The sequence below is a fragment of the Acerihabitans sp. genome (genome assembly GCF_036398755.1).
Classification (GTDB): domain Bacteria; phylum Pseudomonadota; class Gammaproteobacteria; order Enterobacterales; family Enterobacteriaceae; genus Acerihabitans.
Genome location: NZ_DASWOM010000077.1, coordinates 1 through 40,536, shown reverse-complemented (window position 1 = coordinate 40,536; position 40,536 = coordinate 1). Strand labels below are relative to the sequence as shown.

The 40,536-nt window shown below is 55.6% G+C and carries 38 protein-coding genes; 25 read left to right on the top strand and 13 right to left on the bottom strand.

Annotated elements, in window-relative coordinates; translation table 11 throughout:
• Window positions 1-567: 567 nt before the first annotated feature.
• On the top strand, window positions 568-1,479 hold the full coding sequence (gene rdgC / locus VGC33_RS12850; protein ID WP_331121157.1) for a recombination-associated protein RdgC: 912 nt from the start codon (window positions 568-570) through the stop codon (window positions 1,477-1,479).
• 111 nt (window positions 1,480-1,590) lie between these two features.
• Here the strand turns inward: rdgC and ppnP are convergent, their stop codons facing one another.
• The 7 genes from ppnP to VGC33_RS12815 all read right to left on the bottom strand — a co-directional run bounded on the left by ppnP (window position 1,591) and on the right by VGC33_RS12815 (window position 7,421).
• Complete coding sequence (gene ppnP, locus VGC33_RS12845; protein ID WP_331121156.1) at window positions 1,591-1,881, bottom strand: pyrimidine/purine nucleoside phosphorylase; 291 nt, start codon at window positions 1,879-1,881, stop codon at window positions 1,591-1,593.
• A gap of 227 nt (window positions 1,882-2,108) precedes the next feature.
• On the bottom strand, window positions 2,109-2,300 hold the full coding sequence (locus VGC33_RS12840; protein WP_331121155.1) for a hypothetical protein: 192 nt from the start codon (window positions 2,298-2,300) through the stop codon (window positions 2,109-2,111).
• A gap of 71 nt (window positions 2,301-2,371) precedes the next feature.
• Window positions 2,372-2,896, bottom strand: coding sequence for a shikimate kinase AroL (gene aroL / locus VGC33_RS12835; protein WP_331121154.1), 525 nt, complete (start codon window positions 2,894-2,896; stop codon window positions 2,372-2,374).
• Between the two features lie 267 nt (window positions 2,897-3,163).
• The gene (locus VGC33_RS12830; RefSeq protein ID WP_331121153.1) at window positions 3,164-4,705 is read right to left on the bottom strand and encodes an FAD-dependent oxidoreductase; all 1,542 of its coding nucleotides are present in this window, start codon (window positions 4,703-4,705) and stop codon (window positions 3,164-3,166) included.
• A gap of 130 nt (window positions 4,706-4,835) precedes the next feature.
• Complete coding sequence (locus tag VGC33_RS12825; RefSeq protein WP_331121152.1) at window positions 4,836-5,054, bottom strand: hypothetical protein; 219 nt, start codon at window positions 5,052-5,054, stop codon at window positions 4,836-4,838.
• A gap of 139 nt (window positions 5,055-5,193) precedes the next feature.
• Complete coding sequence (locus VGC33_RS12820) at window positions 5,194-6,402, bottom strand: L-lactate MFS transporter (protein WP_331121151.1); 1,209 nt, start codon at window positions 6,400-6,402, stop codon at window positions 5,194-5,196.
• A gap of 341 nt (window positions 6,403-6,743) precedes the next feature.
• On the bottom strand, window positions 6,744-7,421 hold the full coding sequence (locus tag VGC33_RS12815) for an epoxyqueuosine reductase QueH (protein WP_331121150.1): 678 nt from the start codon (window positions 7,419-7,421) through the stop codon (window positions 6,744-6,746).
• Between the two features lie 288 nt (window positions 7,422-7,709).
• Between VGC33_RS12815 and VGC33_RS12810 the strand changes: the two genes are divergently transcribed.
• Together VGC33_RS12810 and VGC33_RS12805 are read left to right on the top strand one after the other, a co-directional pair.
• On the top strand, window positions 7,710-8,525 hold the full coding sequence (locus VGC33_RS12810) for a DUF2076 domain-containing protein (RefSeq protein ID WP_331121149.1): 816 nt from the start codon (window positions 7,710-7,712) through the stop codon (window positions 8,523-8,525).
• A 656-nt stretch (window positions 8,526-9,181) separates the two neighbouring features.
• Complete coding sequence (locus VGC33_RS12805) at window positions 9,182-11,602, top strand: autotransporter outer membrane beta-barrel domain-containing protein (RefSeq protein WP_331121148.1); 2,421 nt, start codon at window positions 9,182-9,184, stop codon at window positions 11,600-11,602.
• A gap of 191 nt (window positions 11,603-11,793) precedes the next feature.
• Here VGC33_RS12805 and fusA read toward each other — a convergent pair whose 3' ends face one another.
• The 3 genes from fusA to VGC33_RS12790 form a co-directional block, all read right to left on the bottom strand.
• The gene (gene fusA, locus VGC33_RS12800) at window positions 11,794-13,893 is read right to left on the bottom strand and encodes an elongation factor G (RefSeq protein ID WP_331121147.1); all 2,100 of its coding nucleotides are present in this window, start codon (window positions 13,891-13,893) and stop codon (window positions 11,794-11,796) included.
• A gap of 214 nt (window positions 13,894-14,107) precedes the next feature.
• Window positions 14,108-14,806, bottom strand: coding sequence for an extensin-like domain-containing protein (locus tag VGC33_RS12795; protein ID WP_414636930.1), 699 nt, complete (start codon window positions 14,804-14,806; stop codon window positions 14,108-14,110).
• Between the two features lie 597 nt (window positions 14,807-15,403).
• The gene (locus VGC33_RS12790) at window positions 15,404-16,441 is read right to left on the bottom strand and encodes a fatty acid desaturase (RefSeq protein ID WP_331121146.1); all 1,038 of its coding nucleotides are present in this window, start codon (window positions 16,439-16,441) and stop codon (window positions 15,404-15,406) included.
• Between the two features lie 265 nt (window positions 16,442-16,706).
• Here VGC33_RS12790 and VGC33_RS12785 point away from each other — a divergent pair, with 265 nt between their 5' ends.
• The 5 genes from VGC33_RS12785 (at window position 16,707) to azuC (ending at window position 20,363) form a co-directional block, all read left to right on the top strand.
• Window positions 16,707-17,546 carry a hypothetical protein gene (locus tag VGC33_RS12785; RefSeq protein WP_331121145.1) on the top strand — a complete coding sequence of 280 codons (840 nt, stop codon included), beginning with the start codon at window positions 16,707-16,709 and terminating at the stop codon, window positions 17,544-17,546.
• A 21-nt stretch (window positions 17,547-17,567) separates the two neighbouring features.
• The gene (locus VGC33_RS12780; protein ID WP_331121144.1) at window positions 17,568-18,038 is read left to right on the top strand and encodes a hypothetical protein; all 471 of its coding nucleotides are present in this window, start codon (window positions 17,568-17,570) and stop codon (window positions 18,036-18,038) included.
• 124 nt (window positions 18,039-18,162) lie between these two features.
• Complete coding sequence (locus VGC33_RS12775) at window positions 18,163-19,047, top strand: LysR family transcriptional regulator (RefSeq protein ID WP_331121143.1); 885 nt, start codon at window positions 18,163-18,165, stop codon at window positions 19,045-19,047.
• A 189-nt stretch (window positions 19,048-19,236) separates the two neighbouring features.
• Entirely contained in the window at window positions 19,237-20,031 is a 795-nt protein-coding gene (locus VGC33_RS12770) for an SDR family NAD(P)-dependent oxidoreductase (RefSeq protein WP_331121142.1), read from the top strand.
• 248 nt (window positions 20,032-20,279) lie between these two features.
• A complete protein-coding gene (gene azuC / locus VGC33_RS23245; RefSeq protein ID WP_414636929.1) occupies window positions 20,280-20,363 on the top strand; it encodes a stress response protein AzuC in 84 nt (27 codons plus the stop codon).
• Window positions 20,364-20,432: 69 nt separating this feature from the next.
• On the opposite strand, the gene VGC33_RS12765 is transcribed toward azuC, so the two are convergent.
• On the bottom strand, window positions 20,433-21,281 hold the full coding sequence (locus tag VGC33_RS12765; protein WP_331121141.1) for a hypothetical protein: 849 nt from the start codon (window positions 21,279-21,281) through the stop codon (window positions 20,433-20,435).
• A gap of 247 nt (window positions 21,282-21,528) precedes the next feature.
• On the opposite strand from VGC33_RS12765, the gene VGC33_RS12760 reads away from it, so the two are divergent.
• Window positions 21,529-21,771: a DinI-like family protein gene (locus VGC33_RS12760; RefSeq protein WP_331121140.1), complete on the top strand. Its 243-nt coding sequence runs from the start codon at window positions 21,529-21,531 to the stop codon at window positions 21,769-21,771.
• Window positions 21,772-21,864: 93 nt separating this feature from the next.
• On the opposite strand, the gene VGC33_RS12755 is transcribed toward VGC33_RS12760, so the two are convergent.
• Window positions 21,865-22,629 (bottom strand): SDR family NAD(P)-dependent oxidoreductase, encoded by a 765-nt coding sequence (locus VGC33_RS12755; RefSeq protein ID WP_331121139.1) that lies wholly within the window; start codon window positions 22,627-22,629, stop codon window positions 21,865-21,867.
• Between the two features lie 963 nt (window positions 22,630-23,592).
• Between VGC33_RS12755 and VGC33_RS12750 the strand changes: the two genes are divergently transcribed.
• The 13 genes from VGC33_RS12750 (at window position 23,593) to VGC33_RS12690 (ending at window position 35,846) form a co-directional block, all read left to right on the top strand.
• On the top strand, window positions 23,593-24,969 hold the full coding sequence (locus VGC33_RS12750; RefSeq protein WP_414636928.1) for a c-type cytochrome: 1,377 nt from the start codon (window positions 23,593-23,595) through the stop codon (window positions 24,967-24,969).
• Window positions 24,956-25,492: a sugar dehydrogenase complex small subunit gene (locus tag VGC33_RS12745; protein ID WP_331121137.1), complete on the top strand. Its 537-nt coding sequence runs from the start codon at window positions 24,956-24,958 to the stop codon at window positions 25,490-25,492. Before VGC33_RS12750 ends, VGC33_RS12745 begins: the two co-directional genes overlap by 14 nt.
• Window positions 25,489-27,129 carry a GMC family oxidoreductase gene (locus VGC33_RS12740; protein ID WP_331121136.1) on the top strand — a complete coding sequence of 547 codons (1,641 nt, stop codon included), beginning with the start codon at window positions 25,489-25,491 and terminating at the stop codon, window positions 27,127-27,129. The genes VGC33_RS12745 and VGC33_RS12740 overlap by 4 nt, the downstream gene beginning before the upstream one ends.
• 132 nt (window positions 27,130-27,261) lie before the next feature.
• A complete protein-coding gene (locus tag VGC33_RS12735) occupies window positions 27,262-27,522 on the top strand; it encodes a hypothetical protein (RefSeq protein ID WP_331121135.1) in 261 nt (86 codons plus the stop codon).
• Window positions 27,522-27,893 carry a hypothetical protein gene (locus VGC33_RS12730; RefSeq protein WP_331121134.1) on the top strand — a complete coding sequence of 124 codons (372 nt, stop codon included), beginning with the start codon at window positions 27,522-27,524 and terminating at the stop codon, window positions 27,891-27,893. Before VGC33_RS12735 ends, VGC33_RS12730 begins: the two co-directional genes overlap by 1 nt.
• Before the next feature lie 129 nt (window positions 27,894-28,022).
• The gene (locus tag VGC33_RS12725) at window positions 28,023-28,511 is read left to right on the top strand and encodes an RrF2 family transcriptional regulator (protein WP_331121133.1); all 489 of its coding nucleotides are present in this window, start codon (window positions 28,023-28,025) and stop codon (window positions 28,509-28,511) included.
• 213 nt (window positions 28,512-28,724) lie between these two features.
• Window positions 28,725-29,201 (top strand): carboxymuconolactone decarboxylase family protein, encoded by a 477-nt coding sequence (locus tag VGC33_RS12720; protein ID WP_331121132.1) that lies wholly within the window; start codon window positions 28,725-28,727, stop codon window positions 29,199-29,201.
• A 305-nt stretch (window positions 29,202-29,506) separates the two neighbouring features.
• Entirely contained in the window at window positions 29,507-30,712 is a 1,206-nt protein-coding gene (gene rikA / locus VGC33_RS12715; RefSeq protein ID WP_331121131.1) for a putative transcription factor/ribokinase fusion protein RikA, read from the top strand.
• 147 nt (window positions 30,713-30,859) lie between these two features.
• Window positions 30,860-31,822: a sugar ABC transporter substrate-binding protein gene (locus VGC33_RS12710; protein WP_331121130.1), complete on the top strand. Its 963-nt coding sequence runs from the start codon at window positions 30,860-30,862 to the stop codon at window positions 31,820-31,822.
• 108 nt (window positions 31,823-31,930) lie between these two features.
• Window positions 31,931-33,487, top strand: coding sequence for a sugar ABC transporter ATP-binding protein (locus VGC33_RS12705; RefSeq protein WP_331121129.1), 1,557 nt, complete (start codon window positions 31,931-31,933; stop codon window positions 33,485-33,487).
• 34 nt (window positions 33,488-33,521) lie between these two features.
• Window positions 33,522-34,496 carry an ABC transporter permease gene (locus tag VGC33_RS12700; protein ID WP_331121128.1) on the top strand — a complete coding sequence of 325 codons (975 nt, stop codon included), beginning with the start codon at window positions 33,522-33,524 and terminating at the stop codon, window positions 34,494-34,496.
• A gap of 70 nt (window positions 34,497-34,566) precedes the next feature.
• Complete coding sequence (rbsK, locus tag VGC33_RS12695) at window positions 34,567-35,514, top strand: ribokinase (RefSeq protein ID WP_331121127.1); 948 nt, start codon at window positions 34,567-34,569, stop codon at window positions 35,512-35,514.
• A gap of 38 nt (window positions 35,515-35,552) precedes the next feature.
• Window positions 35,553-35,846: a CsbD family protein gene (locus tag VGC33_RS12690; RefSeq protein WP_331121126.1), complete on the top strand. Its 294-nt coding sequence runs from the start codon at window positions 35,553-35,555 to the stop codon at window positions 35,844-35,846.
• A 70-nt stretch (window positions 35,847-35,916) separates the two neighbouring features.
• On the opposite strand, the gene VGC33_RS12685 is transcribed toward VGC33_RS12690, so the two are convergent.
• On the bottom strand, window positions 35,917-36,687 hold the full coding sequence (locus tag VGC33_RS12685; protein WP_331121158.1) for a DeoR/GlpR family DNA-binding transcription regulator: 771 nt from the start codon (window positions 36,685-36,687) through the stop codon (window positions 35,917-35,919).
• 100 nt (window positions 36,688-36,787) lie between these two features.
• Here VGC33_RS12685 and hisN point away from each other — a divergent pair, with 100 nt between their 5' ends.
• The 3 genes from hisN to VGC33_RS12670 form a co-directional block, all read left to right on the top strand.
• Window positions 36,788-37,582 (top strand): histidinol-phosphatase, encoded by a 795-nt coding sequence (gene hisN, locus VGC33_RS12680; RefSeq protein ID WP_331121125.1) that lies wholly within the window; start codon window positions 36,788-36,790, stop codon window positions 37,580-37,582.
• Between the two features lie 11 nt (window positions 37,583-37,593).
• Window positions 37,594-38,751 (top strand): MFS transporter, encoded by a 1,158-nt coding sequence (locus tag VGC33_RS12675; RefSeq protein ID WP_331121124.1) that lies wholly within the window; start codon window positions 37,594-37,596, stop codon window positions 38,749-38,751.
• 238 nt (window positions 38,752-38,989) lie between these two features.
• A partial coding sequence (locus tag VGC33_RS12670; RefSeq protein ID WP_331121123.1) for an FAD-NAD(P)-binding protein occupies window positions 38,990-40,536 on the top strand: 1,547 nt, incomplete at its 3' end.

Here is a 40,536-nt window from a genome sequence, read left to right as displayed (position 1 = left end):
ATTTTCCCGGTAAGTGCATACCGCTAAAAACCCAAACCATTATTTTGCCCACAGGCGATGGTGTTGACCTTGTGCCGGCATAGAGTGCGCCGGCAGCGTGCATCGCGGCTGGATGAGCCGCCGGGAGCGGCGAAAGCCCGGTTGCGCCTGGAGCGCTAACCGGGCGGTCCAAATGCCGGGATGCGGCGCGGCCGGGAACCGCGCAGCGGCGCACGATCTGCCGGGCGCCGGCAATACCTATAACCACCCAACGCCTGGCAAGCGAAACCCCACCATAGGCCATATAAGCCACAACAATATAAGCCCGCCCCCGCGCCACAAGCGAAACCCTCACCATAGGCCATATCGGCCCACCCCCACGCCGCAAGCGGCTCTCCCACCACGGCGGCGCCGAATGCCAGCCCGTTTGCCTGCTATTATTCAGCAAATAAAAAACCCTGATTTGATAGAATCAAGCCGTAAACCAGAAAATTCTTTACCGATTTTACCGCCGGGATGCGTTATCATGCGCGCTGCGTGTGATCAACCCGCGTGCTTAACGGCGTGCCGGATCAGGGATTTAACCTTATGTTTTGGTTCAAGAATATCATGATTTACCGCCTGAACCGCGATGTTACGCTGTCGGCGGAAGAGATGGAAAAACAATTGGCGGCCTCGTCGTTTACCCCCTGCGGCAGCCAGGATATGGCGAAATCGGGCTGGGTTTCCCCCCTGGGTGATAAAAGCGACGCGTTAACCCATGCCGTCAACGACCAGATAATCATTTGCGTGCGCAAAGAAGAAAAAATCCTGCCTTCCTCCGTGGTTAAGCAAGAGCTGAACGGCAAGATAGACAAGCTGGAAAGCGAGCAAAGCCGTAAACTGCGCAAAGCTGAAAAAGACGCGCTGAAGGATGAAGTCTTGGTCAGCCTGATGCCGCGCGCGTTCAGCCGTTACAGCCAAACGTTCATCTGGCTGGACACCGCTAAAGGCCTGGTGATTGTCGACGCCGCCAGCGCCAAGAAAGCCGAGGATGCCCTGGCGCTGCTGCGTAAATCCCTCGGATCGCTGCCGGTGGTGCCCCTCGCCCTGGAAAACCCCATCGAATTGACCCTGACTCAATGGGTGCGCGGCGGTGAACCGCCGGCCGGGTTTGTGGTGCAGGACGAGGCGGAACTCAAGGCGCTGCTGGAAGACGGCGGTATTATCCGCTGTAAAAAACAGGATCTGGCCAGCGACGAGATTACCGCGCATATCGAGGCCGGCAAGGTGGTGACCAAATTGGCGCTGGACTGGCGGGAACGGGTGCAATTTATCCTGGCCGATGACGCCACCATCAAGCGCCTGAAGTTTGCCGATACCCTGCGCGAACAAAATGACGATATCGATCGCGAGGATTTCGCCCAGCGTTTTGACGCGGACTTTATCCTGATGACCGGCGAACTGGCGACGTTGATAGAAGAGCTGGTGGCTGCCTTGGGCGGCGAGGCCCAGCGCTGAAAAACAGTGCTTGCGGACAGGGAGGGCATGCCCACCCTGTCCGCGGCAATTTTGCGCGCTGTTTAGTCGGCATTTAACGGCGCCTACTACGGCGCCGTCGGTCTTGGCGAATTATTTACTCATATATTTACATAAATACGCGCTGGCTTCCGCCACCTGTACAATAAACTCGCTTTGCGCTGGAACAAAAAACTTTTCGCCGGGCATAAATACCTGCCAATCGTGGGAGCCTGGTAATAACGCCCGCAACGCGCCGTTAATAACGGTCATTTCCTCGGGCTGCGCCGTGGTGAATGTATATTCGCCGGTTTCCATCACCCCCACGCTGGCGCGACCAATGCTGGAAGAATCAAAACCAATAGACTTCACTTTGCCGGCAAAATACTCATTTACATTCAGCATGGATACATTCCTTTCGATAATAATTTCAGTGCCTCATAGTAAAAGGAGGATCGTTGAATTGTCACGCCTTATTACCGCGAAATGCCGGACGACGGGCAAAAAACCGATGTAAAAACCGATGTGAAGCCGAAGACGATTCACGGGGAAGAAATGGCTATGTTACCGGGTTGGCCGGATAGCGGGTTGCCGGACCGGGGTAATGCGACCCGATCCGGCGGGGATGATAATCAGGTTTTATCTTCGCCCTGGTAACGCGCTTTCGCGTCCAGCGCCTCATGTTCGGAGTCATGCTCGCTGATAAGCGTGTCGGGCTTGGGATGATCGGCCCGCAGCTCAAAGACCGTCTTGGTCTTGCCCGGCAGCCCCTTCTCTTTCTTAACGATATGGGCTTCTCGGGGATAAGGGGGTTTACTCGCCATAATCACTTCCTTATTTTATGATTTGGTCGGGTAAGTATAGGCTAAGTCAGACAATTGCGCATGGCGGCGGATTATCCGGCGGCGCAGGGATGAAGCCGCTGCAATATCGCCGAGACTACCGCATCCGGTGATGAGGAGGCATCCAGCACATGATGGGCCGCATCCTGGTATAACGCTTCCCTGGCCAGCAGGATTTCAGCAATCTCTTCGGCAATGGGACGCCCGGTCAGGCTTGGCCGCTGATCTTCCTCGGGAAACGCCTCCAGACGCCGCGCCAGAATATCGGGCTGGGCATGCAGGTAAATAACCGTGCCGTTCGCCCGCATACAACGCCGGTTCGCCTCCGACAGCACAATACCGCCGCCCGTGGCTATCACCTTGCGCCCACCGGTAGTCGACCGCAGGATTGCACTCTCTTTTGCCCGAAACCCCCCCCAGCCCTCGCTCTCGACGATCTGCGCCACGCTGCGGCCGGTGGTGCTCAACAACAGTTGATCGGTGTCGATAAACTCATATCCCAACACCCCGGCCAGCGCCTGGCCAACCGTGGTTTTACCGCATCCCCTAGCGCCAACCAAATAAATGGGCTGTGTCATTTACTGCATATCCTTTTATCCAACGACCTTTTCAGTCCAGCTGCGCATCATATCATTGACTTCGCATGGGCACTAACCGACGAACGGCCTTTGGATAAAAAGTCGCGGGCCGTAGCATGCGCCGCTTACCGCCGCGCATGCCAGCTCATTACATACCATATTAATTGTAGGGTTGTCCCGCCTGTCCAACACATCAGGCAAAAAAAGCCATACGGCTATGCCCGCGCCGCGGGCGTCCAGAACCTGTTGACCGGGAGAGCCGCTCGATTAGCTATCCGGTTCGACCACCTCCGCCACAATACGTTTTGCCTGCCGTAGCGTCAGTTTCTCCCCCATCTTGATGAGCAGGGTACCCGTGGTGCGCATACGCCCGGTGCCGACCACCGCCACCAGTTCATCATTCAGCGCGTAAAGCGCCACGAAGTCATCCTTGTCGGGCGAGCCGGTAATGTCGATGGTGTCCCATTTTTCGGCGTGGCCCAAATATTCATAGCGCACGCCATATTGCTGGGTCCAGAAAAACGGCACGGAATCATAGATGTCATCCTGTCCCGCCATCCGGCTTGCGGCCACGCGGCCATGCTGCTGGGCCACGCGCCAATGTTCTATCCGGGTGGGTTTGCCGTTAAGCGGGAAGGTGGCGATATCGCCGATGGCGTAAACATCCTTGCCCGCCGACATGGAGGCGTCCACGCTCAGGCTGCCGTCTTTATTCAGCGGCAGACCGTGGATAAACCCGGTCGCCGGCGCCACGCCGGTGGCCAGCAGCACCAGATCGGCTTCAATGCGCGTGCCGTCCTTCAGCACCACCGCGTCCACCCGCCGTTCGCCGGTAAATTCCGCCGGCAAGCCCGCGACAAACTTCACGCCTTTATGCTCGTGGCGGCGACGGAAGAAGCTTGCCAGCTCTTGGCCGAACTGTTTCTCGAACGGCAGCGGATGTTCGGCTATCACGGTCACGTCCACGCCCTGCTTGCGAAACGCCGCGGCGACTTCCATGCCGATAAAGCTGTTGCCGACGATCACCAGGCGTTTTTCTTTTTCAACGGTGTCGACCAGCTCGGCGGCCTGCTCCCAACTCCTGAGCACCTGGATGCCGAACAGGGCTTTGCCGGGCAGGTCGGGGCGCTGCGGAATACCGCCGGTGGCCAGTAATAACTTGCCATAGGTTATGACCTGGCCGTCATCCAACCGCAGCTGATGCTTATCGGCGTTCAGTTCCTCGACGTTGCCGTTGATACGCTCGATTTTTTGCTGTTGATAAAAATCATCGTCCAGCAGCGACGGCACTTCATCCATGTCCATATCCCCCTGCGGGACAAATTTGGACAACGTGGTGCGATCGTATGGCGCCTGTTTTTCACGTTCGATAACCATCAGGCGTCCCCGGTAACCTTTTTCCCGCAGCGCCTTAACGGCTGCGCTGCCGCCGGCGCCGACGCCCAGGACCACCAGCGTCTCCTGGGTGGTGACCTTATCCAGCGGCTCCGCTCCCGGCCGCGGCTTTGGATCGACCCAGATCTTGCCCTGTTCAACTTTAACCGGGTAACGCTTTAAATCACGCAGCGCGGGCGGTTCGCACAGCGCGCCTTGCTCAAGGGTAAATACCGACTTGTGCCAGGGACAGATAATCTTGCCTTCACAAAGCGCGCCTTTTTCCAACGGCGCGCCGGAGTGGGGACAGGTGGACTCGAGGGCAAAAACCCGATCGCCTTTTTTTATCAATAGAATATCGGTATCGCCAAGGCTGATTTTTTTCGATTGCATTTCGGGCAATGCGGTTAACGACATCACTTCTTGATAGGCCACGATAGGCTCCTTCTTATTAAAGACCATATTGTTAGGAGTGCTATAGTTAAGCCTAGCAGCTAAACGCCGGCTGTGAAGTCCGGCGCAGAGCGCTGAAAAGCGGGCATGCATACCGCCTGCAGATTTCCGGCTAGTCGTTATTAAACACATCGCGCAGCCAGGCGATGAATTTTTTCAGCGCCTGGCCCAGGGCGGAGATATCATATTTATCGCTTCGCCGCGTCATGACGGCTGATTCATGCCCCGAGGCGGTGTTAAGCCTGATCGCGATGGCGCGGGCACGGTATAACTGCCGGCCCCGCTGGTTCAGCGGATCCGCGCCATCCAAAACAGCTAGGTTTTTAATCATTTTTATTCCCTTTCCCGCCAGCCGGATATAATGAGTCCATGATTAAAACGTTATTTGATTATGAATACTTTCAAAAAAAGCCGAAAGCCCGCGCAGGGCGGGCTTTCGGCTTTTTTGCAAAGGGTAATCCGCAATAACTTTATTTACCGGTGGCCTCATTCAGCAGTAAACGTATTTTTTCATCGGGCTGATGCAAGGTTAAAGAAATGACCAGTGAGATGACCAGCAGCACCAGGATCAATTGAAAGGTGACGATAAAGCCGCCGAACAACGAGGCCACGATCGATCCGATGATACTGCCGACGCCGAAGCCCAAATAAATCACGCCATAGTTTTTGGTCAGGTTATTCAGGCCGAAGAAATCACTGACCAGCGACGGGTAAACCGTAATGGTGCCGCCAAAGCTGAAAGCCACGCAGGCAATGGCCATAAAAAACAGGCTCGGGCTGAGATGGACAAACAATAACAACGCCATACCGAACAGTGAAATCACCTGGGCCAGCGAAACGACCCGGATACGCGGCATCCGGTCCGACAGCACGCCGAGCACCAGCCGTCCGCCAAGATTGGCCGCCGCGATAATCGTCACGGCGTTGGCCGCCACCGCCGGGGTTAAACGCACCAGGCTTTCGCCGATATCCTTCGCCACGCCGATGACGTACAGCCCGCTCATGCAGGCGGTTAAAAACATCAGGGCCAATAGCCAGTATTGTGGAATTCTCATGCACTGCGCCAGGGAAAAATCACGGGCGGCCCAGGTCTTGTCCACCCGTTGAGCGGGCGCATCCCACATCGCCAGGCCGCCGGCGATAACCATCGCCATGGCGATAAGCCCCCAAAGGATAAAGGTGGTTTCCAGGCTGTACTGGGCCAGAAGGCGGCTGTTGATATATTTGAATCCCAGGCTGCCCAAACCGTAGGCGCCGATGGCGCAGGCGGAAATGACCCCTTTACGTTCCGGAAACCATTTTACGCAGTTGGACAATGTCATCAGATAACCGATGCCATCGGCAAATCCCACCAGCAGTCCGGCGGAAATCCACAGCATCGTCAGGTTACCGGCATAGGCGGTCAGGCAAAACCCCACGCCAAGCAGAACGCCCGCGCCCAGGGTGACATTACGCACGCCAAAACGGTCCTGGAACCTGCCGGCCACCGACGACGCCAGCGCCAGCGTCAGGCTGAGCAATCCAAACGCAAACGCCACCCGGCTGACCGGTTGATGCAGCTTATCGGCCAACGGATCGTTAAACAGGCTCCAGGTGTAAACCGATCCCAAGGCGAACTGGGTTACAATGGTTCCTAATAGGGTAAGCCACCGCAGGGGGGTAGCATGTTGCGTCTTCATATTTTGCCTCGCATTAACAATTCTTTTAGAATCGATGCCCATAAAGCGGGATAACTGGCAATACTATAAAGGCGAAACCAAGCAGGCGGCTTAAATGCGGCATGAGATAACGTGAACAGGGAATGAAATGCACGCCTTGGGGTATGAACGGCATAATAAGTATTAACGGCGGAGCAAAGCCGCGCGATAGGGCTATTTCCAGGTTACGCTAAGTAGGCAATTATTACAAACCATTGTCAATCATGCCCCATCGATTAACATATTTTACCTTATGGTAAATTTAGCCCGGCATGGACGGCATAAAATTTTCCGCCGGAACGCACCGGCGGTGGCGCGGAGGTTTATTCTTCCCCGGTTTCCCCCGCCGGCGATGGGTGATGATAATAATTCACGCCGATACGGATAATATCCCGGCCTTGCGATTTTCGATGTCGATTGCTGTCGCGCAGCGAATAAATGCACCCGCAATACTCTTGCTGATAAAACGCCTCGCGTTTGCTGATATCAATCATGCGCGACGAACCGCCCTGCTTGCGCCAGTTATAATCCCAGTAGGTCATGCCGGGATAATGACCGGCGGCGCGCTGTCCGCAATTGTTGATCTGCTGCATGTTCTTCCAGCGTGAGATGCCCAGGGAGCTGGAGATGACGCTAAAACCCTGTTCATGGGCATAAAGCGCGGTGCGCTCAAAACGCATATCAAAACACATGGTGCAGCGGATCCCGCGCTCCGGCTCCCGCTCCATGCCTTTGGCGCGGGTGAACCAGTTATCGGTATCATAGTCGGCATCGATAAAGGGCACCCGGTGCCGGTCGGCAAAGCGGATATTTTCCTCCTTGCGGATCAGATATTCACGCTGGGGATGGATATTGGGATTATAAAAAAAGATCGTATAGTCGATACCGGAGGCGCTCAGCGCTTCCATGACCTCCCCCGAGCAGGGCGCGCAGCACGAATGCAGCAGCAGCTTATCGGCCCCCCGCGGGAGGGTAAGTATCGGTCGGATAAATTCGGCCATGGGCGCTTTCTCGAATGTCAGATAAAGAGTCTGGCCGGCAAATATAGCATGGATACCGGCCGGGCTGGCGACGCGCGGCTTAACGCAGACTAGCCAAACAGTAATAAACCCGGGGTCAATGCACCCCCGGCCCCCGGGCGGCGCCCCTTTCCGCCCACCCTGCGTACTGGTAACACTTTTCTGAAAACCTTTACGCTGTACGCCTTTATGAATGGCGGTAATCAGACTAGATTTAAAGGAAGTAAACGCAGCCCGCTGCTAACGTAAAAAGGTTAAAAGGTCACCGCCATGCAATCAGAAGAGCAACGTATTATCGAGGGACTTTTTCAGCGCCTGAAACAAGCGGAGCAAAAAGCCGGACCTCGAGACGCCGACGCGGATCGGCAAATCCAGGAGTTCATCCGGCAGCAGCCCGCCGCCCCTTATTATATGGCGCAGTCGATTTTGATCCAGGAAGCCGCGCTTAAGCGCCTGCACCAACAGGTGCAACGGCTGGAAACAGAGCTTACCGAACTGAAAAACGCCCCGCCGCCAAGCCAGGGCGGTTTTCTCAGCAACCTGTTTGGCGGCGGGGCCAGAAATGCCCCGCCGCGGCAACCCGCGTCTTCCTGGAACAGCCAGCAGCAGCCCCCGGCGCCGGGCTATGGCGGCCAGGCCGCGCCGCCGCCCGGATATAACGGCTATGCCCAGGGGTATAACCAGCCGCAGGCTGCGCCCCGCGGCGGCGGCTTTTTAGCCGGCGCGCTGCAAACCGCCGCCGGCGTGGCCGGTGGCGTGGTGCTGGGCAATATGCTGACCGGCATGTTCCATAACAGCCAGCCGCAGGAAATAGTGAATGTCATCGACCAACCCCTGGATGCCGCCACCGATCCTCTGACCAATCAGGATTTTTCCAGCGATAACCTTGATACCTTTAATGATGTCTCGGGCAATCATTTCCCGGGTGGAAACGGTGATGAACTCGCCAATAATGATTACGGCGACGATAACAACGCCGATAACAGTTTCGGCGCCGACCCGGGCTTTGGTGGTGATAATGGTTTTGGCACCGACGACAGCTTCGGCGCGGACGATGACTTCAGCGATGATGACGATTTTGTCTGACCGCCGCTGAAATATCGCCGGTCCCATGGCGGTATGAGGTGAATGGCAAAGCCCGCGCTTGGCGCGGGCTTTTTTATGGGCCAAACGCCATGGCAGCCACTGAGCGTCGGCCGACATCGCGGCGTGCCGCCCGTTATCGCATCGGTTTTACTTATTTAGCTTCATGGCGCGGCAATTAATTTAGCGCCGAAAATTTTGCTGGAAAACAAGATTACAGCAGCCTACACTCAATTATCCTTTTTACATTTGACATATAAAAACAAAAATTAAATTATAAAAAATCCTTCGTGTCATTGTTTTAATATTTCTTTCGGGTTTTGTGATCGTGGTTTTGTTTCTTATAAGGATATTAAATTTTTATTTGTTTTTAGTGTTCCCCCTACGAATAACGCAGAGCGCACGCGTGATCCGTTGAGTTTACCGCGCCGTGTTCACCGGCATCCGACCTGGGTGTTAATATCTTAAAAATTATACAATTAATGATCATATGGCATGTCCTGCAACCAACCCACGCCCTATCAATTTAAGGATTGGTAATTATGCGTATAAACGATTCAATGGGAAAGCTTTCCTTTTACTCTCTTGATATATTTATTAGTATAACCAGACTATTTTCATCCAAATTAACCAATAAAGTTAATATAATAACCACCGCCTTGGCATTGGTTATTTTTACGGCGCCGGATAAAGCCTTAGCGGCATGCGATCCTCCGGCGGCGAGTGGGAAAACCACCACCTGCGGCAACCTGTCTGTACAAACCGATACCGTCGGCACCGGCCCCGGGCTAAATGATGTGAATCTTCTGGCCCTCCCCGCCGCCAGGATCGATACCGGGGAATTTACCGCCATCAGTCTGGACTCCGGGTCCACTATCGTCCTGCGGGAACGGGCGGTGGTACAAAACAATACCCAGGGCCTTTCCGGCGCGGGCGCATGGGGCTTGGGTCATAATACCATTGAGTTTAATAATAATACCCGATTGACCCTGGAACCCGGCGCCCAGATACTGGGATTAGGTTCTTCCCCAACCAATGACGCCATCACCGCCGTGGGGAGCGGCAATACCATTGTGAACCATGGATTGATCCAAGGCTCGGGCAGGTCGGCCATTTGGTTTGAGTCGGCCGCGCCCGACGCCGGCGGTAATGTTATCGACAACTACGGCACCATTACGGCGCTTGATCCGGCAAAGACGGTTATCGGCGGTTCCGGCGCCCCCGTGTCCTTGACCAATCATACCGGCGCGGTAATCGTCGGCAACATCGCCTTCGGCCCGGGCAATGATAGTCTTACCCTTGAGGGCGGCTCGGCGCTTACCGGCGATATCAACGGCGGTGACGGCGCCAATGCCCTGATACTTAATGGCGCGGCCGGATCCCCTGCCCGCGCGGACCTGCTATCGGGCGACATTACGGATTTTCAAAACCTGACCAAAAACGGCGACGGGGAATGGCGATTAACGGGCAATATCGGCAATAGCGGGTCTGTCGCGCCGATGAGGGTGACCGTCAACGACGGCACGTTAACATTAACCGGTGATAACGCCTACGCCGGCGATACCGTGATTAACGGCGGAACCTTGGCCGCCGGCGCGCTCAAGGCTTTCAGCGGCCAGTCGGCCTATACCGTCGCCCCGGCCGGTACGATGAATTTAATGGGCTTTGACCAGACCATCCTCAGCCTGGACAATGCGGGCGCCATCAATCTCAATGGTGACGGCGGGACGGTGCTTAACGTGACGGGAAGCTATGTCGGCGACAATGGCCAGCTTAATTTTAACGCCCGCTTATCGGATGACGACACCCACACGGAAAAACTGATTATCGGCGGCGACACGTCCGGCAGTACCCGGGTCAGCGTCAATAACGCCGGCGGCGGCGGCGCCGCCACGGTGAAGGGCATCGAGCTGATATCGGTCGCCGGGGCCTCGGACGGTGAGTTTTTGCAATCGGGCCGCATTGTGGCCGGCGCCTATGATTACACCCTGGAGCGCGGCACGGGAATCAACGCGGCAAACTGGTATTTGAACAGCTCGACCGAAGACCCGCACCCGGGTCCTGGCCCGTCGCCAGATCCCATCCCCGGCCCGGAACCGGAACTGGTCGAACGGCCGGAAGCCGGCGGTTATGCCGCCAATCTGGCCGCCGCCAATACCCTGTTCGCCAATCGGCTGGAGGATCGTCAGGGCATGGCCCGGCATGCCGACGCGCCGACGGGCGAAGACCAGACCACCAGCCTGTGGATGATTAATCAAGGCGGTCATAACCGTTCCCGCGATGATGGCGGCCAGCTCAGGACCCAAAGTAATCGTTACGTGCTGCAACTGGGCGGTGATATCGGCCGGTGGAACAGCGGCGGCCTCGATAGTTTTCAATTAGGCGTCATGGCCGGCTACGGCAATGCCAAAAGCAATACCGGATCACGCGTCTCCGGCTACAGCGCAAAAGGCACGGTGGACGGCTATAGCGTGGGTATCTACGGAACCTGGTATGCCAATGCAACGGACAAAACGGGTTTATATGTTGACGGCTGGACGCAATACGGCTGGTTTGACAATAAGGTGGAAGGACGGGATTTAAATGATGAAGAATACAATTCCAAGGGAGCCAGCGCCTCGCTTGAAAGCGGTTATGCGCTTAAGCTCGGCGAAAACGCCGCCAAAAACACCGCCTATTTCCTTCAGCCACAGGCTCAGGTCATCTGGATGGGCGTCAAAGCCGACGACCATACCGAAGCCAACGGCACCAGGGTATCCGGAGAAGGTGACGGCAATATCCAGACGCGTTTGGGCATCAAAGCCTATATGCACACCTACAGTGAACGGGACAAAGAACAGGATCGCGCCTTCCAGCCATTTGTCGAGGCTAACTGGATCCATAATTCAGACGATTTTGGTGTCAGCATGGATGGCATAACGGTAAAACAAGACGGCGCGGCCAACATCGGAGAACTCAAACTCGGGGTTGAAGGACAGATTAACCGCCATTTCAATCTTTGGGGCAATGTCGCGCAGCAGGTAGGCGATAAAGGCTACAGCGATACCGCCGGCATGCTGGGAGTGAAATACCTGTTCTGACAGACACGGCGCCGGTCTTGATACGGCGCGTAAAGATGAAAGAGCCCCAGGGCACGAGATGCCCCGCCAACACCGGGCTCAACGCGGAGGTGTTAAAGGGAGACCGCGCCGATGGGGCCGGACCGGGCGTGGTGTTTATGCCCGACCAAGCGCCCCATGGCACGGTATGCCCGCCAACACCGGGCTTTAGGTTATTTACCGCGGGTTTTGATCACCGCCTCGGCTACCGCTTTCGGCGCTTCCGAATAGTGTTTAAACTCCATGGTATAGGTGGCGCGCCCCTGCGACATAGACCGCAGCGTGGTGGAATAACCGAACATCTCCGCCAACGGCACTTCCGCGCGGATAAGCTTACTGCCGAGGATATCCTCCATCCCCTGCACCATGCCGCGCCGTGACGACAGATCGCCCATCACGTTGCCCATAAAGTCTTCCGGCGTTTCCACTTCCACCGCCATCATCGGCTCCAGCAAAATCGGCTGGGCCTGACGCATCCCGTCCTTAAATGCCATCGACGCCGCCATGCGAAACGCATTTTCGTTGGAGTCGACTTCATGATAGGAACCGAAGAACAACGTGGCTTTCACATCCACCACCGGATAACCGCCCAATACGCCGGAGGTCAACGTATCCTGAATACCCTTATCGATAGAGGAAATATACTCGCGCGGCACCACACCGCCCTTGATGGCGTCGACAAACTCATACCCTTTGCCCGCCGGCTGCGGTTCGATTTTCAACACCACATGCCCATACTGCCCACGGCCGCCGGTCTGTTTAACGTACTTGCCTTCCACTTCTTCCACGGTCTTTTTGATGGTTTCGCGGTAAGCCACCTGCGGTTTACCCACCGTCACCGCCACGCCGAACTCGCGCCGCATACGCTCCATCAGAATTTCCAGATGCAGCTCGCCCATACCGGAAATAATGGTCTGGCCGGATTCCTCATCGGTCTTGACGCGAAACGACGGATCCTCTTGCATCAAACGACCCAGGGCAATCCCCATTTTTTCCTGATCGACCTTGGTCTTGGGCTCGATGGCCTGCGAAATGACCGGATCGGGAAATACCATCCGTTCCAAAATAATCGGATGATCCGGATCGCACAGGGTATCGCCGGTCGTCACATCCTTCATGCCCACCGTGGCGGCGATATCGCCGGCATGGACTTCCTTGATATCTTTACGTTCGTTGGCATGCATTTGCAGCAGCCGGCCCAAACGCTCTTTTTTACCTTTAACCGGATTGTAAACCGAATCGCCGGTGGCAATCACGCCGGAGTAAACGCGGAAAAAGATCAGCTGGCCGACAAAGGGGTCGGTCATGATCTTAAACGCCAATGCGGAGAACGGTTCGGTATCGCTGGAGTGACGTTCGGCTTCTTTATCGTCTTCGTCATGCCCGGTGATAGCCGGCACGTCGACAGGCGACGGCAAATAGTCCACCACCGCATCCAACAGCGCCTGGACGCCTTTATTCTTGAACGCGCTGCCGCACAGCATCGGCACGATTTCATTGGCGATAGTCCGTTTGCGGATTGCGCCCTTAATTTCGTCTTCAGTCAGCGTTTCGCCGTTAAGGTATTTATTCAGCAGCTCCTCGCTGGCTTCGGCCGCCGCTTCCATCATATGGTTACGCCATTCCTGGGCAGAAGCCAACAGATCCGCCGGGATATCCTGATAGGTAAACTTCACCCCCTGGGTAGAATCGTCCCAGACAATGATTTTCATTTTGACCAGATCGACCACGCCCTGGAACCCCTCTTCCGCGCCGACCGGAATCTGGATGGGCACCGCCACGCCTTTCAGCCGTTTGGCAATCTGGGTCTGTACCCGGAAGAAATCCGCGCCGGTGCGGTCCATTTTGTTGACGAACGCAATGCGCGGCACTTTATATTTATTGGCCTGGCGCCACACGGTCTCCGATTGCGGCTGTACCCCGCCCACCGAGTCATAGACCATTACGGCGCCGTCGAGCACCCGCATCGAGCGTTCCACTTCAATGGTGAAATCCACGTGTCCGGGAGTATCGATAATATTAATGTGATGTTCCGGGTAATTGCCGGCCATCCCTTTCCAGAAGGTTGTCGTGGCAGCTGAGGTAATGGTAATCCCGCGCTCCTGCTCCTGCTCCATCCAATCCATCGTTGCGGCGCCATCATGCACTTCACCGATTTTATGGCTGACGCCGGTGTAAAACAAAATACGCTCGGTGGTGGTGGTCTTGCCGGCATCTATATGCGCACTGATGCCGATGTTGCGATATCGCTCTATGGGAGTTTTACGGACCATACAATTACCTTAAATGCCCTACAGGACAAAACCTGCTGTTAAACCGTCCCCGTCGGCCTTTGGCGACGGGGCATATGTAATAAACCGTCTTATTAACGCAATCCCAGGCTATCCGGCAAAAGAAGTGAAAAAATGCCGGCGCGCTTTGCCAGAATGCTCCTTTTGCGCCCTGTCTTCAATGTCAGCCACGGCTTTATTAACGGTACCGCCGCCGCTAGCGGCATACGCCAAAACCGCGCATGCCGAAATGAAAATGATTGGCGTGGGCGGCGTTATAGCCGGGGCCGAGCGAATTGCCGAAAAAACCGCAGCTTTGGGAGAATGCTAAACGCAGATATTCACCGGCCGGATCCTGGCGCGACCACTGGCGCAAGACCGTGATGCGTCGGCCGTCCGCCAGGATAAAGCCCGACACATCCAGCGCTTGCGCGCCGGCATGCTCGCTCAGCCGCCCCTCGCTACGATGGTAGATGTTACGACAGGCATAGCTGCCGAGATGATCAATCCGAGCTAAAGCAGAACCAAGACCGCCCGCCGCCAGGGGCGCCGCCACCTGATTAACGAACATGGCGCTGCTTAGCGCCAGCGGACAACTGGCAAGAAAACTTGAGCTTAGACCGACCGGGCCGAAGCCGCGCACCCGCACCGGCGATAGCAGCGGGCAAGGCCCGGTGGTATCGGCAACCGGGCTGAAAGACAGACGTCCGGCGGCGCTTGCCCGCTCAAGCGCCGCCAGGCAGGCCGCGGGATTGCCGGCCAGCCGTTTTAGCTTGTAGCGGGTAATAAACGTCGGCGGATCGTTAACCGACAAAGGCGAAAAAGGGTCGTAGCCGGGCGGCAACAGGGGCAGTAGGCGCGGAACCAATACCGTTGACAATAGCGCCAGGATCAGCAGGCAGGACAGCAGTCGCACCGTTCTCAACTCCCTATACCTTTGAAGCGGGCCAAACGCCGCGGTTAGTTAACCAGTATAGATAGGCAGAGAAAGAAATAAGTTATTTACACATAATATGATGAGTAATTTCGTGAGCGGTTGCGCCGACGTTTATTTGTACTGGCTATGATTAAAACGAACACGATGTGCAGATTGCGCCATCGAACCCTCCATCAAATGAACGATTTGATTTGCTGTGAAGTCCTTGCCCGCCCCTCTGTGCGGGCTTTTTTAATGCCCCTGGACGGCCGGACCCACACTTTATGCCGGTTATTACCGGCTGTATCGAACAGTTGCTGAGCTATTGCCCGGAAGGTTGTGAAAATTGTCGGTTTTGGTGTTTACGGATCCGCTATTTGGGTCCATACTTGCGTCGGTTTCATGTAGCAATGAGCTAGACTTTACGCCTCGAACTTCGGTTCGGGGCATCCTATCCCGGCATTATCCTTTTTTCCGTCATTCCCCCGGCTCCTTTATCTGTCTTTCATCACCGCATAACTTTCCGACATGGCCCAATCTATTTCCGGCACGGATCCATCCCGCCGCTCATTACGCTTTACGCACGCCATCAGGTCCTCATCGCGGTGGATATCCCGCATCGGTAACCAAGTCCCCATGGCCGGATTCCGGCGCCGCGGGAGCCCGTGCGCCGCCCGGCGATAACGGATGCACCTCGACCTCGACCGGCCTGAAGGCATACTCCCCCAGCCATTCGGCGTAGCCACGAACCACAAATCCGCCGGTGCGCTGCCGGTAGGCGGCGCGATCGGCCAGATAAACCCGACGCAGGGCGTACCAAGGCACGGCGGGCAAATCATGATGGACTAAATGGTAGTTCAGGTTAAGGAACAACAGCCGCCAGGGCCACGCCGCCTCGTTGATAACGGAACGCGCCCGCGGATCCCGCGCGGCGCGGTGCTCCATAAACGATCGGACTTTGGTCAAGGCCAGGGCCGGATAGCTTATGGCCAGTAGGTAATACCCCACCGACAGGCCCGATAACGCCACCCATTGCAACAGGGCCAGCAGCAGCAGACCGTGGATAAGCCACATACCGACGGCGCGGCGATCGCCGTCGGCCACGGCCGACACAATGCCGCGCAGCGCGCGGTAAATATCCAGCGCCGGCCCGATAAGCAAGCGCCCGGCAAAGGTATTGCGCACCCGCACCAAACGCCGACGCAGCGGTGAAAATCCTTGCCAGCTTTCGGCAGTGAAATAATAACCTTCGGGATCTTCAGCCGGATCGGTCAAATGATCGTCGCGGTGATGGCGCAGATGTGAATCGCGATAAAGCCCATAGGGATACCATACCGCCAGCGGCAACAGACCGAACAGCGGGTTCAGCCATGCCACGCGCGTCGGATGGCCATGAATCAGCTCATGCTGCAGCGACATATACCACGTGGTAAACCAGATAAGCAGCGGCGTGCCGACCCAGGGTCCCAGCACCGTCCAATAATGCACGGTACCGAACCACCCGGCATAGATCAGCGCAATCAGGCCCCAGGTGGGCAGCTCCCAGCGCCACGAACGGGTGGTCGCAAGCTGCCTGATGCGATCGCGCTGGCCGTCATGCAAATAGTGCGCGGTTTTTCCTACAGGTGCTGGCATGGCGTTTATCCCCGACGGTTTTTTCATCAGTATTCATCACCCCGGCGGCACAACATACGAATTAAAATGGCAATAGAAGGGTGATAAATGAGATAAGCGGTCAGATGAAGCGCCAACGAAAAAGACTCGTTATCGGACCGCCGGCGGGCATCATGTCCGCCATGAACGAACCGCGCCGTCCTCCCGCTTAACAGAAGGTTAAACATCAGGGGTGATCTGCCGATAATCCATGTGGGACTTACGTATGTCATGGGAAATGTCAAGCATGGACAAGTCAGGGCCAGAACGGGATGGGTTGCAGTATTTATGCCAAGAAGATCCTGAATTTGCCATTTTTTATCGCGAATTTCTGACCAATCAATCTCGTCCATCAACGGAACACCGTATCGCGATATGCGGTATGCGCGGCGCGGGCCATCGGGCGCTGGCGGATATTCTTCCCACCGCCGTCGCAGGCGACCCGTCCGCTGTGCTTGCCGACCGCCAGGAAAAACCCACGCGGGAGCCGGACACCCGCCGCTATATCTTCACGCAAGATTTAAACGACTCCCACAGCGGCGCGCTGGCGGGAGCCATAGGCGCCGACTGGATCCTGTTCGTCCACAGCCGGGGCGAAGGTGCGCTGGCCCCGGTGGAAATACGCTTTTTGACCGCCCTGCGCCATCGTTTCCCCGATCTTGGGCGGCGAATGATGGTGATTACCGATGGCGATAAACACCGGGATAAAACGCACGAGGCGGCCGGGATCGCATTGGAAAAAAGCCTGGCTTCGCTGTTTCCCCCGCCCTATCGCATTATCTCGTTATCCCCGGACGGTGACGCTACCGATAACAACGGTAAAAACGCCCTGCGCGATAAAATAAGGCGGCAGCTGGACGAACTGCGCGCGAGCTATCCCGGGGGGCTTGCGGCGCTCCGTGCCAACGCCGCCGCCTTCCTGTTGGATTCACTGGATTATTTTATCGCCACGGCGATTACGCGGCGCGAGCAAAGGTTAACCGAGATCGACAGGGACCTGGAACAGACATGCGCGCTGTGGCGGCAAGATCTGCTGATCCTGGATGACCTGTTGCGTCAGCGGTTGACGCAGAGGCATTTAACGTGACTGATTCCAACGGAGGTTAATATGAAGTGGTTACGTGTCTCTCTTTTCGGTACCGCCCTGACCGCTTTCGCGGATATCGGCGCGCGTTGGCGACGCGGCCTGCCCTGTGCCGGAAGGGCGCGCGCTAAGGATTTTGCGTGCGGACCGGATCCGCTTAGGGTGAGCACTCGCCGGGAAAACGAGTTCGTCGCGGATGCCAAAATCCAGCTGTTAGGATTATACCGCCGCCACCCGCGGATGATCGCGCACCCTGACACAGCCTATATCCCCCTGGATTATGCCGCGCTGTGTCATTTTGTCAGTCAGAAAAAAAACCGGCCGCTGCCTGAGCTGATGGCCGGTTTGGCCCGGCTTGTCCCGGGCACCGACATAAGCCCTGTCCGGCGCAGGCAGTATGCCAGGGCAAAGATGCTACGGCGAGAGATTAGCGTCCTGAATGATTTACGGGCAAGCCTGGCGGCCGAACGCCCGGCCATGGGACAATCACGTTAATATAGAGCTGTCAAGGCCTTATGCCGGAACGCGAATTCACCGGCGCGGCGACAAAAGCAAACTTATCCGCTATCCAGCATAATAAAGGATGCTAATGTAACAGTGACGAGATTAAGGATAATGAGTGGAACGTTTAAGCGATTTGCGACTTTTTATCGAAGCGGCGATGTTGGGCAGTTTCTCGGCGGCCGGACGTAAGCTTGGCTGTTCGCCGGCGGCGGCGAGCGCGTGTATCGTCCGTCTGGAAACCGGTCTTAAGGTCCGCCTGTTTGAACGGACCACCCGGCAGCTCAGACTGACCGACGAGGGCAAGCTGTTCCTGAGCTATAGCCAACGCGCCGTGGAACAGCTAAACGACGTCACTGAACTGTTGCGCGCCGGCAAGGATGAAATCAAAGGCACGATAACGCTTACCGCGCCTTCCGATTTCGGCCGCAATCGCCTGATCGGCCTATTGGACCGTTTTCGCCACGATTTTCCCGCCATTAATTTTATTCTCTCCCTGTCCGACGCCGCCGCCCCCATCGGCGACGATACAGATATCGCCATCCGCTATGGACGACCCGGCGACGGCGCCTTCACGGCCCGTAAACTGGCCGACAGCCATCGGGTGGTTTGCGCCGCGCCGGGACTGCTGTCGCAATTGAGCCCGCCGCCGGCGCCCGTCAGCCTGCAGGCCTTGCCGGCCATTGTCCTGGTTAACGCCCTCGGCATTCAGGAACCCTGGGTTTATCGCAATGAAGGAAATATGCCGCAACAGATGATGGTCACGCCGGCTTATACCACCAATGATGGCGATATCAGCCACAAATGGGCGATCCTGGGTTATGGCTTCGCTTATATGCCCATCCTTGATATCAGGGAAGACCTGGCCGCCGGTCGGCTGGTGACGGTATTAGATGAATATTTCATCGAGCCGGCACCCCTGTATGCCCTGTATAACCGTAATAAATTCCAGGCGCCCCGCATCAAAAGGCTGCTGAATTTCCTGCTCGAAAGCCTGGCATAACAGCGGACTGAAAGCGGTTTTAACACCGGGTCAGCGCGGCGCGGTATGCGGCCTGGATCAAGAATACGTACAGCGTTGCCCCGCCCCGCTTAACGCCGCCAGCGCCATGACCTATCATGGTAGAACGAGGACAGGCCGTCGGTCATACCTCCCCGTCCTGCTTCCCACCTTTTTTTTCTGGAGACTATTATGCATATTGATTTATCGGGCAAAAACGCCATCGTCACCGCCTCCACCGGCGGCATTGGATTTGCCATCGCCACCGGGCTGGCGCGCGCCGGCGCCTCGGTGGTGATTAACGGCCGCAGCCAGGCCTCGGTGGACAACGCGCTGAGCCAGTTGCACCAGGCGGCGCCGCAGGCGACGGTAACGGGCGTGGCGGCTGATTTGTCCAATGCGGCGGGGGTTAGGCTGCTGACCGGCGCCGTGCCCTCCGTCGATATTTTAGTCAACAATGCCGGTATTTACGGCCCCAAGCCCTTTTTCGATGTGGATGACGATGAGTGGGAGCGTTATTTCCAGACCAACGTGATGTCGGGCGTGCGGCTGGCGCGCTTTTACCTGCAAGGCATGCTGGACCGCGGCTGGGGACGCATGGTGTTTGTCTCGTCGGAGTCGGCGCTGAACATCCCGCCGGAAATGATTCATTACGGCGTGACCAAAACGGCGCAGCTGGCCGTGGCTGGCGGCCTGGCCAAGCTTGCCGCCGGTACCGGGGTTACGGTGAACTCCGTGCTGCCCGGCCCCACGCTGTCCGAGGGGGTGCGCGACATGCTGCAGGATTCCGCCCGGGAGGCGGGCGTGAGCATTGAGCAGGCGGGTACCGATTTCGTGCGCACCCATCGTTCCAGTTCCATTATCCAACGCCTGGCGACCCCCGAGGAAATAGCCAACCTGGTAATATACACCTGCTCCCTCCAGGCGTCGGCCACCACCGGCGCTGCGCTGCGGGTGGACGGCGGGGTTATCAACAGCATCGTCTAGCGCTGAACAAGACAAGAAACGATGCGCAAGGATAAATATCCGGCCATGCCGCGCCGCTGGGGTAATCCGTTGCGCGCCAGTCCGCCGCGGGATGGCTGTAAAGTGTTAATGAACGGCGGCAATATTGTGAATTACACCTTTTTTTATGTGATGTGCATCACAAATATTTGCATTTATGTGACGAAGGTCATATTATTACCCCATCAAAGGCAATCACTTTACAGGTCAATCCTGGTTAGGGGACGCATATGAAATTCCGTAAATTCCTGAAAAAAATGCTGCTGTCATACGTTAATACCGTGAAAGACGTACCGCCCGGTGCCATGTATTAATTTCCATGATTGCAAAAAAGCTGCCGCGGCAGCTTTTTTTTTTGGGGAAAATCGGGTAGGCAAGGAAAGTCAATGCGAGTCCTGGTCCCAGTACTGATATTGCGTGGCCGTGCTTCGGTGCCGCCTGATGACCGCCAGCGGCAGAATTTCCCTGTCGCTGCCATAGCTCAGGATGCAGTTGCCCCTATCATCGTTGCGCCGGCACTCTTCCACTTTGGTCAGTTGGCTCATCGGCGTTATGGACACCGAGAAAGAGCCTGCCTCCCTGCCGTCTACGCCATACAGGTAGCGGGTGCTGGCGTGCAGCGAACGCATTGAGCTGAAATAACCCTTATCATCATAGGCATAGATATTTACGTCGTTGCTGAAGGGATCGCTTCCCCGCGCGGTGCTTTTGAGGAGCCGCAGGTTTTTATCATAATCATAGATCGCGGTGGTAAAACCGGGTTGGCCGTTGATGGTAAAGGCATCCGTCGAGGAAGTGATCACGCCCTTTTCGCCGACAAAAAACCGGCTCTTACCCTGCTTATGGTTAACCAGCGACTGCTTGCCGTCCTGGTCGATGATGATGGCGATATCGTACTCGCTCTCCCAGCCATCGCCGGATTTTACCGTATGATTGGACATGCGCAGGGTCATATGGCCCTCCGTCTTGTGGTAGTCGTACGCTTCTTCGCTTAGGGCGCTGCAGGCATCGAAACTGATGCTTGACCGGGCCTGTTCATCCAGATCTTTTCCCACCATACCCGCCACCACCAAGCGTATGTCGCCTTTGGCGGTACCGCTTAACATGATTAAGTTATTGCTGTCGTTGATGGTTTTCTTAGCCGGGGGACATTGATTTTCAGCCGCGGCGGCGTGGGCGGCCAACCCGGCCAGCAGGATCAATACCGGCAATCGGTAAATTAGTTTAATCATATTCATTCCCAGGCAGAGCTGTTATGCGGATATCCACTCAAAAGTCAGGTTGCCGAAGGGGCGAAAAGGATTGAGCACACCAGAAAAGTATACCCTTGATGTTAACACGGTGCCACGTCTACGCCATGCCAAGCCCTGATGCAAACGGCGCGGCCGCCGCTTTTTTTACCCGGGATCCGGCGAAAGCGCCTTGCAATCATCCTGGCAAGACCTGTATATTCAGCCAGTAAAATTAAGAGGATGGATCATGCACGTTAAACTGATTTACGATAAACGAAATTTCGGCTCCTTGCCCGGTGCCGACAGCCTTATCCTGGCCGAACTGACCAAACGCGTTCAGCAGACTTTCCCCGACGCCGGCGTCGAAACCAAACCGATGCAGCGCAACGGACTGGACACCGATGCCAGTAAAAGCGACAAAGCCATCCTGGCGCGTATCGTTGAGGAAATGTTCGACGACTCGGCTGAATGGCTCACCGTGGCGGAATAACCGGCAAATGCCATGCCCCGGCGCCGGCCGGGGGAATACGCCGCCGTCAATCCCCAGGCGTCGGCGCAAACGTTGCAGCACCGCCCTTTGTTCTCACATTGCACTCTGGCCGCCGTCCACCACCAGCGCCTGTCCCGTCACATACGATGCCCGATCGGAAAGCAGGAACAGCGCGACCTGTGCCATTTCCTCCGGTTCCGCCATGCGCCCCAAGGGGATGCCCACGGCGTAGGGATGCGACTCGATACCCTGCTCATCGGTGGTAATGCGTCCGGCGGTCATCGGCGTGCGGGTGATGGAGGGATTGATGGAATTAACCCGGATGCCGGCGGGTCCGAATTCCACCGCCGCCGCCTGGGCCAGCGAGACAATGCCGCCCTTGCTGGCGCTATAAATCGTAGTGCCGGGCACCGCTATTTTTGCCAGCACCGAGCCGTTAAAGACAATCGCGCCGCCGCCTCCCTGGCGCTTCATCTGCGCCACTTCCGCCTGCAGGCAAAAGAATGCCGCCTTCAGATTGGTGTCGATGATCCGATCCCACAAGGCTTCATCGAGCGTTTCAATCGGCCCGCCGCCCGCAACGCCGGCATTGTTGAACGCGCAATCCAGCCTGCCGTAGCGCGCCGCCACCTGTTCAATGACCGCCGCGATAGCCTCGGTGCGCGTCAGATCCGCCGCAATAAATATCGCGCTGCCGCCGGCCTGTTCAATCTCGGCCACTACGGCGAGACCCGCGTCTTCCCGGCGTCCGGTTAACGCCACCCGCGCGCCCTCGCGGGCGAACAGGACGGCGCTCGCCCTGCCGATGCCTGAGGTGCCACCGGTGACCAATGCCACCTTACCCTGCAATAAGCCCATGATATTCCCCTGTATAGCTACCGAACGGGCATGGCGGCCTGCTTATGCCATGCAACATAGATGATAGTCATCATCTATTTGGCAATTATATGTCGATCGACATTTATTTTGTCAATAAGGTAGCGCTTTATTTTGGTCAGCGCGGAAACAACGGAAGGAGACGCGGCGCAATCGACAGGACGCAAGAACACATCGGCATCCAGGCGGATGCGGCGTGGGGAGGCAGGACCGCCGCCGTACTAACGGCAAAGGCGACGTATATTTTCAGCCCGGCTTATGGCCAGACGTGGATCCAGCAAATGCCGGCGGCCAGGACAAAAAAAGCCATAAAACACAGCGTGGTCACCTGGGAGTAGGTGAGTTCGCATTTTTCCTCGGTCATATCCGTATCCTCGCTAATTAAACCTGCCCATGACGTTACGGCGGGCGCCACTTTTCCATACGATAAAAGCCGTGACGTTGGCGCCCCCGCCGCTATTACGGCCTACCGCCGCCGCCGCTGGTTTAGTCTAAAGCTATACCAGCGTGTTTATATAATATCAATATCTTATTTTTTAAACCGTGCTGTAACCGGCGACTCCCTTCGCTCCGCCGCGATATTCCTGCCTGTTCTTCCATGCCGGATGCGTTACCTTTGGGCGTTTGCCCGAAGATTTCCCGGCACAACCCGATCATAATCACATTTTTGCCGCTATCAATCGGCTGTCCTGCCTTTTTTATCGTTAAAAAGAAAATTATTCACCTACCCGTCAGCGGACCTTTTTTCAGGACCCTGAATCATTCTGATACAAAAACAACCTACCATATGTTAATTATTTGTTATAAAACATGACTTGTATGGTGATATACATCATGTTTTACATGATGAGTCCGCTGGACATAATGCAAAAAATTATAAAAATACGTTTTATTTTAATTATTTAAAGGAGCAAGACCGTGAGGCGTCATTATCTCCCTCTCGTCATGGGACTTCTCTTGGCGGGCGGACCCAACGCAGGGGCCGCGGATAAACCGGCATCAGAGGATCTGGTTGCGCAAGGAAAATATCTCGCTACCGCCGCTGACTGCGGCGCCTGCCATACGTCTCCCGATCGGGGCGCGCCCATGGCCGGCGGGTATGCGATACAATCCCCGTTAGGCAGTATAGTCGCCAGTAATATTACCCCGTCGACGGTGTCCGGCATTGGCGATTACAGCGAGCGGGATTTTGCCCGCGCCGTTAGAGAGGGCATCGATAAGCAGGGTCGACATCTTTATCCGGCCATGCCTTATACCTCTTATTCGCGCATTACCGACGCCGATATCCATGCGCTGTATGCTTATTTTATGCAAGGCGTGCAACCGGTCGATACGCCGGCGCCGCAAACCCATTTACCCTTCCCCTTTAATATCCGGGCATCCATGGCGCTGTGGAACCGGCTGTTTGCCGGCGATACCCCGTTGACGCCAACCCCGGGCATTGCCGATAACATCAATCGCGGCGATTATCTGGTTAACGCGCTGGCGCATTGCGATACCTGCCACACGCCGCGCAATGCCTTGATGGGTCAGGACAACGGTAAAGCCTTGTCCGGGGGCAGCCTCGGCAGTTGGTATGCGCCGAATATCACGCCCGACCGCAACTCCGGCATCGGCGACTGGTCGGACGCCGACCTGACGCAATATCTCAAGACCGGTCACGTCAGCGGCAAAGCGCAGGCGGCGGGTCCGATGGCGGAGGCCATCGAGCACAGTCTGCAGCACCTGTCCGATGCGGATATCCAGGCAATGGTGGCTTATCTGCGCCGTATCCCGGCGGTGGATACCGGCGCGGCCAAGCCGCGCGACGGATATGGACAACCCTCCGACAGTGAACTGACCCAGCGCGGCCAGACGGATAATATCGATGCCGGCTGGCAGGTTTTCAGCGGCAGTTGCGCCAACTGCCATCAGGCGGACGGCCAGGGCAACCGCCTTTACCCCTCTCTGTTTCATAACAGCGCCACCGGCGCGGATCGCCCGGATAACCTGGTCGCCGCTATTTTGTACGGCGTGCGTCGTAACGTAAACGGCGAAGAGATCGCCATGCCGGCCTTTGGCCCGGAGGCTCACTTCAGTGAACGGCTCAGCGATCGGCAGATTGCCGATGTCAGCAATTACGTGCTCAAGCATTACGGCAATCCCAAGATTAGCGTTAGCGCCGACCGGGTAAGGGTGATTCGCGAAGGGGGTGACAAACCGCTGCTGGCCAGGCTTACCAGCCCGGCGGCCATGATTACCGCCGGGATTATCCTGTTGCTTGCCGTGATGTTGCTGGTGGTGCTGATAACTCACAAAAGGAGACCACATGGCGCAAAATAATCATCCGCCGGTGTCGATGGCAAGGCGTCGCATGTTGCAGGGGATGGGTGTTTTATCACTCAGCGCGGTTTGCGCCTCCCTGTTCCCCGCCGTTAAGGCGCGGGCGCAGGCATTAAGCGAGAGCGGCTTTATGCCCCTGTCCTCCTTTTTGGTTAGCCGCCCGGTCAGTCCGGTCCTGGGCCAGCGCTATTACACCGCGTTGGTTAAACACCATCCCGACTTTCCCGCCAGGCTTACCGCGCTCGGCAATTACCTCAACGGCCGCCATTTTGGCCATGTGGATGAGTTCCTGGCAAGCCTGAGCCCGGATGACGCGCTGATCCACACAGCGACCCTGATGATTTCCGCCTGGTACACCGGCGTCGTCGGTGACGGTGAACACCTGGAGCTGATTGCCTACGCGCAAGCGTTAATGTATCTGCCGACCAAGGGCATTCTGGTGGTGCCGACCTATGGCGGCGGCCCCGACTCCTGGGGCGGCAAACCCATTGAGCCAACCTCGGTCAAAGGATCGAATCTATGAGCGAAAAAAATGTTGATGCCGATGTGATTATCATCGGCTCAGGCGTCATGGGCGGCCTGATCGCCACCCAACTGGCAAAAGCGGGAAAATCAGTAATTATCCTTGAGGCGGGGCCGCGCGTTAAGCGCGAGGACATCGTCGAGCGCTTTCGTAATTCCCCGTTCAAGATGTCATTGACCAATATGAAACTTCAGGGCGTGGGCTCACCCTATCCCGATTTGCCTCACGTGCCTTCCACCTATGGCAGCTACCTGCAACAAACCGGCCCGGTAAAATATCCGACCAAATATTTGCGCGTGGTGGGCGGAACAACCTGGCACTTCGGTTCGGCCCTGTGGCGCATGATCCCCAATGATTTCAAACTGAACTCGCTTTATGGCCGCGGCAGGGACTGGCCGTTTGGTTATGATGAACTTGAACCCTGGTACGGCGCGGCCGAACGCGAGCTGGGGGTATCCGGCGTCGACGGGCAGGATGAAAGCGGACAGGGCAAACGTCCGTGGCCGCCGCGCTCCACGCCGTTCCCGATGAAAGGACTGACGCCAAGTTATCTCTTTACCCGGCTGTCGGAATTATTGGGCAAGGACGGTTATAACCCGGTGATGGAGCCTAATGGCCGCGCCACGCGTCCCTACGGCAATCGCCCGATCTGTGCCGGCAACAATAACTGCAACCCGGTTTGCCCGATTGGCGCCAAGTATGATGGTTCGATACATATCGACCTGGCCGAAAGATTAGGGGCAAAGTTACTGGATAACTCTGTGGTCTACAAAATCGAGGCGGACGATAAGGGTAATATCAGCGGCGTAGGGTATAAAAAACCCGACGGCTCCGAGCACCACCTCAGCGCGAACTATTTCGTGTTGGCCGCCTATGGTATTGAATCGCCTAAATTATTGCTGATGTCGACGTCGGAGCGCTACCCGAACGGCATAGCCAACAGCTCCGGCCAGGTGGGGCGAAATTTGATGGGACATACCGGCATCAGCATGAATATCATGATGAAAGAAGATGTTTGGCCGGGCCAGGGACCGACCGAGCTGCTGGTCTATCTTAATAATCGCGACGGTGAGTTCCGCAAGGATTTCCCCAGCTACAAGACCAAAGTGCGCAACACCGTGCCGACGGCGGATTACGCCGCGTCGCTGATTGAAAAAGGGGTTCTTGGATCAAAGCTTGATGAGGAACTACGCCGCCAGTCGGCGCGGTCACTGAATTTCGCCGTTGATTTCGAAACGCTGCCGCTGGCGGAAAATCGTGTGGTGCCGAGCAAGACCAAAACCGACGCCATCGGCATCCCGCTGCCGGAGATTTATTACAGCGTAACCGATTATTGGGAAGCGGGTAAGGAAGTGGCGCTGAAGGATTTTAAAAATATCGCCCGCCTGCTCAATGCCGATATTGCCAAAATTGATACCAGCTATCAGGATCGCCAGCATATCATGGGCACCACCATCATGGGCGATGACCCGAAAAACGCCGTCGTGAACAGTCAGTGCCAATCTCACGATCACCCTAATCTGTTTATTGCCGGCACCAGCGTGATGCCCTCGACCTCGTGCATGAATCCAACGCTTACCGGCGCGGCGTTAAGCCTGCGTTTGGCGGATCATCTGCTAAAAGTGATGAAGGTATAAATTAAGCGTTAAATTATTCCGCGGCTTGCTTCCCGGTGAGCCGCGGTGTTATTTTTTAGCATAAACCCGACGCAACAGCGGGCCTGGGAGTATAGGCGGTTGCGAACACATGCTCATAAGGACAACAGGGCAATGAGTAATAAAAAATTTTTAGCGATGACTTTTTTGTGCATATTTTTATTTTGGCTGTCGGCATATCCTCTTTCTAAATATATCTCCAGTTCCGCCTTTGGCGAGCCTACCACGTCTATTTACAATGCCATCAATGTCCTGTTCACCGCGTTGGCGTTTATGGGTGTTGTTATCACTTTCCGTTTCCAGCTATTGGAATCCGAGCGCGCGATTATCAAAGCCTGCGTCCAGAGCTTAAAGATAAAAGCCTGGGTGAAATGATGGATATCGATCGTCGCGCCCGTCTTCATCTCGACAATATTCTCAACTTTTTCGCCATGCTTTCACACCGTCAGGCGGCGGCTTCGGTGATCAAGCACGTTGATTTCGCTTATGACTGGTGGCGGCCTACGCTGTGGATTATCGCGCAATTGCAAAAAGAAATTAAAGACGGCTCACAAGAGATTTCAACCTATTGCCGTAATCCAATGGTGCATATCACCCTTGAACAGCTGGACGGCATTTATGGATATCCGGCGATAACGCCCGGGGATAGCGTTTATCAGTACCTGAAAACCCATCCATGGCTGCGGGAACAGGAGATCGATCCCGCTTTTTTTGCCGCGGCCGGTTGTGATTCTTCCCCACGCTGATTGTATCGTTACACGCCATCATTTAAAAAACAGCGCAAAACAGGTTTACCCGGACGGGATATTTACAAAACGCCCGAGTTACGGATAGTATATATCCGTAACTAATGTTGCGTTTTAGCGGATAACATCATGAACCTCAAGAGTCAGGTCGAATGGGCCTTGCACTGCTGCGCCCTGCTTGCCGGCATGCCCGCCGGGCGCTATTTGTCCACCAAAACCCTGGCGGAATTTCACGGCTTGCCGAAGGAATATCTGTCGAAAGCGCTGCAAAGCCTGTCGCAAGCCGGCCTGGTGGCGACCACGCTTGGCCCGAGCGGCGGCTACCGGCTGGCCAGGGCGCCGTCGCACATCACCTTCCTGGATATTGTCGAAGCTGTCGAGGGTAAACGGCAGACGTTTATTTGCAATGAAATACGCGGCAATAACCCCTGCAGGGCAAAAGGCGCCTGCGACAGCAAGCCGTGCCCGATAGCGCGCATCATGTGGGACGCCGACGCGGCATGGCGCCAATCCCTCGCGGGAGTCAGCCTTGCCTCACTGGCGGTGACCCTGGCCGAGGATGTCCCGAACGACCTGCTCAAGCGCACCATGGATTGGCTATTGGAACGATCCGGCTGACGCCCGGTTGCGCGGCGGCGGAAATCGAGCCGGTTTTGGCGAGGCGCGGGAAACTGCGCAAAAACACATACCCCGTCCATAAGATTGTTTCCTGCATTGGGTTATAGACCTATGCGGCCGCTTCGGCGCGGCGCCGCTTTACAATATTTTAATTAAGGATATTATATGTCCATAAGGATAATAAATATCCTTAATAACCGGAGAAAAAACGCCATGACCCAACGTGTTAATTATGCTCAATTGTCACCCGAACAGTACAACAAACTTATCGAGTTTTCGGCCGTGGTCAGGCGCGGCGTCATTGAGGAGAGCATTATCGATCTTATCGAGGTGCGCGCTTCCCAGCTTAACGGCTGTGGCTTCTGCCTGGACATGCATGTCAAACAGGCGACTATCCGCGGCGAATCCGCGCTGCGCCTGCACCACGTGGCGATCTGGCGCGAATCCCCATTATTCCAACCGCGCGAGCGCGCGGCGCTGGCGTGGACCGAATCCCTCACCCGGCTGGCGGGCGATGTGCCGGACGATCTTTATGAACGCGTACGCGGCCAATTTTCCGAGAAGGAAATATCCGATCTGACCTTCGCCATTATGTCGATCAACGCCTGGAATCGCGCCGGCGTGGCATTCCGGGCCGTTCCGGGGTCCGCCGACAAGGCGTTCGGTCTCGATAAGTCGGGTTTGCGCTAAGGGCGAGCCGCGCGGGGTGGCGGGTTAGCCACCTTCATCAACAGCGCCATGTCCGTGACCAACGTCACCACCGGGCGGATGCCGCGAGACGTTTGCCCTCGTCCCGATTAATCCGCCGGCATGGCGCATCCGTTGCTCAACCATAACGCCCCCTCGTCCGTTATTCCCATTCTGTGATAGATCTCCTGATTTTGCCGTTTAAGCCGCTATCGGAAAAAGAATTTCCTTTTTTTAGGCATTTTTATGAGCCTGGCGTGATTAACGCTGTTCCTCATTTCATACTATAGATTCCGAGGTAAGGCTTGATGAATAAAAACGAAAGACAAAAAGCGATTCGAGTTAAGCTGGTAAAGGATAAAAATGTCTACGTTGCTGAATTGGCAAAAGAGTTAAGCGTTACCACGCGCACAATACGTAATGATTTAAAACAGCTCAGCGCGCATGCCACCTGCCTGCTGTTCCACGGTGGCGCAAAGTTGGCGGACGTTGCCGATGAATCCCTGTTCGAAAAATCGGTTATCAACACCATCCTGAAAGGACTGGGTGAAAGTACCCGTGATTTTTCTTCCGCTGCGGATCAAAAAGAGAGGCTGCTCGACGGAGGAATCTATATTTTAGGTTCATTCAATGTCGATATCGTCTCGGAAACGATGATGCTGCCGCAGATAGGGCAAACTATTCGTTCCTCTTCCACCCATTTTTACGCCGGCGGCAAAGGCACCAACCAGGCGGTGGCGGCGGCGAAGATAAACAATAATGTTCATCTGGCGATAAAGCTGGGCATGGATGAATTTTCCGAAAAAGCGAGAAAGTATATTTCTAATACTGAAATCTCCTCTTTCACCATTTTTGAAAATGAAATCGCCGCCACCGGGATTGCCATTGTCTGGGTGTCCAATGCCACCGGTGATAACATGATAAGCATCGACCTCGGCGCCAATGAAACCTTCACCCAAGATGATATTCTGTTTGATTTAGATATAATCCAAAACTGTAAAGTATTCTTGACCCAGCTGGAGAATAATTTCCCGATTACCCGCTTTGCGATAATGCAAGCTAAATCATTTCAGTCACTGGTGCTATTGAATCCTGCGCCTTATGTGTCGGAAGTAAAAGAAATATTGCATTTAATTGATATTATAACACCGAATAAAGTTGAGGCTGAAGCGTTGTCCGGCATATTCATCACCGACGTTCACTCAGCAAAACTCGCGGCGAAAAATATCCATGACCAAGGGGCAAAATGTGTCATCATCACGTTAGGTGACCAAGGTTGTTTATTATTTGATGGCGATATTTTTACCTACGTTCCCGCATACAAATCAGCGGTAATCGATACCAGCGGCGCGGGCGATGCATTTACCGGCGCCTTGGCCGGGTGCATTGCCAATGGCAAAAAATTAACCGATGCGGTGCAATATGCCGCCGCGTTTGCCTCCCTGAAAGTCGAGCGTAAAGGCGCATCCAATATGCCTAACAGCTCGCTGGTTTATCATCGGATGCAGCAGTAAATTATTGGTTATATTACTGATAGATAGACTTTTATTTATACTCCCATCATTGAAGGCAACTTCGGATAAACGGAGTATATGTACGATAATATTGTGGCCACCACAACTTTATTGTCCTGATAGTTACTCTCTCGAAAGGATAATTTCATGAAAAATTTACCATTTATTAAAGTCTTAAGCGCCGCCGCGGTACTGGCGCTTTCAGCCGCCATTGCTTTGCCGGTTTCCGCTGCCGATGCGCCGCACAAAAAACCCAAAATTGCCCTGGTAATGAAATCGCTGGCTAATGAATTTTTCTTGACGATGGAAACGGGTGCGAAAGATTACCAGAAACAACATGCTGATAAATTTGATCTTATCTCTAATGGCATAAAAAATGAAACCGACACCTCTAATCAGATTCAAATAGTCGAGCAGATGATCGTGTCAAAGGCGGATGCCATTATCATTGCCCCCTCAGACTCCAAAGCGCTGGTGCCGGTGATTAAAAAAGCGGTCGATGCCGGCATCATTGTTATCAATATTGATAATCAGTTTGATGCCGCCGTTCTGAAAGATAAAGGATTAAATGTTCCCTTTGTCGGCCCGGACAACCGCAAAGGCGCAAAGGACATCGGTACTTATTTAGCAAAACATCTGAAGGCCGGCGATCAGGTAGGTATTATTGAAGGCATTCCAACGTCGACGAATTCCCAGCAACGCACCCAGGGTTATCAGGATGCCATGGCGCAGGCGGGCATAAAAGTCGTGTCTGTCCAGTCCGGGCAGTGGGAAATTAATAATGCCAATGCCATCGCCGCGGCGATGTTAAGCGAATACCCGAATATCAAAGCCTTGTTAGCGGATAACGACAATATGGCGCTGGGTGCGGTTTCCGCGGTTCGCGCCGCCGGCAAAAAAGGCCAGGTCCAGGTTGTGGGTTATGACAACATCGAAGCAATCAAACCGATGCTGGCCGATGGCCGGGTATTGGCGACCGCCGATCAGTTCGCGTCACAACAGGCGGTATTTGGTATTGATGCCGCGTTAGCCGCGCTGAATAACGGGAAAAAACAGAGCGAACTGGCAAGCAGTGTTGAAACGCCGGTAAAACTTATCGTCAAGCAATAACGTCATCAGGCAATCAACGGCCCGCCGGCAAAGGGCCGGGATATATTCCGGGCCGTTGTAAACCCGACCGTTAACACAGTTATGTTGCCCTCACCGGATAACCGCAAAATGACCGATCGGCATGAAGTTCTCTCAATAACGGGTATCGGCAAAACCTATAGCGAGCCGGTGCTGACGGATGTGAGCCTCAAACTATATCCCGGGAAGGTACTGGCACTGACCGGTGAAAATGGCGCGGGCAAAAGCACCTTATCCAAAATCATCGGCGGGCTGGTTATCCCCACCACCGGCAGTATGCTATATCAGGGCCAGCCTTATGCGCCGGCCAATAGGAAAGAAGCGGAAAAAATGGGTATCCGCATGGTGATGCAGGAGCTCAATCTGCTGCCGACCCTTTCCGTTGCGGAAAATTTATTCATCGATCAATTACCCCATCGCGCGGGTTGGATCAACCGCCGTCGCCTGCGCGAAATGGCCTGTCCGGTCATGGCGATGGTCGGCCTGCAAACGATTGATCCGGATACCCTGGTGGGCGATCTGGGGCTGGGCCATCAGCAAATGATTGAGATCGCTCGTAATTTAATCGGTGAAAGCCGCATACTCATCCTCGACGAACCGACTGCGATGCTGACCAGTCGCGAAGTCGAATTATTATTTAGCCAAATCAGGCTGTTCAAGCAGCGCGGCGTCGCGCTTATCTATATTTCCCATCGTTTGGATGAGCTGGCCATGATTGCCGATGAGGTTACCGTGCTGCGCGACGGCCATGTCGTGTGTACCGACGATATCAAACGGTACAGCAGTGACCAGCTGGTGTCGTTAATGGTGGGACGCGATCTGGAAAGCACCCTTGATATCAGCGGACGCCGGCGGGGCGAACCTATATTAAAAGTGGATCATATGAAGCGGGGTAATATTGTCCGGGATGTTTCTTTTACCCTGCACCGCGGAGAAGTCCTGGGAATCAGCGGCTTGGTCGGCGCGGGAAGAACCGAATTATTGCGGGTTATTTTTGGCGCGGACCGTGCGGACAGCGGGCAATTATTCGTCGGTAATCCACTCCAGCCGGTAACCATTCACTCTCCCGCCGACGCAATCAGACACCGGGTGGCGCTGGTTACCGAAGATCGCAAAGGCGAAGGGCTGCTATTGCCGCAATCCATTGCCGCCAATATCTCCCTGGGGAACAGCGATAAAATCAGCCGCTTCTCGGTGGTCAATGCGCGGCATGAACAACGTTTGGCGCAAAAACAGATTAAAAGCCTGGGTATTCGCGCCACGGGCAGCGGCCAACCGGTCGAAAGCCTGTCGGGCGGAAATCAGCAGAAGGTGTTGATCAGCCGCTGGCTGGAGCGCAATTGCGACATCATTTTATTCGACGAGCCTACCCGCGGAATAGACGTGGGGGCGAAGCGGGATATTTATCTACTCATGAATGAGCTTACCCAAGCCGGCAAAGGGCTGATAGTCGTTTCCAGCGATCTGCGAGAATTAATGCTTATTTGCGATCGTATCGCCGTGCTGTCGGCCGGGAAACTGGTGGACATATTTATCCGCGGCGCCTGGACGCAGGACCGCCTTTTGGCTGCGGCATTTTCCGGCTATCAACAAACAGAAAGCGTTGACGGCCCCCAGTCGGATACAGGGAAATCACAGGATGAGTAACACGCCATTATCTAATCAAACCGGGCCGGATAACATGAAACAACCACAGGCGGTAAATGCAGTATCCCCTTCTTCCTGGCGCGGCCTGAGCAGCTATCTGGGTCTTATCGGCGCGCTGCTGGCGATGATTGTGCTGTTTTCCTTTCTCAGCGACCACTTTTTAAGCATGAATACCTTCAGCACCATTGCCAATCAGATCCCGGATTTAATGGTGATGTCGGTTGGGATGACCTTTGTGCTGATCATCGCGGGCATTGACCTTTCGGTGGGTTCTTTACTGGCGTTAGCCGCCGCCGTTGTCAGCGTCACCTACCTGAACCTGCATTGGAACCCCTGGCTTGCCGCGCTGTCGGGCGTGGCGCTGGCGACGCTTGTGGGATCGCTGACCGGTTTTATCACGGTCTTCTGGCGTATTCCGTCCTTTATCGTGTCCTTGGGCATGCTGGAGATGGCGCGTGGGGCGGCGTATCAATTAACCGATTCCCGTACCGCGTATATCGGCTCGATATACGATTATCTGGCCGATCCGATTGTTCTTGGCATCTCGCCGTCGTTTGTCATTGCCGCCCTGGTGATTTTGCTGGGACATCTGGCGTTGACCCGCACCATTTTTGGCCGCCATCTTATCGGGATAGGCACCAATGAAGAGGCGGTACGCCTGTCGGGAATCAATCCCGGCCCCTATAAAATCGCGGTGTTCGCCCTGATGGGGGGATTGTCCGGCCTGGCGTCGCTGTTCCAGGTCGCCCGCCTCGAAGCGGCGGATCCCAACGGCGGCGTGGGTATGGAACTGCAGGTCATCGCCGCCGTGGTCATCGGCGGCACCAGCCTGATGGGCGGACGCGGCTCGGTGATCTGTACTTTCCTGGGCGCCTTGATTATTTCCGTACTGGCGGCGGGGCTGGCGCAAATCGGGGCAAGCGAGCCCACGAAACGGGTGATAACCGGCGCGGTTATCATCGTGGCGGTGGTGCTGGACACCTATCGCAGCCAACGACAGAAAAAATAATTGCCCCGCCCCGGGTTTTCTTGTTACTGGCCGGGCGGCCAACCAGCGCATTCCAATTCAGGATATTCACATGATCAAAAAAAGTATCGTGGTACTTGGCAGCGTTAACCAGGATCATATTATTCGCGCGCATCACCTGCCCGTGCCGGGGGAAACCGTGGCCGGCCACCACCATATTTTGGCCGGCGGCGGAAAAGGCGCCAATCAGGCCGTGGCCGCCGCCCGTCTGGGCGCGGACGTCACTTTTATCACCTGCGTGGGTGATGATCCCTACGCACGCAGCGCGCTATCGGCTTTTAAGGCCGACGGCATCCATACCGAGGCGGTAGAGATATGCCGGCATGAAAACACGGGTATCGCCTTTATCTTGGTGGATGATAACGGGCAAAACTGTATCGCGATTTGCGCGAACGCCAATGCCATGCTGTCCAAATCGGTCGTTGAAAAGCACGCGCAATACATTTTTAACGCCGACTATTTACTGTTGCAATTGGAAACACCCATGGCGGGCATCGAACATGCGATTGCGCTTGCGCGGCAAACCGGCCGGTATGTCATTCTGAATCCGGCACCGGCCCGGCCCTTAACCGACAGCCTGCTCGCGCAGTTGGATCTTATTACCCCGAATGAAACCGAAGCCGAAATATTAACGGGCATTAAGGTTATCGATGAAACAAGCGCCGGCCAGGCGGCGCGTTATTTTATCCAAAGGGGAGTGAAGAGCGTGATTATCACGCTGGGAAGCCGGGGGGCTTACCTCTTTCACGATGGCCAGGGGACAATAATTCCCGGTTATCGGGTTAACGCGGCGGACACCACCGCTGCCGGCGACACGTTCAACGGCGCGCTGGTGGTGGCGCTTAGCGAAGGAAATACGCTTGCGCAGTCCATCAATTTCGCCCATAAAGCCAGCGCCATCTCGGTAACCCGGCTCGGCGCGCAAACGTCGATTCCCTATCGCCAGGAGCTGGAGACGTTTGATTTCGACGCGGCGATTATGCCTATTAGCAAAACTTAACTACTCTTATCTTGTGAATAATTAAAAGAGGGATAGTTATGTCTGAGATTACAAAACCAAATAATGACGCCATCGATGACGTTGCCGACAAGGTAAAAAACAAAACCGATCAATTTGCCGGGGCGGCCCAGAAAAAATTCGGTGAAGCGGTCGATTCCCCCGAACAGGAAGCGAAAGGCGCGGCCAAGCAGGCTACGGCTAAAGTGTCTGAAGTGTTCAACGATGCGGCGGCGGGCGTTCGTGAACACGTTCGTGAAAATCCGCTGGTGGGACTTGCCGCCATCGGGACCATAGGGCTGCTGCTCGGTTTTATCCTGGGCCGCAGTAAATAATACTCCGGGGCGTTTTCGGCGCCCCTTTCATTCCCGCGACCCCATGCCGGGGTACCGGCACCCATGCGCTTCAGACGGTGTAAATGCGTATATCCCGTGCTTTGAAGGCATTATAAATGTCTTTCCCCAGGCTTTCCTCCACCACCATCACATCGATTTCACCGGCATCGGCCACAATATAGCGCGCCACGCCTGGCACTTTATCCGCGGTAAGGGCAACCACGACCTCATTGCTCTGCCGGATGACCGCCTTTTTGAACTCACAATCTTCAAAATCAAACCCCGTCAGCCCGATTTCCGCATTCATGGCGCAGGCGCCGATAAATGCCTGGTCGAAAATAATTCCACGAAGCTGGTCTACCGCGGCGCTGCCCACACACCCGCCCTGCGCTTTCTGGAGAAGCCCGCCCAGCACAATGGTTTCACCCTGGGCGCGCTTCATCAGTTCCACCGCAATTTCAGGGGAGTTGGTCACGGCCGTCACCCGCATATCTGCCGGCAGCGCCCTGGCTATGGCGAGATTAGTGGTGCCGGCATCGATAAAAATACAGCTATCGCCCTTGACCAGTTGCGCACATCTATGAGCGATTATGTCTTTTTTTGCAAAATCCTGCTCTTTTCGATGGGCAAAGTCATCCGCCCGCGGCAGTTGCAGCACCGCCCCTCCGTACACTTTTTTGCACAGGCCTTCGTTGGCAAGCTCTTGTAAATCACGGCGAATAGTGTGCTCGGAGACCTTCAGTTGCGTCGCCAGTTCAACACAGACCACCCGGCCCTCCTGCTGAAGGATCCGGCGGATCAGGACTTGTCGTTGGTCGGGAAAAGCTGCATAATCGAGCATGAAATTTCCTTGTAAATTCTTACATCGAGCATTAATGAGCATAATCGTGCATCGGCCCTCGGCCTGTCAACCCCTGTCGACCTTACAAGAGGAACACAACATGTCATCCCTACCCGATATCCATTTTTTTCATCAACTGGCGGCGCTGTCCGAGGACATCACCCTGAAGAGCTATCGGCAGCGCGCCAACCTGGGTGTGTCGAATAAACCCAAGGAAGGATTCCGTTTTGATCCGGTCACCGACGCCGATCGCGCGACGGAAAAATCACTCAGAAAACATATTGCCGCCCAATTCCCGGACCACGCCATTATGGGTGAAGAGTTTGGTAACGTCGGCCACGGTGATTTTCAGTGGGTTATAGATCCCATCGACGGAACGCGCCCCTTCCTGTGTGGCCTGCCCGTATGGGGAACGCTGATAGGCCTGACCCATAAAGGACGGGCGGTGATGGGTATGATGAGCCAGCCCTTCACCCGCGAACGTTTCTGGTCGGACGGCGACAACGCCTGGACCTGCGGGCCGCTCGGTGAAATACGCCTGCGCACCCGGCAAAATATTCAGCTGGATCAGGCCATTCTTCACGCCACCGCGCCGGAATCCATCGCGCTGCATGCCGGCAATCACTTCGCGGATTTGAGTCGGCAGGTATTGATGACCCGCTACGGCGGTGAATGTTATGCCATGGCGATGCTGGCGGCCGGGTTCATCGATATCTGCGTCGAGTATTCAATGCAACCTTACGATATCGTGCCGCTTATCCCGATCATTGAAGCGGCCGGGGGTATTGTCACCACGCTTGAGGGCGGCAGAGCTGAAAACGGCGGCGCCATAGTCGCCTGTGGTTCGGCTGCCCTGCATGCCGACGTCCTGCGGATCCTGACTCCCCTTCGCTGAAAGGAAGCATCATGCACGCCATAGCATTCAAGGCCGGACCACGGCTCGCGACACGCCTGGTATTCTTTATCGCCGGGTTCGCCACCGCCACCTGGGCGGTCATCGTCCCCTTTGCAAAAGCCAATACCGGCGTGAATGAAGCCACGCTGGGGACGTTGCTGCTCTGCCTGGGCATGGGCGCGCTGATTGCCATGCCGCTCACCGGCATGCTAACCACCCGCTACGGCTGCCGGCGGGTAATAACCGTCGCGCTTGCCATCGTTACGCCGGCCACGCCGCTGCTGGCCGGGATTTCAGACACCGCGCTCCTCGCCACGGTGCTGCTGTTGTTTGGCATTGGCGTGGGCGTAACGGACTGCGCCATGAATATTCAGGCGATTATCGTGGAACGGCAGGCGCGGACACCTTTGATGTCCGGTTTTCATGGCATGTACAGCGTGGGCGGCATCGCCGGGGCGGGCTTTATGACGCTGATGCTGACGCTTGGCGCGAGTGTATTGATTGCCAGCCTCGCGGCGGCGGCTATTGTCGCACTGCTGCTGGTGCTGAGCCTGGAAGGATTGCTTCCCTGGGCCAACCCTGCCACCGGCCAGGGCTTCGCCGTACCGCGCGGGATCGTGCTGCTTATCGGCATTGTTTGCTACGCCGTTTTCCTTGCCGAAGGCACGGTGCTCGACTGGAGCGCGGTATTCCTGACCGAAGTGCGCGGCATGCCCGAAACAATGGGCGGCCTCGGCTTCACGGCCTTTGCCGTGGCGATGACTGTCGCCAGGCTAACCGGTGACAGGCTAATAGCCTGGCTCGGCGCGTTGCCCATGGTTTTCGGCGGCGCTGTGGTTGCCGCCGGCGGATTTGCTCTGGTGACGTTTGTTCCCGCCTGGTCGCTTACGCTGCTGGGTTACGTACTGGTTGGCGCCGGTTGCGCCAATATCGTGCCGGTGATGTTCTCGGCGGTCGGACGCCAGACGCTGATGCCCCAGGCGGCGGCCGTGCCCGCCATCACCACCATGGGCTATCTGGGCGTATTGGCCGGTCCGGCAATGGTGGGGTATATCGCACACGGCAGTTCGCTGTCCAATGCCTTTATTTTTATCACTATTCTGATGCTCGCCGTCGCGGGGCTGTCCCTGGCCATCCATCCTGGCCGTAAAGCCGTGCCCAGGAGTTGAGGGATACATCGCGCGCGTCGCGCTGTGGACCCATCATTTCATTTTTATTAAACCGTTGATTATCTCGATGCCCTGCGCCCTATTGGGCGCGAAATTTGCTCATTATGCGTTTTCTACCACACTTATCCTGCATGACGTTTATTTTCCCGTAGATTCTATAATTGGCTTGCGCCTGGTGGGCAAGCCGGATTTCCGGCATACGGATAGGTGCTATGACAATGAAGACGGTTGAACAACGATGAAAAAGATCGCTATCGTCGGCGCTGGGCCGACAGGGATTTATACTTTTTTTTCGCTTCTGAAGAACAGGTCGCCTCTTTCGGTTTGTATCTATGAACAGGCCAAAGAGGCCGGCGTGGGCATGCCTTATAATAATGAAGAAAACTCAAGGATGATGCTGGCTAATATCGCCAGCATAGAAATTCCACCGATTTTTTCGACCTACATCGACTGGCTGCGAAGCCAGAGCGAGGACCATCTGGCCGGTTATGGCGTCCAGTCTTCTTCACTTCACGTCCGACAGTTTCTGCCGCGTATTCTTCTCGGCGAATATTTTCGCGACCAGTTTCTGGAATTGGTCGCGCAGGCGAAAAAGCTGGGCTTCGAGGTGAATGTACATGAATCATGCCTGGTCACCGATCTGGAAGCCACGTCCGATGGCGTAAGGCTATGGGCGCAGGGTAAACCGGCGCCGGAACTGTATGATCTTACGGTTATCGCCACCGGACACGTCTGGCCCGACGAAAGCGCGTCGACGCGCACCTTCTTTCCCAGCCTATGGTCAGGGCTGATGGAAGCGAATATCACGGCGTGCAAGGTGGGGATCTTGGGTACTTCTTTGAGCGCCATTGACGCGGCAATGGCGGTGGCTGTTCAGCATGGCACTTTTATTGAGACCGATGATGACCATATTCAGTTTAATCTTGACGAAGGAAGCGAGACATTAAAAGTTGTGCTCATGTCCCGTTCAGGCATTCTGCCGGAAGCGGATTTTTACTGTCCGATCCCCTATGAACCTTTATGCATCGCGACGGAAAACGCGATCAAAAACGAAATTGCCGCCGGTCCGGACGGCTTGCTCAACCGGGTCTTCGGGCTCATCGTTAAGGAAATTGAAGCGGCGGATCCGCTTTGGAGCGAACATATATCGTTAAGAACCCTCGATGCCGATAGTTTCGCTGGCGCCTGGTTTGCCGATCGCAATAAATACGGTCCCTTTACCTGGGCTGAATCCAATCTTAATGAAGTAGAGCGCAACAAACGCGACAGACGTACGGTGCCGTGGCGTTACGCTATTCTGCGTTTACATGAAGCCGTCGAGGAAATAGTCCCTTTTCTCAGCGAACCGGACAATAAAAGATTCCTTGCGGGCCTCGCCCGCGTTTTTATCGATAACTATGCGGCGATTCCGTCGCAATCGATTCGCCGCTTGCTGGCATTGCGCGAGGCTGGAATTATCAGCATTTTGACCCTCGGGCCGGACTATGCAATGGACGTAAAAAAACACCAGACGGTGATGACGGTCGGGGAGAAAACCCATGTTTTCGATGTTTTTATCGACGCGCGCGGTCAGCAGCCGCTGAAGATCAAAGACCTGCCGTTTCCAACGTTAAGAACACAGCTCAAGGCGACTGGCGATGATATTCCGGATATCGGTGATGACTACACGCTGCTTGCGCCCGCATCGGCTCGCGGACGTATCGCATTCGGCGCCTTACCCTATCTTATGCACGACCAGCCGTTTGTACAGGGCCTCACCGTCTGTGCGCAAATCGGCGCGGCCAT

What these genes read in the sequence shown, in the direction of transcription:
- rdgC (WP_331121157.1), top strand. Translation starts at nt 568, where the DNA reads ATGTTTTGGTTCAAGAATATCATGATTTACCGCCTGAACCGCGATGTT.
- ppnP (WP_331121156.1), bottom strand. Translation starts at nt 1,881, where the DNA reads ATGCTGAATGTAAATGAGTATTTTGCCGGCAAAGTGAAGTCTATTGGT.
- VGC33_RS12840 (WP_331121155.1), bottom strand. Translation starts at nt 2,300, where the DNA reads ATGGCGAGTAAACCCCCTTATCCCCGAGAAGCCCATATCGTTAAGAAA.
- aroL (WP_331121154.1), bottom strand. Translation starts at nt 2,896, where the DNA reads ATGACACAGCCCATTTATTTGGTTGGCGCTAGGGGATGCGGTAAAACC.
- VGC33_RS12825 (WP_331121152.1), bottom strand. Translation starts at nt 5,054, where the DNA reads ATGATTAAAAACCTAGCTGTTTTGGATGGCGCGGATCCGCTGAACCAG.
- VGC33_RS12820 (WP_331121151.1), bottom strand. Translation starts at nt 6,402, where the DNA reads ATGAAGACGCAACATGCTACCCCCCTGCGGTGGCTTACCCTATTAGGA.
- VGC33_RS12815 (WP_331121150.1), bottom strand. Translation starts at nt 7,421, where the DNA reads ATGGCCGAATTTATCCGACCGATACTTACCCTCCCGCGGGGGGCCGAT.
- VGC33_RS12810 (WP_331121149.1), top strand. Translation starts at nt 7,710, where the DNA reads ATGCAATCAGAAGAGCAACGTATTATCGAGGGACTTTTTCAGCGCCTG.
- fusA (WP_331121147.1), bottom strand. Translation starts at nt 13,893, where the DNA reads ATGGTCCGTAAAACTCCCATAGAGCGATATCGCAACATCGGCATCAGT.
- VGC33_RS12790 (WP_331121146.1), bottom strand. Translation starts at nt 16,441, where the DNA reads ATGCCAGCACCTGTAGGAAAAACCGCGCACTATTTGCATGACGGCCAG.
- VGC33_RS12785 (WP_331121145.1), top strand. Translation starts at nt 16,707, where the DNA reads ATGGACAAGTCAGGGCCAGAACGGGATGGGTTGCAGTATTTATGCCAA.
- VGC33_RS12780 (WP_331121144.1), top strand. Translation starts at nt 17,568, where the DNA reads ATGAAGTGGTTACGTGTCTCTCTTTTCGGTACCGCCCTGACCGCTTTC.
- VGC33_RS12770 (WP_331121142.1), top strand. Translation starts at nt 19,237, where the DNA reads ATGCATATTGATTTATCGGGCAAAAACGCCATCGTCACCGCCTCCACC.
- azuC (WP_414636929.1), top strand. Translation starts at nt 20,280, where the DNA reads ATGAAATTCCGTAAATTCCTGAAAAAAATGCTGCTGTCATACGTTAAT.
- VGC33_RS12765 (WP_331121141.1), bottom strand. Translation starts at nt 21,281, where the DNA reads ATGATTAAACTAATTTACCGATTGCCGGTATTGATCCTGCTGGCCGGG.
- VGC33_RS12760 (WP_331121140.1), top strand. Translation starts at nt 21,529, where the DNA reads ATGCACGTTAAACTGATTTACGATAAACGAAATTTCGGCTCCTTGCCC.
- VGC33_RS12755 (WP_331121139.1), bottom strand. Translation starts at nt 22,629, where the DNA reads ATGGGCTTATTGCAGGGTAAGGTGGCATTGGTCACCGGTGGCACCTCA.
- VGC33_RS12750 (WP_414636928.1), top strand. Translation starts at nt 23,593, where the DNA reads ATGGGACTTCTCTTGGCGGGCGGACCCAACGCAGGGGCCGCGGATAAA.
- VGC33_RS12745 (WP_331121137.1), top strand. Translation starts at nt 24,956, where the DNA reads ATGGCGCAAAATAATCATCCGCCGGTGTCGATGGCAAGGCGTCGCATG.
- VGC33_RS12740 (WP_331121136.1), top strand. Translation starts at nt 25,489, where the DNA reads ATGAGCGAAAAAAATGTTGATGCCGATGTGATTATCATCGGCTCAGGC.
- VGC33_RS12735 (WP_331121135.1), top strand. Translation starts at nt 27,262, where the DNA reads ATGAGTAATAAAAAATTTTTAGCGATGACTTTTTTGTGCATATTTTTA.
- VGC33_RS12730 (WP_331121134.1), top strand. Translation starts at nt 27,522, where the DNA reads ATGGATATCGATCGTCGCGCCCGTCTTCATCTCGACAATATTCTCAAC.
- VGC33_RS12725 (WP_331121133.1), top strand. Translation starts at nt 28,023, where the DNA reads ATGAACCTCAAGAGTCAGGTCGAATGGGCCTTGCACTGCTGCGCCCTG.
- VGC33_RS12720 (WP_331121132.1), top strand. Translation starts at nt 28,725, where the DNA reads ATGACCCAACGTGTTAATTATGCTCAATTGTCACCCGAACAGTACAAC.
- rikA (WP_331121131.1), top strand. Translation starts at nt 29,507, where the DNA reads ATGAATAAAAACGAAAGACAAAAAGCGATTCGAGTTAAGCTGGTAAAG.
- VGC33_RS12710 (WP_331121130.1), top strand. Translation starts at nt 30,860, where the DNA reads ATGAAAAATTTACCATTTATTAAAGTCTTAAGCGCCGCCGCGGTACTG.
- VGC33_RS12705 (WP_331121129.1), top strand. Translation starts at nt 31,931, where the DNA reads ATGACCGATCGGCATGAAGTTCTCTCAATAACGGGTATCGGCAAAACC.
- VGC33_RS12700 (WP_331121128.1), top strand. Translation starts at nt 33,522, where the DNA reads ATGAAACAACCACAGGCGGTAAATGCAGTATCCCCTTCTTCCTGGCGC.
- rbsK (WP_331121127.1), top strand. Translation starts at nt 34,567, where the DNA reads ATGATCAAAAAAAGTATCGTGGTACTTGGCAGCGTTAACCAGGATCAT.
- VGC33_RS12690 (WP_331121126.1), top strand. Translation starts at nt 35,553, where the DNA reads ATGTCTGAGATTACAAAACCAAATAATGACGCCATCGATGACGTTGCC.
- VGC33_RS12685 (WP_331121158.1), bottom strand. Translation starts at nt 36,687, where the DNA reads ATGCTCGATTATGCAGCTTTTCCCGACCAACGACAAGTCCTGATCCGC.
- hisN (WP_331121125.1), top strand. Translation starts at nt 36,788, where the DNA reads ATGTCATCCCTACCCGATATCCATTTTTTTCATCAACTGGCGGCGCTG.
- VGC33_RS12675 (WP_331121124.1), top strand. Translation starts at nt 37,594, where the DNA reads ATGCACGCCATAGCATTCAAGGCCGGACCACGGCTCGCGACACGCCTG.